Source organism: Bacillus paramycoides (assembly GCF_001884235.1).
Lineage (GTDB): Bacteria > Bacillota > Bacilli > Bacillales > Bacillaceae_G > Bacillus_A > Bacillus_A paramycoides.
Genome location: NZ_MAOI01000065.1, coordinates 1 through 57671 on the forward strand (window position 1 = coordinate 1; position 57671 = coordinate 57671).

The following is a 57671-nucleotide window of genomic DNA, read 5'->3' on the forward strand; positions in this document are numbered from 1 at the left end:
GGTTTAAATCAAAAAACAATAAAGTCCAATCCTATATAACGAAACATACAAATGGAAACATTGCGATTATAGATAATAAATTGAAGTTACCGAAACTTGGTCTTGTCAAATTTGTCAAAAGTCGTGAGGTAGAAGGACGAATTTTGAGTGCTACTGTCAGAAGGAATCCAAGTGGAAAATATTTTGTCTCGATTCTTGCTGAAGTAGAAGTACAAGAATTACCGAAGACCGATTCCGTTGTTGGTATAGATGTTGGTGTGAAAAACTTTGCTATTCTTTCAACAGGTGAGGTATTCGGTAATCCAAAATGGTTTCGGGTATTAGAAAAGAAACTTGCTCATGCCCAGCGTATTCTATCTAGACGTACAAAAGGTGGAACGAACTGGCAGAAACAGCGAATGAAAGTCGCTCGTATTCATGAACGAATTAAACAGGCAAGAACGGACTATTTGCAAAAACTCTCTACTAGGATCATCAAAAACCACGATGTGATTGGGATAGAAGATTTGCAAGTATCGAATATGTTACAGAATCACAAACTAGCGAAAGCAATTCAAGAAGTATCATGGTCACAATTCAAAGCGCTGTTGTTGTATAAGGCACGCTGGTATGGGAAACGAGTGATTGTGGTGTCGAAAACATTTGCTAGTTCCCAAACTTGTTCGTATTGCGACTACAAAAACAAAGACGTGAAAAGCCTGAACCTGCGTGAATGGAAGTGTCCTTCTTGTGGTATGTATCATGATAGAGATGTGAACGCAGCGGAAAATCTGAGAAAAGAGGCCGTAAGGCTCCTAACCGTAGGGACTACGGGGATCGCCTACTCATAAAACTGAGGGATACCTTGGTGTTCGTAGGAATCCCCCACTTCAAACAGCTCGTTAGAGTGTTAAGTGGGGGTAGTTCAAAAATTAAAGATCACCTTGCTCCTCATCACCACGAACAACAAGGACATCGCATTTCGCATAGCGAATAATATGTTCAGAGACGCTACCAATTAGGAACCGTTCTACAGCATTTAAACCAGTTGCACCGCACATAATTAAATCCACTTTATGTGTTGGGGCAATTTCTTTTGAGATTTTAGATTTTGGATTACCAAATTCTAATACAGTTTCCACTTTTTCAAGACCAGCTTCAACCGCAGTCTTTTTGTAGTCTTCTAATAAGTCTTCTGCAAAGAGGTTTGCACGCTCAGCAATAGCGCGGCTATAAGCCTCTACTGCGGAATATGCTTTCACATCAACGATATGAGCAATTGTTAATGTTGCATTGTTTCGTTTTGCGACTTGAATTGCTTTCTTAAAGGCTTTTTCTGCTTCTTTGGAACCGTCCACTGCAATTAAAATATTTGTATATGTATTATTCATAGTAGATTCCTCCCAATTCATTTTCATAAACGTTTACAACTTAATTATAAAACAAATTATGGTAATGTGCTTGCTAAAACGTTACAGAATTTTGAAAACTCTGTTTTAGTTCATTTTAGTTGTAATTGGAGCGAGAACTTGTTACATATGAAGTATAGCAATTTAAAAGGAGGCAGTTTTGTGAGACACGCGCTCATTACAGCCGGTACGAAAGGTTTAGGAAAGCAAGTAACAGAAAAGTTATTGGCTAAAGGATATTCAGTAACAGTAACGTATCATAGCGATATATGTGCTATGGAAATAATGAAAGAAACTTATAAAAATATGGAAGAACGTCTACAGTTCGTGCAAGCTGATGTCACGAAAAAGGAAGATTTACATAAAATAGTAGAAGAAGCGATGAGCCGTTTTGGCAAAATTGACTTTTTGATTAATAATGCTGGTCCGTATGTATTTGAACGGAAAAAATTAGTCGATTACGAAGAAGACGAATGGAATGAAATGATCCAAGGTAATTTAACAGCGGTGTTTCATTTATTAAAACTTGTCGTGCCGATTATGAGAAAACAGAACTTTGGTCGTATTATTAACTATGGTTTTCAAGGAGCAGATAGCGCGCCTGGATGGATTTATCGTTCAGCCTTTGCAGCTGCGAAAGTAGGGCTTGTTTCATTAACGAAAACAGTAGCTTACGAAGAAGCGGAATATGGTATTACTGCGAACATGGTTTGTCCTGGTGATATAATTGGTGAAATGAAAGAAGCGACGATTCAAGAAGCACGAAAGCTAAAAGATAGTAACACACCAATTGGTAGATCCGGAACAGGTGAAGATATCGCAAGAACTATTTCGTTTTTATGTGAGGAAGATTCGGATATGATTACCGGTACAATTATTGAAGTAACAGGTGCGGTTGATGTTATCCATAAACATCTCAAATAATGAGTAGTTGTAGTAATTGGACAGGTGATTTTCATATATAAGAATCATACTGTCCTTTTATGTGGAAGAAATTCTATCGGAAAACTTGTATTATTTTTTGTCAAATATTGAGATATTATGTTAAAATATAAGAGCGTAGAAAGCGCTTTAAAAAATGATTCAGGGGTCATTTCATAACTCAAGGGGGAACTAATAATGCGTATCGGTATTCCAACAGAAATTAAAAACAATGAAAACCGTGTGGCAATGACGCCAGCGGGAGCTGTACATTTAGTACAAAATGGTCATGAAATTTTTGTTCAAAAAGGAGCAGGTGTAGGATCAGGCTTTACAGATGAAGAATACGTACAAGCTGGTGCGAAACTTGTTGAAACTGCTGAAGAAGCATGGAATCAAGATATGGTTATGAAGGTAAAAGAGCCAGTTGAAAGTGAATACGGTTATTTCCGCGAAGGTTTAATTTTATTCACATACTTACATTTAGCTCCAGAGCCAGAATTAACAAAAGCATTAATTGATAACAAAGTTGTATCAATTGCATACGAAACAGTACAATTAGAGAATCGTTCTTTACCATTACTTGCACCAATGAGTGAAGTTGCAGGCCGTATGGCTGCGCAAATCGGTGCACAATTCCTTGAGAAAAACAAAGGCGGTAAAGGTATTTTACTTGCAGGTGTTCCAGGAGTTAAACGCGGTAAAGTAACAATTGTCGGCGGTGGTCAAGCTGGTACAAACGCAGCAAAAATTGCAGTTGGTTTAGGTGCAGATGTAACAATCATTGACTTGAGTGCAGAACGTCTTCGTCAATTAGATGATATTTTTGGTAATCAAGTAAAAACGTTAATGTCTAACCCATACAACATTGCAGAAGCTGTTAGAGAATCTGATCTTGTAATCGGTGCAGTATTAATCCCAGGTGCAAAAGCACCAAAACTTGTAACAGAAGAAATGATTAAATCAATGGAACCAGGTTCTGTCGTTGTAGATATCGCGATTGACCAAGGTGGTATTTTCGAAACAACTGACCGTATTACAACTCACGACAACCCAACTTATGAAAAACATGGTGTTGTTCATTATGCAGTTGCAAATATGCCAGGTGCGGTTCCACGCACATCAACTCTTGCGTTAACAAACGTAACAGTACCATATGCAGTACAAATTGCTAACAAAGGCTACAAAGATGCTTGCTTAGGCAACTCTGCATTACTAAAAGGTATTAACACATTAGATGGATATGTAACATTCGAAGCAGTTGCAGAAGCGCACGGCTTACAATATGCTGATGCGAAAGAGCTTCTTGAAAAAGCTCCTGCTTTATCATAATAGAAATAAAATAAAGACCTTTCCTTTGTAGGAAGGGTCTTTTTGTTTAAACTAATTATCTAATTTCTTCACAATTTTCAAGCCGAACATCATTGTGAAGAAAAGAATTCCAAACAAGTAATACAGGGCATACTCAACTCGTATCGTCGAATTTTTGTCAGTGATATATAAAATAAATAGTATCGCAGAGCCGATTAAATGAGAGAGGCCGAAAATTTGCGCCATAAGTTTTAAACTCATTTTCTCAATTCGTTCATCTATCTCAGGTAATGGATATTTCTCGGACTCTTTCTTTTTTTTCTTAAAGAATATTCGTTTCACTACAAATAGTACCAAGGCTAAGAGTATGTATACGCCAGCGAATAGAAGGACAGAGCGAATCGTTTCTTCATCATTACTATTGAAATAAAGAAAAATTGATCCTAACACTAAAATGGTAAGATGTGAAATGAATTCTTGATTAAAAGTATTTTTCATTCTTTTTCCTCCCTAGTTTTATCTAATTGAAATAAATCTTCTACTTTACAGTTGAAAAACTCACATAATTTCAATGCTAATTCTAAACTTGGGTTGTATTTATTCTTCTCGATAGCGATGAGGGATTGTCTAGTGATTTGAACAGAGGAAGCTAATTGCTCTTGGGTGATGTCTCTAACGACGCGGAATTGTTTTACTTTATTTTGTATCAAATATACAAAGTCTCCTTTTTGTAAATTTGTTACATTTATTATATCCATTTTTAGGAAATAAGTAAATAAAACTTTACAAAAAGTAAACAAAACTTTACGAGAGATATCGCTTGTTGCAATGCATATTTTTGTGATAATTTGGAATTAAACGGAAAGTGAAAGTCGATAGAGGGGATTGGGTGGGGAGAACTATGGAAACAGTAAATCTATTAGAGTTAACAAAAGATATTAAAGACCAACATAAGAACTTCGTCGTTTCAAATGTAAATAGTCATTGTTTACGAATTGCTGTATTTGCTGGTGAATATGATTGGCACTATCATTCTAATTCGGATGAATTATTCATTGTGTTAGAGGGAGAATTACTGATCGATTTTCAAGATAGAGAGACGGCAGTTTTAAAGCCAAATGATTCTATTTTAATTCCAGCAGGTACAATTCATAGAACGAGAGCGTTGAAGAGAACGGTAAATCTTTGCTTTGAAAATGTAGAGGCGGATACAGTAATTGTGGAGGTCGTATGAGAAGGTTAGAGATTGAAGAATACGATAAAGTAATTCCGCTTTTAGAAGGGAATCAACGAACAACAACTTTTGCGTATGCAGTTTGTGATCAAATCATAGATGGTGAAATTTTTACAAATGCGAAATTAACAGCAGGACTAATCGTTACAGCTAACGGCATTTATTATTTGTTTGGCGACACTTATGACCGAAGTTTTAACGAAGATTTAGTTTCATATATTGAAACAGCTATTGAAAAAACAGAGAAACGATTTACACTGTTCACTTCGAGTAAAGAGTGGGAAATGATTATTGAAGAGCGTTTTAGTAATGTACTCCGGAAAATTCCAAGAATGACATTTCAATTTCAAAGAGAAGTTCTTGAAGAAAGAAAACAAGATTTTAACAAAAATACATATGAAGTTAAGTGTATTGATAAAAGCAATATAGAAAGAAGTAATGAATTTACAGAGGAATATTACAAAGAATATTGGGGATCAAAAGAAGCGTTTTTAAATAGTGGCTTTGGTTTTTGTATAGAACAAGATGGGATAATCATAGCTGAATGCGTCTCAATATTTAGCGGGAATGGTTTTGCTGAAATTGATATTGCTACGCATGAGGCATATCAAGGGAAAGGATTAGCTAAAGTTGTCGCAACAAGTTTCATTGAACATTGTATACAAAATCATATTATACCGTGCTGGGATTGTAATGTGGATAATATTCCTTCGCAAAAGTTAGCTAGTAAAATAAGTTTTCATAATCCAGTAGAATATGATCTATTTGTGCGTAAGAAAATGGGGGAATAAAAATGAATGTGGAATTAACGAGATTTAAAGTAAAGCAAGGTAAAAGTCATCGTGTAGATGAATGGATGCAGCTTCTTAATGACAATATGAAAGAAGTGCTTTTGACATTAAACGACGAAAAAATGTATGTCGAGACAATTTTCCGGGAAATAAGAGATGGAGAAGAGTACTTATATTGGTATTCTGTGCAAGGAGAAGGTGGTACTCTTGTCGAAAATTCTCATCATGAAATTGATAAAAAACATTTAGCGTTTTGGTATGAATGTATTGATGAGGATGATCCGGCTGTCGATATGAAGACGGAAGTCGTTATGATTCAAGATGTTGTGAAAGAAGCGATGAAATAATAGAATAGTATTTTTGGGAGAAGCACATCAAAACAGATGTGCTTTTTATTATGAAAAAATTTTTTTAGAAAAGCTGTATACATTTTACGCTCTCAAACGTTGAGTATATAGAAAGGAGAGCCGAATGAGTCATGATACGTTTGAAACATTATTAATAGAAAAGTCAAAAGCTGTATTTGGATACTTAATTAAGATTGGAGCAGATAGAAAAGAAGCGGAAGATATTGTGCAAGATACTTTGTATAAAGCTTTATTGCTTATAGGGGAAATACCGCTAGAACATTTAACTCCTTGGCTATTTAGAGTTGCGATCAATCAGCACCGAGATTTACACCGAAAAGAAAAAAGATTAAATCCAATTGCGATTGAATCAGTTGTTCTTATAGGTCAAAAGTCATTAGATGAAGTGCTTTTGACAAGTGAACTACAAGGCGAGGTACAAGAAATATTGGAGACGATGACGGAGGATTATCGTCATATTTTATTGTTGAAATATGAGTATGAACTATCTTATAAGGAAATTGCCATTTTATTAAGTATGAAAGAAGAAACAGTGAAAACAAGTTTGTACCGTGCAAGAAATCAATTTAAAAAATTGTATAGGAGGAGAACTAATGAGTCGGAAAGACTTTGATTTGAATATGGATGATAAGCAGATGAAGACTTTGATGAAGAGGGCGAAGAGGAAGCAGCTTTTTAGAAATTTTGTCATCTCAATCTTTGCATCTACTTTAGTGATCGTTGGATCTTTCACCTTAATAGTATATTTAAAACAAAAGAACTTTAATGAGATGGAAAAAAGAGTATTTGCAGAGCAAACTGTAACGGGGCCTAACATAAAATTTTATTCTCATAGAAAATTAAATATGGGTTTAATGAGCGATTCTATTATGTATAGTTCGTATAAAAATATTTCGGGTCAACCGGTTAAGTGGATAGATGAAATATATGAATATGATGTATGGGGCTATATGTCAAGAAGTCATAATGGAAATACGCATTTAGAGGAAGAACTATCGAATATAGACGAAGCTGAAACTTTGCAGGACTACAATATACAAACGATGCAACGCGAAATGAGGTTTTATTTGCCGTTCATGAAGTATGTAAATTATGCGAATGATTTAAATCAAATTGGGGATTTAAAAAATAAAGTCGCGGAAGTGGCTCTATCGTTTGATAAAGCGTATACGATGGATGAAATCATGAGAATACTACCAAAAGGTGTACAACCAGTTTGGTTTTGGGTAGATACATACAATGAAAAGAAACGAGATGAATATGTTGGTTTAACAGATCCGAAAACGGGTGCTGTTTTAAATGCTGAAAAATCTACTCTTGTCTATGGATTTACAGGAAGCTATGCTAAAAAAGAAGAAGAAATAAAAATGGATTTTGAGAGGCATTCAAAAGAATTTATGGGAGCAATGAAAACATTAGCAGAAGATGAACGACATATGGATAATGCGAAAGATTCGTATAAGGAAATAAAAAACACAAAACCAAAAGATCTACCAATATACGGTGTAGTCGTAACCGGGAAAATAGAGAATTTACAAAGTTTACAAGGTGCGCCATATATTAAGGCGGCTGTAAGAGGTGTAACAGTTGAGAAATATTGATTACAACTAATTAATGTGAATAATCAGAAAATTTATGTTATAATATGGGAAAAGGAGGTTTATATGAGGCAAATACATGGAGCAATTTATATTTACATAACAATGTTTTTCGTGGGGATATCCTATGGTTTAGGGCACGTGTATTCGCATCCTATATTAACTTTTTTAAGTGGAGCATGTATGGTGATTGCGTTTCTTGTCCACCTCTTCTCAGTTTGGATCGTGAAATTTCAAATAAATATTAGTGAGATAGAAGAAGGCACTTTTTAAGAGCCTTCTTTTTTAATAATATTGGCGAAGCCCCTGTAGTAATTTTTCAATTTCGCATTCAGTTTCTTTACATATAGACATTGTACGTAATCTGAAAAATAAGCTACGTAAGAAAGATTTTATATTTCCGAATAGAAATTCGTACGAGTTAATATGTAGTGTCGGTTTTTGAACTTGCAATTGAGCTACTAGATCACGAAGGGCTAATATGAGTACTTCTTCCTCTAGACCATTTTGCAGCATTGCGACAATTGGACAAACGATACGTTCATCTTCTTCATACTTGTAATAGATGGAATGGACACCAACTTTATTTAATAAAGTTGGTAGTATTTCTCCGTAATGTGAAGTTCCCAGTTTAGGATTATTAACAAGCGCTTCAAATGTATCTGAAACATGAGCGATACTATGTGCCCAGCCACGGTCTTGAACATATCCTCGTAAGTCATGTTCTTTGTTCATATATAGAATTAATTTATCTTTTACATTTAAAATATCAGACTGTGATAAGAAATGATGTTTTGTATCAGCATCAATAATGAGCGCAATTAATAATGTCGTAAATGCTCGGGTAAATACAGCATCATCGTCATCTAAGTGAACCTTATAAAATAAATATTTTTCACTGATGCTTTCTGAGAATAGTTTCTGTAAGTGGGTGTGTGAAATATAGTCCTTCTTGATTAGATGATAAAAAGTAGAGTAAATGAGTTTGTCTCTTAAATAGCTATCGGTAACACCGATATGTTGAAGCATACTTGAACTTAAAGAATCAATATGAAGTGTGTTGTTGATTATGTAATTATTATTACGAATTTCTTCTAACTGCTGTTGTAACATATAACCCTCCTATTTTAGAAAATTCTGTATATTAATAGTATAATGGGAGGAAGAAATAGACAAGAAATAAGTTCTTTTGAATGACTCGATATGGGGGATCGTTATGAGGAAAGCCACGTTCTTCTTCATTAGTATTTTATTTCTAATAATATTATCAGCGTGTACTACGAAAACAGTAGAGCAAGTAGGAGTAAAAGAAGAACCTAAAGAAGGGTATATCATATTAAGAAATGACACGGTATTTTTTGTCGGTGATAAAACGTTTAAAACAAAAGTAGAGTTGCAAAATTATATAGAACAACAAATAAATAAAGAACATCCATCAGATACAATTTTGAGGCTGAATGATAAAAGAGCCTATGATCAATTAAAAACAGGGGATAAAATAAAAGTATGGTCTTCTCAAGTACTTGAAAGTTATCCAGCAAAAATGATTGTAGAGAAACTTGAAATAGTAGAGAAATAGAAAAAGGTAGCGATCACGCTACCTTTTTTATTATTTCACAAATTGTAATTCTTTCGGGAATTTCGTTAAAATTTCTGATCCGTCTTTTGTGATGTAAATATCATCTTCAATACGAACGCCACCTACGTTTGGTACGTAAATACCTGGTTCGATTGTGAAGACCATACCTTCTTTTAATAGAGAATCGTTGCCTTCTTTTACATCTGGATATTCGTGTACGCTAATTCCAAGTCCGTGACCAAGGCGGTGTGGGAAGAAGTCTCCGTAACCTGCATCTGCGATGACAGAGCGAGCAGCGTTGTCGATTGCGCCAAGTGTAACGCCTGGTTTACATGCTTCAACTGCTTGTAGTTGTCCAGCAAGTACAGTGTTGTAAATGCGAGTTTGTTCTTCAGAAATATCACCAAACGCTACTGTACGTGTAATGTCAGAGCAGTAACCTTCAATAATTACACCTAAATCAAATAGTACGAAATCGCCGCGTTTCATTTTGTTTGCACCTGGAATACCGTGTGGAAGAGCAGAGTTTGCACCTGCTAATACCATCGTATCGAATGACATTTTATGGATGCCTTTTGTTTTTAATTCATGCTCAATAATTGCTAATACTTCTAGTTCGCTGCGATTTTCTTTAATTGCATTTACACCAACTTCAACAGCATAGTCTGCCATTTTAGCTGCTTCACGTAAAATAGAAAGTTCTTTTTCATCTTTAATTAAGCGAAGCTCGCGAACTTTCTCTTCAGCTGATTTGAAAGCCGCTTTCGGGAATAATTTTGTTAACTCTTCGTAGCGCTCTACGTTTAAATGTTCTTTTTCAATTGCAACTGCATTTGCATCAATACCACGATCTTTAATTGCTTTTGCAATCATATCCCATGGTTTGTCAGTATCAGTAAATCCGATAATTTCATGTGCCCAACCAGCGTTACGTGCTTGGCCTTCTTCCATTTTAGGACAAATTAAAATAGGCTCTTTTTCTTGGAATACAAACATACCAAGTAGTCTTTCATGTGGTTCGCAGTGGAAGTTTGTCATGTAGAAGACGTTTGGTGTAGAAGTTAAGAACGCAGCCTCTACGTTTTTTTCTTTTAGCCATTGCATTAAATTTTCTAATCTAGCATTCATCGATAGGCACCCCCGAGATATTTAATTACAAATATAACTTTACATCGGATGAAAGCGTTATGACAAGTAAATAGATGTTAGAAAAGACAGGGAATTAAGAAATCATGTAGAATAAAAAGTGTGAATGTGAATAGGGGAGGAATGGAATGATGAAAGTATCTTATCACGGGCATTCAGTTGTAAAGATTGAAACGAATGGAAAGGTTATTTTAATTGACCCATTTTTAACGGGGAATCCGAAAACAGATTTAAAAGCAGAAGATGTAAAAGTTGATGCGATTATTTTATCGCACGGACACGGTGATCATGTCGGCGATACAGTAGCGCTAGCAAAAAAAAATAATGCGGTTGTTGTGGCGCCGTTTGAATTAGCGACATTTTTAGGATGGCAAGGTGTAAATACACATCCAATGCATATTGGAGGTTCACACGAATTTAACTTCGGTAAAGTGAAATTTACGCAAGCGTTCCACGGTTCTAGTTATATTGATGAAGAAAATAAAACAATTACATATACAGGTATGCCAGCTGGTATTTTGTTTACGGCAGAGGAGAAAACTGTATATCATGCAGGAGATACTGCTTTATTCTCTGATATGAAGTTAATTGGAGAACTTAATAACGTTGATTTAGCATTTTTACCAATTGGTGATAATTTTACAATGGGGCCAGAAGATGCTGTTTTAGCTGCAAAATGGGTAGGTGCGAAAACAGTTGTACCGATGCATTACAATACGTTCCCAGTTATTGAACAAGACCCTTATCAATTTGTAGAAAAACTACAAAATTGTACAGGGAAAGTATTAGAAGCTGGAGAAAGTATTACACTATAAAAAAGAAACCCTTCATTTGAACAGACAAGTGAAGGGTTTTTTACGTGTGTAGCACAGCTTTTAAAGTTTGCGCTTGTTTTGGTGATTCTTTTCTTTTTGGGAGTGGCTGTTCGGGTGTTTCATTCAATTCCATTGCAACCTTTTTTCCATCTACGAAAGCTAAAAATACAGCACCTACAACCTCTAAAAATTTTTTCATCATTTATTCGCTCCTTTGTTTCATTTCTTGTCTTAATTGTATATGGAAGCGTGTGGACAAACTATCGAACGAGATGACAATACCATTACATTGTTATAATGGAAGGATTGGTGTAATGTAAGGAGCATTTTGTTATAAAAAAAATAGTACAGACATACAAAGAGAGAGTGTAACAGTTTTGAAAATATAGTATACTGAAAATACAACACATGAAGAATTTAGGGAAAAGAAAGTATGGTGAAACCATTTGGCTACCAAACATAATCAAATTTTAGAACATATTAATAGCCTGCCAGTAGGGCATAAAATTTCTGTGAGGCAAATTGCGAAAGATTTAGGTGTAAGTGAAGGGACAGCTTACAGAGCAATTAAAGATGCAGAAAATAAAGGATATGTTAGTACAATTGAACGTGTCGGAACAATTCGAATTGAACAAAAGAAGAAAGAGAATATTGAAAAACTGACATATGCAGAAGTCGTTAACATTGTCGATGGTCAAGTGCTTGGAGGCAGAGACGGACTACATAAAACATTAAATAAATTCGTAATCGGGGCTATGAAATTAGAAGCGATGATGCGCTATACAGAAGCAGGGAACTTACTTATTATCGGTAACCGTACGAACGCACATCAACTAGCATTAGAAGCTGGAGCTGCGGTGTTGATTACGGGTGGATTTGATACGGAAGATCATGTGAAGAAATTAGCAGACGAGTTAAAGCTACCGATAATTTCGAGTAGCTATGATACATTTACGGTCGCAACGTTAATTAACCGTGCTATTTATGATCAGCTTATTAAGAAAGAAATTGTACTTGTTGAAGATATTTTAACACCAATTGAAGAAACGTTATATTTAAAGCCAAGTGATACAGTACAGCAATGGCATGCCTATAATGAAGAGACGATGCATGGACGTTATCCAATTGTTGATGAAAATAAAAAGGTGTTAGGTATCGTAACTTCCAAAGATATGATTGGTGTTGTGAAAGAAACACCAATTGATAAAGTAATGACAAAGCATCCAATTACGGTAAATGGAAAAATGTCTGTCGCAGCTGCGGCACGTATGATGGTGTGGGAAGGTATTGAGTTACTTCCTGTTGTTGACGAAGGAAATAAATTACAAGGAATTATTAGCCGCCAAGATGTACTTCAGGCGCTGCAAATGATTCAGCGTCAACCGCAAGTTGGTGAAACAATTGATGATATTGTAACGAATCAATTTATGACTCCGAAAGAAGCGAAAAATGAGCATCTATACCAATTTTCAGTGACACCACAAATGACCAATTCAATCGGGACGTTATCTTACGGCGTATTCGCAACGATTGTGACCGAAGCAACGAATCGCGTCATTCGTGCGCAGAAGAAGAGTGACTTAATTGTTGAGAACTTAACCATTTATTTCGTAAAGCCAGTTCAAATTGATAATGTTGTATCAGTTCATCCGAAAGTATTAGAAATTGGGCGTAAATTTGGTAAGGTTGATGTAGAAGTGCATCATGAAGGTAATGTTGTTGGAAAAGCATTGCTTATGGTGCAATTGATCGACAAATAAAAAGATGGAACAAATCGCTTTGATTTGTTCCATCTTTTTTGTTTTATAGGTGTTGTCCATCGCTAAAGATGTAAGCGAGTTTTAGTAGAATATGTATAAGGCTGAGTAGGAGTAGGAAAATTATGCTTATTTGGTATGTAGGAGAGGGGTTATATGGAGAGACAATTATATAATGATAAATAACAGAATATTAATTCTTTTAGATTATATACTATGTTATAATCGGATTGTAAGATAATGGATGTCGGAAGGGGGATGCAATATGTCATCAGAATTACTCTTTTTTGGTGGTATCGCACTCTTTTACTTTCTTGTGATGATACCAATTCAATACTTATATTTACAAGGATTAAATGAAAAAAAGAAACGAACAGGATTATCTCAGCAAGAACTGTACAAACAGATGTCCTTTGAAGAAGAACAATTACATTTTCACGTACAAGGCAATCTATTTAATATACCTTCTGCGTTTGTTGCAAGTATGATTTTGAAGATTAAGGGACGTAAAAAAGCATCACAATATTGATGCTTTTTTACGTTGTTTTATAAGATTCAGCTTCTTTTACTGCTAATGGTAGAAAATGTTTATATTGGCGGAATCCATTAAATGTACTCGCAGTGCCAAATAAAATAAACAAAACACCAACGATGATGCGGGCAGTTGAAAGCTCTAAAAAAAATTGGTTTATCCCAAAGAATAGGACGAATAAGCCAAGTGCCATAGCGGATTTCCCTGAGAGCCAACCTTTCTCCATTGGACGGTTTGTACGAAAGAATTTTGTTTTATAGAAGAGATACAACATAAATGAGACGATAATACAGAAAACTAATACTGGCATAATGCACACTCCCATCGCTTTATATAAAATAGTGGAGAATAAAGAAATATCTAAACTTTCTAACTTTTATTATAAAGCAATTGTTCGCATGTATGAAATATTTTCCGCTATAATGGAGGATAAAGTGAAACTTTAATTAGTGTGGGGATATTTCCCCCCACACTAATTATTAGTTGAACGAATCGGGCTTTTACGTGCAGTTGATCCGCCGCTTAACTTTGTCTCATTGGTTTCAATGTATTTTGAGGTTGGAGTCTTACTACACGTTAATGCGGGATAAAGTGAAGAAGTTGAATGAAAAGGAGATTATACATATGCATGAACAAATTTTAGGAGCAATTAAAGAGTTTGATACAATTATTATTCATCGTCATGTGCGTCCGGATCCAGATGCGTTAGGTTCTCAGTGCGGACTTGGTACAATTTTGCAAGAATCGTTTCCAGAGAAAAATATTTATATGGTTGGGTACAACGAGCCTTCTTTATCGTTTTTACGAGTAATGGATGATATTGAAGATAGTGTATATGAAGATGCACTTGTTATCGTTTGTGATACAGCAAATCAAGAGCGTGTTTGTGATCAGCGTTATACAAAAGGAAAGATGTTAATTAAAATTGATCATCATCCGAATGAAGATCCGTACGGAGATATTACGTGGGTGGATACGACAGCAAGCTCTACAAGTGAGCTTATTTATGAGTTTTATTCTTATGGAAAAGATAAAGGATTAACGATTTCAAAGGAAGCAGCTCGCCTTATTTTAGCGGGTATTGTTGGAGATACAGGCCGCTTCTTATTCCCAAATACAACAGCGAAAACACTTCGTTACGTAAGTGAGCTTGTTGATATGGACGTGAAATTCACGGATTTATACAATGAAATGTATAAGACGAAAGAGAAAATTGCTCGTTTAAACGGTTATATTTTACAAAACTTTACGATGGTAGAAGAAGGAGCAGCTTACATTAAATTAACGAAAGAGGTATTAGAAAAGTTTGATGTACTTCCTTCTGAAGCATCTGGTGTTGTCGGGGCGCTTGGTAATATTGATGGATTAAAGGCGTGGGTTCTATTTTTAGAGGAAGACGATGTTATTCGTGTTCGTCTTCGTTCAAAAGGACCGGTTATTAATAAATTAGCAATGCAATATAACGGTGGAGGACATCCGATGGCTTCTGGTGCAAAAGCATCTTCTTGGGAAGAAGCGGATCGTCTTTTTGCTGATTTACGTGAGCTGTGTAAATAAGAGCTTATATGTTAAAACGAAAAGAAGGAGAGGCGTAGAAGCCCTCCTTCTTTTCGTTTATTTTTCTTTCTCTATATCAATACTAATTTCAAGTACGGTATCAAAAGAGACTGTGTCTACTTTGAAGCGATATATACGATCGTAATGTTTGTACGTTTTATTTTCGATTACCTTTTTGAGGAGGTCTTTATTTTTGGCGATGCTTTGAATGTTTTTCGTTAAAAGATGTTGGAGATCGTTATGGATAGAAGTGGTCATATTTTCGAGTGTAAGGTTGTCTAAGTCATATTTTTCTCGATTTATAATTTTTATTTTGATTTCTTGAATTGTTAAGAGCCGCTTATTTTCCGTATTCAATTTCTCTTGATCTTCGAGAAGGACGTGGAGTTTTGCTTCTTGCTTTTCTATAATTTCTTTTTGTTCTGCTATTTTACTAGCTTGTTCTTGCTGGAAAACACCGTATATGTACAAAAAAATAAACCAGCTCAAAACCCCTCCAACAGCAGCGCCAGCTAAAACTAAATACCACCTTTTTGCTGTATTGGCACTTGGTACTCTCATACATGTTCCTGTGTAAGCCATTTAATAATAATAAGACCAGTTTGCATACCACCAGTTGCGAAAAAAATAAGGAGAATTTGTTTTACGATATCTTTCATATCTCCGCCAAAGAAGCTTCTTTCAAAGCTATAAAAGGTATCGAACGTTCCGCCAATTGCTGCAACGAGTGCCCAAATTCTTAAATTTTGGGCAAATTGATTAATATAAGTTAGAGCTGGTTTTCCGATGAGAAATGCACCAAATCCACCAATTAATGAACCACCAAGTATAACTCCAAAGGCAATAAAGTAACTAATAATAAGCAGAGAGAAAAAAGTATGTTCTCTTACATCCATCGTCATTCCCCTTTCTTCTTCATATATATGGACAAAGTATGAGAAGTATGTTTTGATTTCCGCTTTCCTCATCACCTATAATAAAAGTAGTCAAATAGGTAAAGAGAGGGTACAACAGTGAAGTTTGTGCATTTACAATGTCAAACCGTTTTTAGTTTATTAAAGAGTGCTTGTAAAATTGATGAGCTTGTCATTCGGGCGAAAGAGCTTGGATTTTCATCGCTGGCCATTACGGATGAAAATGTCATGTATGGAGTTATTCCGTTTTATAAAGCATGCAAGAAAAATGGTATACAGCCTATTATCGGCTTAACAGCCTCTATTTTTAGTGAAGAGGAAGAAAGGTCTTATCCACTCGTCTTACTCGCTGAGAATGAAATAGGCTATCAAAATTTATTAAAGATTTCTAGCAGTATTATGACGAAGTCAAAAGAGGGTATTCCGAAGAAATGGCTTGCTCATTATGCGAAAGGATTAATTGCGATTTCACCAGGGAAAGATGGGGAAATTGAACAGTTATTATTAGAAGACAAAGAGAGTCAGGCTGAAGAAGTAGCCCGCACGTATCAAAATATGTTCGACAATTTTTATATAAGTTTACAGTATCACGCGATTCAAGATGAACTGCTTTTGCAAGAAAAACTACCTGAATTTATTAATAAGGTAAACGTTCCAGTCGTTGCAACAAATGATGTGCGCTACATTAATCAAAGCGATGCACTTGTTCATGAATGTTTATTATCTGTTGAGGGTGGAACGAAAATGACTGATCCAGATAGGCCGAGGATGAAAACGGATCAGTATTATTTAAAGTCGTCGGATGAAATGGAAGCACTATTTTCTCATACTGAGGAAGCGATTCAAAACACAATAAAAATCGCGGAGCGTTGCCAAGTGGAGATTCCTTTCCAGGTAAATCAACTACCTAAGTTTCCTATTCCATCTAACGAGACAAGTGATATGTACTTGCGCCGTGTTTGTGAAGAAGGCTTGCAGAAACGATATGGCGTGCCGAAAGAAGTGCATATAAAGCGTTTGGATCATGAATTAAATGTTATTTCCCGCATGGGATTTAGTGATTATTTCCTCATTGTATGGGACTTTATGAAATATGCACATGAAAATCATATTTTAACAGGACCAGGACGTGGATCAGCAGCTGGTTCGCTCGTTTCTTATGTATTGGAAATTACAGATATTGATCCGATTGAATATGACTTATTATTTGAAAGGTTTTTAAATCCTGAACGTGTGACGCTTCCAGATATTGATATTGATTTTCCAGATATAAGACGTGATGAGATGATTCGATATGTGAAAGATAAATATGGTCAGCTTCGTGTTGCACAAATTGTAACGTTCGGAACCCTTGCAGCAAAAGCTGCAATTAGGGACATTGCTCGTGTAATGGGGCTACCGCCAAGAGATATTGACATATTTTCAAAACTTATTCCATCAAAGCTTGGTATAACATTAAAAGATGCATATGAGGAATCACAATCACTCCGTGAGTTTATACAAGGGAACCTTTTGCATGAGCGTGTGTTTGAAATTGCAAAACGTGTAGAGGGATTACCGCGGCATACGTCTATTCATGCAGCTGGCGTTATTATGAGCCAAGAACCGTTAACGGGGAGTGTAGCAATCCAAGAAGGGCATAACGATGTTTATGTTACGCAATATCCAGCTGATGTATTAGAAGAACTTGGCCTGTTAAAGATGGACTTTTTAGGTTTACGTAATTTAACGTTACTTGAAAATATTATGAAGTTTATCGTTAAAAAAACGGGGGAACAAATTGATATAAGAAATCTACCTCTTCAAGATGAAAAGACGTTTCAATTGTTAGGGAGAGGGGATACAACAGGTGTATTCCAGCTTGAATCAGGTGGTATGCGAAATGTACTTCGCGGGTTAAAACCGAATGAATTTGAAGACATAGTCGCTGTTAACTCGTTATACAGACCAGGACCGATGGAACAAATTCCAACCTTTATTGAATCGAAGCATGGAAAAAGAGGAATTGAATATTTACATCCAGATTTAAAGCCGATTTTAGAACGAACATACGGCGTAATTGTATACCAAGAACAAATTATGCAAATCGCATCGAAGTTAGCTGGATTTTCGCTCGGAGAAGCGGATTTACTGCGCCGTGCAGTGAGTAAAAAGAATCGTGATATTTTAGATCAAGAACGTAAACATTTTGTTCAAGGTTGTTTGAAAAACGGATACGACGAGACATCATCAGAACAAATTTATGATTTAATTGTAAGATTTGCGAATTACGGTTTTAACCGAAGTCACGCTGTAGCTTACAGTATGATCGGATATCAGCTTGCATACTTAAAAGCCAATTATACGCTGGAATTTATGACAGCATTATTATCAAGTGCAATTGGTAATGAAGATAAGATTGTGCAGTATATACGAGAAACGAAGCGGAAAGGTTTTCACGTCTTACCGCCGTCTCTTCAGAGAAGTGGTTACAATTTCCAAATAGAAGGAAATGCGATTCGTTATAGTTTACTTTCGATTCGGAATATCGGAATGGCTACAGTGACGGCGTTATTGGAAGAACGAGAGAACAAAATGTTCGAAGATTTATTTGAATTTTGTCTTCGTATGCCATCAAAGTTTGTCACAGAGCGAAATTTAGAGGCTTTCGTCTGGTCTGGATGTTTTGACGATTTTGGTGTTTCGAGGACGACTTTATGGAAAAGTCTTAAAGGGGCGTTAGAGTACGCAAACCTTGCACGTGATTTAGGAGATGCTGTTCCGAAATCAAAATACGTACAAGGAGAAGAGCTATCCTTTATTGAACAGTTAAATAAAGAGAAGGAAGCACTCGGTTTTTATCTATCTAGCTATCCGACAGCGCAGTATGTGAAGTTAGGAAAAGAATTAGAAATTCCATCTCTTGCTCAGGCGATGCGACATAAGAAAAAAGTACAAAGGGCAATCGTATATATAACAAGTGTGAAAGTTATTCGTACGAAAAAGTTACAAAAGATGGCGTTTATTACATTCTGTGATCAAAATGATGAAATGGAAGCTGTTCTTTTCCCGGAAACATATATACATTTTTCAAACAGGCTACAAGAAGGAGAAATTGTTTTAGTTGATGGCACGATTGAGCAAAGAAATCATAAGTTACAATGGATTGTGAATGGACTATATCCGCTAGAAGAAATGGATGTTTATGAAGAGATGAAAGAAGCGTCTGTTTACGTGAAGTTGCCGTCTCAGTATGAAAAAAAGCTTGTAAATCAAGTTACAAAAACATTGTTTGACTATTCAGGTTTTGCGAAAGTACTAATTTATTATGAAAAGGAACATAAAATGGTACAATTATCTCGAAGTTTATCAATTCATCCAAGTGAAGAATGTTTAGGAGCACTTCGTGAAATTGTCGGTGACGAAAATGTCGTTGTGAAAATATAATGGACAATTTCCCTACACTTCGATTATTATAGTAGTAGTGTTCGTGGTCAGACCACTTGGAGAAATTGATATCAGCAAGAATAATTTGAGGAGAGTGGATAGTTTGTCAACACTTCGTGAAGAAGCACTTCACATGCATAAAGTGCATCAAGGAAAATTAGAAACTGTATCAAAAGTAAAAGTAGAAAATGCAAAAGATTTAAGTCTTGCATATTCTCCAGGGGTAGCAGAGCCTTGTAAAGAAATTTATGACGATAAAAGTAAGGTATATGAATATACAATGAAGGGAAATATGGTAGCAGTTGTGACAGATGGAACGGCTGTACTTGGTCTTGGTAACATTGGACCTGAAGCATCTCTTCCAGTAATGGAAGGTAAAGCTGTATTATTCAAGAGCTTTGCTGGTGTAGATGCATTCCCAATTGCCTTAAATACAAACGATGTAGATAAAATTGTTGAAACTGTAAAATTAATGGAGCCAACTTTTGGTGGTGTAAACTTAGAAGATATCGCAGCACCAAATTGCTTCATTATTGAAGAACGTTTGAAAAAAGAGACAAATATTCCTATCTTCCATGATGATCAACACGGAACAGCTATCGTAACAGTAGCAGGCCTTGTGAACGCGCTGAAATTAGTTGGGAAGAAAATGTCTGACATTAAAGTTGTCGCAAATGGCGCAGGTGCAGCAGGTATTGCAATCATTAAACTTTTATATCGCTATGGTGTACGTGACGTTATTATGTGTGACCGTAAAGGTGCGATTTATGAAGGTCGTCCTGTCGGTATGAATCCCGTGAAGGATGAAGTTGCAAAATATACAAATAAGAATCGTATAGAAGGTTCTTTAGCTGACGTTGTAAAAGGTACGGACGTATTCATTGGTGTATCTGCAGAAGGTGCATTAACGGAGGAGATGGTTCGTACAATGAATGACGATGCGATTATTTTCGCAATGGCGAATCCGGTTCCAGAAATTATGCCAGAATTGGCAAAAGCAGCGGGCGCAGCTGTTGTTGGAACAGGTCGTTCTGACTTCCCGAACCAAGTAAATAATGTACTAGCGTTCCCTGGTATTTTCCGCGGTGCACTTGATGTACATGCGACACAAATTAATGAAGAAATGAAGATGGCAGCTGTACAAGCCATTGCAGAGCTTGTATCAGAGGATGAGTTGAATGCAGACCATATCATTCCAGCGCCGTTTGACGCGCGTGTAGCGCCTCAAGTAGCGGCTTACGTTGCGAGAGCAGCAATGGAGACAGGAGTAGCTCGCCGTCAAGTAGATCCAAATGAAGTCGCTGAGAAAACAAAACAATTAGCGCTGATTGGTAAAGAATAAGCGAGGAATTCCCATTGACATCATCAAATACAAAAGTATATCTCGAAATTGTAAAAAAGATCCGTTCCATTATGGAAGAGGATGGTTTAGTAGCGGGGGATCGTTTGCCGTCTGAGCGTGAGTTAAGTTCACGTTTAAACGTTGGACGTTCCTCTGTAAGAGAAGCATTGCGTGCTTTAGAATTGGTAGGGTTAATTGAAACAAGACGCGGTGAGGGGACGTTTATTCGAAACTTTTACGATAACGGTCTTGTACAATTAATTGCTCCGTTTCTACTGCAAGATGAGAAAACAATTCGTGATTTATTACAAACAAAACGATTGCTTGAGAAAGATATGATTCGCATTGTATGTAATTTACCGAAAGAAGCGTTTTCTAAAGTGCTAAGTAAATTACACCAAGTGCTTGAAGAAAACGCAAGTTCAATTCCGATGCTTCATCAAACGTTCTTTAAAACACTTATTGAACAAGTCGATAATTATTTACTATATCGCATTTGGATGATCGTAAATGATTACGTTGCAACTCTTTCTTGTGAAGTTTCAGGAGATTCTATCGAATTGTATAGAAAACTGTATGCTACTTTGGAAGTGAAACAAGAAAATGATGCGTTAAAAATTTACGATGAATTAGTAGAGAATATACAGTTTCACTCGTAATGTATAAAATTTGTCGAAATGACCATGACACGTTATGACAAACATTCTACCGCATAGCGGTTAAAGTTAAACGTAAAGAGAGAGGTTATTAGACAGATTGAGAAGATAAGGCTAACATCAAACTTTGGTGTTAGCCCCATTTTCTTCTTACGCTAACCTTAGCTCTCAATGAAGGGGGTCAAATTGTGCTAAGAGATTTATTCGTGAAAAAGAAAAAGTACGCTGCAATACCTTCAGAACAAGTACGAAAAGATGTACCAGATGGCGTTATGACAAAATGTCCGAAATGTAAAAAAATCATGTATACGAAAGAGCTTCTTAAGAATTTAAAAGTATGCGTAAATTGTGGATATCATCATCCAATGAATGCATGGGAACGTCTTGACAGTATATTGGACGAAGGTTCATTTCGTGAGTATGACAAAGAGATGGTTTCATTAAATCCACTTGAGTTTCCAGGATATGAAGAGAAACTAGAAAACGATCGTAAGAAGACTGAATTGAATGAAGCGGTTGTAACTGGTGAAGGAACAATTGATGACATGCTTGTTGTTGTTGCAGTAATGGATTCTCGTTTTCGAATGGGCAGCATGGGCTCTGTTGTAGGAGAAAAAATTGCCCGTGCAGTTGAAAAGGCATACGACTTACAAGTTCCATTTATTATCTTTACTGCGTCGGGTGGTGCCCGTATGCAAGAAGGGATATTAAGTTTAATGCAAATGGCGAAAACAAGCGTAGCTTTGAAAAAGCATAGTAATGCAGGAGGGTTATTTATTTCTGTTATGACTCACCCGACGACAGGCGGGGTTTCAGCGAGTTTCGCTTCACTTGGTGATTATAATCTTGCAGAACCAGGTGCACTTATCGGATTTGCTGGTAGACGTGTAATTGAACAAACAGTGCGTGAGAAACTGCCGGAAGATTTCCAAACGGCAGAGTTTTTACTAGAGCACGGTCAATTAGATGCGGTGGTGCATCGTGATGATATGAGAGAATCACTCCGTAAGATTTTAGAAGTTCATCAAGGAGGGGAAATGGCTGTATGGCAGAGCTAGAATTTGAGAAACCAGTTGTTGAGCTAAGAAATAAGATTCGCGAACTGAAAGACTATACGAAAAACAGCCAGATGGACTTCAGTGAGGAGATTCGTATTTTGGAAGACAAGCTAGAACATTTAGAGGAAGATATATACGGCAATATGAAAGTATGGGACCGTGTTCAAATTGCTCGTCATGCAGAACGACCGACAACGCTTGATTATATTGAGCACTTATTTACTGATTTTTTTGAATGTCATGGAGATCGCCTATTTGGCGATGATGCAGCGATTGTCGGCGGCATTGCGAAATATAAGGGAATGCCTGTAACTGTAATTGGGCATCAACGCGGAAAAGATACGAAAGAAAATATTCGTCGTAATTTTGGGATGCCTCATCCAGAAGGATATCGAAAAGCACTGCGTTTAATGAAACAAGCGGAAAAGTTCAATCGTCCAATTATTTGTTTCATTGATACGAAGGGAGCTTATCCTGGTAAAGCAGCTGAAGAGCGTGGTCAAAGTGAAGCTATTGCCCGTAATTTATTTGAAATGGCCGGTTTAACTGTACCTGTTATTTGTATTGTTATCGGTGAAGGTGGTAGTGGTGGTGCGCTAGGTCTTGGAGTAGGAGATTACATTCATATGCTAGAAAATTCCACTTATTCTGTTATTACACCAGAGGGTGCGGCAGCAATTCTTTGGAAAGACGCTGGAAAAGCGAAAGAGGCTGCAGAAGCGATGAGAATTACAGCATTAGATTTGAAAGAATTAGGTGTAATTGACGAAATAATTCCAGAAGCTCGAGGCGGGGCGCATCGTAATGTTTTGAAACAATCAGAAAATATAGATTTAATGCTTAGAAAAACTTTTGAACAATTAAGCGGAATTTCGAAAGATGAATTAATCGAAAAACGTTATGAAAAATATATGAAAATTGGGCAAGTTTCGTTTTCAAACGCTTCCATTTGGATAAAATAAGAAAAGCGTGCGTTCCTCTTCGCGAATGCACGTTTTTATTATGAAAAGACACATCTTCTCCATTGTGTTTTTATATTTTTTCGTGTTATTTTATTATAAGGCAAATAATCTTTATGAGGTGAGTACAAATGAAACGTATTGGTGTATTAACAAGTGGTGGAGATTCACCTGGTATGAATGCTGCCATTCGTGCAGTTGTTCGTAAAGCGATTTTCCATGATATTGAAGTATATGGTATTTACCATGGATACGCTGGTTTAATTTCTGGTCATATTGAAAAATTAGAACTTGGTTCTGTTGGCGATATTATCCACCGTGGTGGTACAAAATTATATACAGCAAGATGTCCTGAGTTTAAAGACCCAGAAGTACGACTTAAAGGAATCGAGCAATTAAAGAAACATGGTATTGAAGGACTTGTTGTTATTGGTGGAGATGGTTCTTACCAAGGCGCAAAAAAATTAACTGAGCAAGGATTCCCATGTGTAGGTGTACCAGGTACAATCGACAATGATATTCCTGGAACAGACTTCACAATTGGTTTCGATACAGCTTTAAATACTGTTATTGATGCAATTGATAAAATCCGTGATACAGCTACATCTCATGAACGTACATATGTTATTGAAGTAATGGGACGTCACGCTGGAGATATCGCATTATGGGCTGGTTTAGCTGATGGTGCAGAAACTATCTTAATCCCAGAAGAAAAGTATGACATGGATGATGTTATCGCTCGTCTGAAACGCGGTAGTGAACGTGGTAAAAAGCACAGTATTATCGTTGTAGCTGAAGGTGTTGGAAGTGCAATTGACATCGGTAAGCACATTGAAGAAGCAACAAACTTTGATACTCGTGTAACTGTATTAGGTCACGTACAACGTGGTGGATCACCAAGTGCACAAGACCGTGTATTAGCTAGTCGTCTTGGCGCAAGAGCAGTTGAATTATTAATTGCTGGTAAAGGCGGACGTTGTGTAGGTATTCAAAATAACCAACTTGTTGATCATGACATTATCGAAGCGTTAGCTCAAAAGCATACAATCGATAAAGATATGTATCAATTATCTAAAGAATTATCCATCTAATCGGCTTAATGTCAGATATTTGGGAACGGTTTCATAATTTTCGGAGGTGCAATATGCGTAAAACTAAAATTGTATGTACTATAGGTCCTGCTAGTGAAAGTATTGAGAAATTAGAACAATTAATCGAAGCGGGTATGAACGTTGCTCGTTTAAACTTCTCTCACGGTAGCCATGAAGAGCACGGAGCTCGTATTAAAAACATTCGTGAAGCTTCAAAGAAAACTGGTAAAACAGTTGGTATTTTACTTGATACAAAAGGTCCAGAAATCCGTACTCACGACTTCGTAGACGGACAAGCTGAGCTTGTAACAGGTGCAGAAGTAGTTCTTTCTACTGAACAAGTATTAGGAACTGCAGAGAAGTTCTCTGTATCTTATGCTGGTCTTTATGATGATGTAGACCCAGGTTCTCGCATTCTAATCGATGACGGTCTTATCGAACTAGAAGTAATCGAGAAAGCTGACGGAAACATCCGTACAAAAGTATTAAACAGCGGAACTGTAAAAAATAAAAAAGGTGTTAACGTACCAAACGTAAGCATTAAGCTTCCTGGTATCACTGAAAAAGACGTTAAAGATATCGTTTTCGGTATCGAACAAAAAGTTGATTTCATCGCAGCATCTTTCGTACGTAAAGCATCTGACGTATTAGAAATCCGTGAATTATTAGAAGAGCATAACGCTCAGTATATCCAAATCGTACCAAAAATCGAAAACCAAGAAGGTATCGACAATATCGATTCAATCTTAGAAGTTTCTGACGGTTTAATGGTAGCTCGTGGTGATATGGGTGTAGAAATTCCACCAGAAGAAGTACCATTAGTGCAAAAACGTCTAATCAAAAAATGTAACGTATTAGGCAAACCAGTTATTACTGCAACGCAAATGTTAGATTCTATGCAACGTAACCCACGTCCAACTCGTGCGGAAGCAAGTGACGTAGCAAACGCAATCTTCGATGGTACAGATGCAATCATGCTTTCAGGTGAAACTGCTGCGGGTCAATACCCTGTAGAAGCTGTAACAATGATGGCTAACATTGCAGTACGTGTTGAAAAATCATTACAATATGAAGATATGTTCAAAAAACGTATTAAAGAGTTCACTCCAACAATTACAGATGCAATTAGCCAATCTGTTGCGCACACAGCACTTGCTCTTGATGTAGCTGCAATCGTAGCTCCAACAGAAAGTGGATATACTGCGAAAATGATCTCTAAATACCGTCCGAAATCTCCAATCGTAGCTGTAACATCTGACGAGCAAGTAGGACGTCGTCTTGCACTTGTTTGGGGTGTTCAAGCGTTTATGGCTGGAAAACGTGCAGCTTCTACTGACGAAATGTTAGATACTGCAATTCAAACAGGTATGGATGCAGGTCTAATTGGACTTGGAGATACTGTAGTAATCACTGCTGGTGTTCCAGTTGCTGAAACTGGTACAACAAACTTAATGAAAATCCACGTTGTTGGTGAAGAAGTTGCTAAAGGGCAAGGTATCGGTCGTAAAGCTGCAAAAGGTAAAGTAGTTGTAGCGAAAACAGCTGCTGAAGCTGTAGCGAACGTAAACAAAGGTGATATCCTTGTTACTACAAGCACTGATAAAGATATGATTCCTGCAATTGAAAAAGCTGCTGCTCTAGTAGTTGAAGAAGGTGGCTTAACAAGCCATGCAGCTGTTGTAGGTGTATCAATCGGTATTCCTGTTATCGTTGGTGTAAACGGCGTAACAACAACTTTAAAAAATGGCCAAGAAGTAACAGTTGATGCAGCACGCGGAATTGTTTATAATGGACATGCGGAAGTGCTATAAGAAGTAATACGGAGAGAAGGAGCGGAGTCCTTCTCTTTTTTTTACACAAAAAAGGGTAGAGATAGCTTTAAATACCTGAAATCGCTTTGGAAAACGTTTGTTATAATGTTTAATGGCCGAAGATTATTTATCTTTTGTAGAGCTTATATGAGCGTTGTGAGAGGCTTATAAAGCCATGATAGATGTGATGAGGGAGAGGCGATATTTGAGCCTTTTGAATGAAATATGAAGGAGTGTGGAGTTATGAAGTGGTTACTATGCTTGCTTATTTTAATACCGGCGATTGAGATTACGGTATTAATTGTGTCGAGTCATGTAATAGGTTTATGGTCTACGTTCGCTATGATTGTATTTACGGGTATTGTAGGTGTATATTTGGCGAAACGACAAGGGTTTAAAGTGCTTAGAGAGATTCAATTTAGGTTAAATAGAGGAGAAATGCCGGGTGATGCGGTTCTAGATGGTATTTTTATATTCGTAGGAGGTATTCTTTTGGTGTTACCGGGATACGTAACGGATATACTTGGTTTTATCTTTGTTGTTCCTGCGACGAGGGCTTTATTAAAACCGCTTGTTATGAAGTGGATTGATTGGAAATTTAGAAAGAGAACTACTATTATTGTTCAAAAATAAAGCGTGGATCATAATGATCCACGCTTTATTTTTTTGTTTGTTAATTATGGCTGCTTAGACTTCAGTTGGAATACGAGTTTTTTGTGAAAGTTAGATTGTTGTCAGCTGATAATCAATAGGGATAGAGAGTGGTTCTTGTAAATTAAATGTTTACTTTAGGGAATGTTCTTTCCTCTGTCGAGGTTTGATTAGTGTAAAGAAGATAGGTGAGGGGAGGAAAACTACTGATTAAAAGGGTCCCCTACCTCATTTTGTATATTTATTCATTTACATAAAAAGTAATAAATGTAAGTAATAATTATAGGATAAATAGAATAAAAATGTAATTTCAACCTAAAACATGCGTTTTTTATGCAAAAAATAAGAGAATTATCCTTTTTTAGGAAATTCTCTTTCGGATGTAGTTAGTACAAAAAAGTACAGTGAATAATCAGTGGGAAATTCCCACTGATTACAGTTAATTTTTTTATTGTGTATGAATTAGAAAATATTATTTTGATGGTGAGCCTTTAATGAATTTCCATAAGTCATGGAATACATGAGCTTTGTGTAATGTATTAAGTAGTACTAATGTGACTGGACCGATGATTAATCCTAAAAAACCAAAGAGCTTAAAGCCGACAAATAAAGCGATGAGTGTCGCTAATGGATCAAGTCCAATATTAGATGAAAGTACTTTCGGCTCCATGATTTGTCTTTGGACAATCACGACGATGTATAGGATGAGAAGACCGATGGCGAATGCAGTGTCGCCTGTGAAAAATACGTATATAACCCAAGGAACGAAGACAGCTCCTGTTCCTAAATACGGGAGTAAATCCACAACTCCTGTAATAATCGCGATAGTAATTGCGTATGGCACGCGTAAGATTAAAAGACCGATTAGTACAATGATAGTTGTCATAGATACGAGTGTAAGTTGTGCTTTAACAAAACCGAACAAAGCTTTTCTTAAATCGACAAAAATAGTTTTTCCGTATCCATGTACACGATTGGGTAGGAGTTTTCTTGCTTTATGAGCAAGACGATGCCAATCGTAACTAATGAAGAAAGTGGCTAATAAGATGAATACAAGGACAGTTAAAGTTGTTGGTAATGCACTAATGAAATTTGTTAATCCACTTATGATGGCGGTTAAAAGTTCTTTCATTTGTGTCGTTGCTTCGGTACCTAAGTTTTGAATATTTTGTGTAATAGTGTATCGCTGTGGTTCTCCGAGATGATTAAATTTAGAGATTAAATCATCATAGAGAGGCATAATATGATTAAGTGCAAATTCTTGGGCGAATGCAACGATATCTGGAAACTTCACTGTAACAATTTGTAGTAAGTATGTTGTGGCAGATATTGCTTCAGTTACAAGGTATGTAACAAGTCCGACGATAGCTCCGAACACGAGAATTAAGCTAACGAGTACCGATAACGCACGAGGAAATTGTAGTTTTTGATTAAGGAAATTGACGACAGGATTAATCAAATAAGCGAATGCAAAAGCGATAATAAAAGGGTAAATAAGGCCTGACATGTAAAGTAAGGCATAGAACCCAACTACCGTTGCTACAATGACAAATATGAGTCGTAATATCGTATATAGCAAGTTTCGGTTCAAAGATGTATACCTCCCATTCCAATTTGGATTATCCTAATTCGTTCAACTTATAACTAGTGAGATTCACTGATCAAAGTTTCACTTTATGTTATAGTGGAATGATGGATTTAGCCTGCTTTTGCAGTGGAATAATGACTGTAAAAGCTTGCTGGTGATATGGTAAAAACTTCATTTTCTCTCCTTTTTATTTTACCTGTTTCTTATTAGAAAAGAAAGGAGAGACAGCCGGTGTATACATGCTTTAGTTTTTTTCTGGTTAAAGTCTTGTTTGTAATCTTGAAACGCATATGAAAATTAATTTGTTGCTTTATTATAATTGATAAATGCGCATCGATATAGCATGTATAACGATAGGTTTAAAGGTATTTTTGTTTGGAAACAAGTTCATTATTTTCAGAAAGGAAGTGCAATCATGATTAGTCAGTCAACGTTATTTTTATTCATACTACTTATTATAGGACTAATTGCTAAAAACCAATCGCTTACTGTAGCTGTTGGTGTGTTGTTTTTATTGAAGTGGACGTTTTTAGGAGAAAAAGTTTTTCCTTATTTACAAACGAAAGGAATTAACCTCGGTGTGACGGTTATTACAATTGCGGTGCTTGTACCAATTGCGACGGGTGAGATAGGCTTTAAACAACTTGGAGAAGCGGCGAAATCATATTATGCATGGATTGCCTTAGCTTCAGGGATAGCAGTTGCTTTGTTGGCGAAAGGTGGAGTGCAATTATTAACGACTGACCCTCATATTACAACTGCACTTGTTTTTGGGACAATTATAGCTGTCGCTTTATTTAATGGGGTCGCTGTAGGTCCATTAATTGGGGCTGGAATTGCCTATGCAGTTATGAGTATTATGCAAATGTTTAAATGAGGAATTTTATAGTAATATAAAATTTTTGAATTCTTTCTGTTCACAAAAGTCAGATAATTGTTTATAATAGGATTAGAAACTTTGAAAAGTTACATAACAGCAAAGACTTTACACCAGATAAAATAAAAACAACATAAAACAATTTTATAATGATATTGTTTTATGTTGTTTTTATCATAAAACTCTTCGGAATTAATTTTCCTCACTAACTTGTTGTTCTGAGCGTGAGGATTCGGGGAGACATTCACGCTCATGCTTTCCATGTAAGCAATGGACAATAAGAGGGGAACATCGCAATAAATTTGCATGATCGTGCATTTTGCTTGCCTAAAGAGTGAACGAGCGTTCATAATTTATAAGGGGAGCAAATAGATATAAGGAGCAAGATTGGGAGAATTTTCAGGAAAAGGAGAGAATGTCATGACTGTTATTCGAGGTTTAGAAGGGGTAGTAGCAACAACATCATCTGTGAGCTCTATTATTGATGATACATTAACTTATGTTGGGTATAATATTGATGATTTAGCTGAGAATGCTACATTTGAAGAAGTAGTGTACTTATTATGGCACCGCAAGCTTCCTAACGAAAAAGAACTAGCGGAATTTAGTGAAACTGTGTCTCAATACTATAAAGTTCCAGGTGAGATTTTAACATATTTAAAACAAGTAGATTTAAATATTGCGCACCCGATGTCTGTTTTACGAACTGCAATTTCCATGCTATCATTATATGATGAGAGCGCTGAAATAATGGATGAAAAGTCCAATTATTTGAAAGCGGTTAAATTACAGGCGCAAGTGGGGACTTTAGTTGCGGCTTATGCAAGAATTCGCAAAGGTTTAGATGTTGTTGAGCCAAGAAAAGATTTATCATTAGCTGCAAACTTCTTGTACATGTTAAATAATCGTGAGCCAAATGAAGTTGAAATTGAGGCTTTTGACAAAGCACTTGTACTCCATGCAGATCATGAGTTAAACGCTTCTACATTTACTGCACGTGTTTGTGTTGCTACGCTGTCGGATGTATATTCTGGTATTACAGCAGCGATCGGTGCGTTAAAAGGTCCTCTTCACGGCGGGGCAAATGAAAATGTAATGAAGATGTTAACTGAAATTGGTGAAGAAGAAAATGTAGAATCATATATTCATAATGCTCTTCAAAATAAAGTGAAAATTATGGGATTTGGCCATCGTGTGTATGAGCATGGTGATCCACGCGCGAAACATTTACGTGAAATGTCTAAGAGATTATGCGTGCTTTTAGGAGAAGAGAAATGGTATAATATGTCTATCAAAATTGAAGACATTGTAACAAAAGAAAAAGGTCTTCCACCAAATGTTGATTTCTATTCAGCTTCTGTATACCATTGTTTAGGAATTGACCATGATTTATTTACACCTATCTTTGCAATTAGCCGTATGTCAGGCTGGTTAGCTCATATTCTAGAACAATATGAAAATAACCGTTTAATCCGTCCGCGTGCTGATTATAATGGACCGACACACCAAGTGTATGTTCCACTAGCACAACGATAAGCGAAAAACACTATTTTGATAGTGAAAATACGCTTTCAAAAGTCTGACTTTTTTGGGAAGATGTAATGATTAGAATATTTTAATTTGACTAACGGTTTGAACTGAGGGGTTACTCCCTCAGTTTCATACATATGAAATTTCAAACATGGGGGTTATCACATTGACAACAGGTGAAAAAATTACTGTAACTAATGGTGTTATGAATGTACCAAACAATCCGATTATTCCATTTATCGAAGGAGATGGAATTGGTCCTGATATTTGGGCAGCTGCATCTCGCGTACTAGAAGCAGCAGTTGAAAAAGCTTATGATGGTGAGAAGAAGATCGTTTGGAAAGAAGTGCTTGCAGGGGAAAAAGCATTCAACCAAACAGGCGAGTGGTTACCAGAAGAGACATTAAATGAAATTCGTGAGTATTTAATCGCGATTAAAGGTCCACTTACAACTCCGGTTGGTGGTGGTATTCGTTCTCTAAACGTAGCACTTCGTCAAGAATTAGATTTATATGTATGTCTACGTCCAGTTCGTTACTTTGAAGGTGTTCCTTCACCTGTAAAACGTCCGGAAGATACTGATATGGTTATTTTCCGTGAAAATACAGAAGACATTTATGCTGGGATTGAATATGCACAAGGATCTCCAGAAGCAGAAAAAGTTCTTGCTTTCTTAAAAGAAGCAATGGGCGTTAATAAAATTCGCTTCCCAGAAACTTCAGGGATTGGTATTAAGCCTATTTCAGAAGAAGGGACAAAGCGTCTTGTTCGTGCTGCAATTCAATATGCAATTAACGAAAAACGCTCTTCTGTTACATTAGTTCATAAAGGAAACATTATGAAATTTACAGAAGGTGCTTTCAAAAACTGGGGTTATGAAGTAGCGGAACAAGAATTTGGCGATAAAGTATTTACTTGGGCTGAATATGACCGTATTGTTGAGAAAGATGGTAAGGATGCAGCGAATAAAGCGATGGCTGAAGCAGAATCTGCTGGAAAAATCATCGTAAAAGATTCTATTGCAGATATCTTCTTACAACAAATTTTAACTCGTCCTCGTGAGTTCGATGTTGTTGCAACAATGAACTTAAACGGAGACTATATCTCTGATGCACTTGCTGCACAAGTAGGTGGCATTGGTATTGCACCTGGTGCAAATATTAACTATGTTACTGGACATGCTATTTTTGAAGCTACACATGGTACAGCTCCGAAATATGCAGGTTTAGATAAAGTAAATCCATCTTCTGTTCTTCTTTCTGGTGTATTATTATTAGAGCACTTAGGATGGAACGAAGCTGCGAAATTAGTAACTGCTTCAGTTGAGAAAACAATTGCATCAAAAGTAGTAACATATGATTTCGCACGCTTAATGGAAGGTGCAACAGAAGTGAAATGTTCTGAGTTTGCTAATGAACTTATTAAAAACATGGATGTAGCGATAATCAAAAACGCATAATTAAAGCGGGGGGTAAATTATGACAATCAAACGCAAAAAGGTTTCAGTCATCGGTGCAGGATTTACAGGAGCAACAACAGCATTCTTATTAGCACAAAAAGAACTTGCAGATGTTGTATTAGTGGACATTCCACAGCTGGAAAATCCAACAAAAGGGAAAGCGTTAGATATGTTAGAAGCGAGCCCAGTACAAGGTTTTGATGCTAACATTATTGGTACATCTGATTACGAAGATACTGCTGATTCTGACGTTGTCGTTATTACAGCAGGTATTGCGCGTAAGCCTGGTATGGGCCGTGATGACTTAGTAGCAACAAACTCTAAAATTATGAAAAGTATTACGCGCGACATTGCAAAACATTCACCAAATGCGATTATTGTTGTGTTAACAAATCCAGTTGATGCAATGACATATTCTGTATTTAAAGAGGCTGGGTTCCCGAAAGAGCGTGTTATTGGTCAATCAGGTGTATTAGATACAGCTCGTTTCCGTACATTCATTGCGCAAGAATTAAATCTATCTGTTAAAGATATTACAGGATTTGTTCTTGGGGGACATGGTGATGATATGGTACCTCTTGTGCGCTACTCATATGCAGGTGGTATACCGTTAGAAACATTGATTCCGAAAGAGCGTTTAGAAGCAATCGTAGAACGTACACGTAAAGGTGGCGGTGAGATTGTAGGCTTATTAGGAAACGGTAGTGCATATTATGCGCCAGCAGCATCTTTAGTTGAAATGACAGAAGCAATCTTGAAAGATCAACGCCGTGTATTACCAGCTATTGCGTACCTTGAAGGTGAATATGGTTATAGTGACCTTTACTTAGGGGTACCAGTAATTCTAGGTGGTAACGGAATTGAAAAAATTATTGAATTAGAACTTCTTGAAGATGAAAGAGAAGCGTTAGATCGCTCTGTAGAATCTGTACGTAACGTTATGAAAGTTCTTGTTTAATAATTAAATATAGGCGGAAAAAGATTCGGGGCCCCGAATCTTTTTCTACTATTTACTGAATTGTTTTTTTAAAATAATATGAAAACGCTATCATTTGTAGGATCCTATAATGAAACCATAGACTTATACTATACATTGCCCTCATCATAGTAATTTTCGGATAAGGTATCGCTTTTAGTAGGATAATAAGGTGAAAAAATCGGAGGGGGTTGTAACATGTTAAAGAAAAAAGTTCAAATTGGTCGTAGAATGGATGAAATTACAGTAGGAGAGAAACTAGCTATCACTGAAAAAATTGAGGATAAAGATTTGTTATTGTATTTAGGGTTAACGAATGATGCCAATCCATTATATATTCAGCATGATTACGCATCCCAAACTCCGTATGAAAAGCCGATTGTACCAAGCATTATGCTAACAGGGATGATTACAACGGCGGTTACGAAATATTTGCCAGGTCCAGGTAGTCATATTATTAGGAAGGACCTTACGTTCGTGAAGCCTGTTCACCATTATGAAACGTTACAAATCCACTTTGAAGTTGTGGCTGTTTCTGAGGAGGAACATACAATTGATATGCTTGTATCAGCTTATGATGAACAAGAAGAGAAAGTTGTAAAAGGTTCATTAACAGTAACACCACCTTTTAAATCTGTCTCTATTATGGAAAAAGCATTAGATAATTTTTAAAACATGAAAATATGAATAGCGCTAGCATCCCTGTATTAAAGAGATGCTAGCGCTATTTTTAGTTGAAGAATCCATCTACGAATCCTTGGGCGAAATCTGAGCAGTTAGTTTTAATTGTATCCCAGTTTGAGATGTTAAAAGTAAGAATACATGTTACCACTAAAGATAAAATAGGTAGTACGAGTCGCATAATAAAACCTCATTTATTTTAAATTTATATATAGTAATTTTTGTATTTAATTATTGCATTATTAAATAATGGAAGTCAAATGAAGGGGTGGTTTTTAGAGGAATGAGATGGAAAAGTGAAGACACGATCTTTGAAACGATGAGAGAAGCTGCAGTATGGGCAGATTCGATCGCGAATGAAATGTATGGGAGAGTATTTGATGGATATGAAACACCAGATTATAAAATAGCATATGCTCTTTCGTTTTTCCTAGCGCAAAATCAAGATTTTATAGTTTGTACAGAAGTGAGTTATAAAAAAGATAGGATGATTTATAAGGTTTGGACAACAACTGGATCACTAAAGTGAAATTGTAAGTATTTCGATTTTTCAGAACGATTTTATTATAACCGGGATCCATGAATAGACAATTTTATTGAGGGGGAACCTGTTTTCTAGTATGATGAGAATAACGGGGAAAATACTAGGATGAAGAAGGTTTCAAGTCTATAACTTGGAGGAAGAGAATGAACAATCGTATTTTAGTAGTTGATGATGAGGAGTTTATCTTAACTTTAATTGAATTTAATTTACAACAAGCTGGGTTTGAAGTTATAACAGCGATGGATGGAGAAATGGCGCTTCAAAAAGCGACTACAGAACGCCCAGATTTAATTATATTAGATTTAATGCTTCCGAAAATGGATGGTATGGAAGTGTGTAAAGAATTACGATTGCAGCGTGTTATGACGCCGATTCTAATGCTAACAGCAAAAGATGATGAATTTGATAAGGTGCTAGGTCTTGAACTTGGGGCTGATGATTATATGACGAAGCCATTTAGTCCAAGGGAAGTTGTTGCGCGTGTGAAGGCGATTTTGCGTCGTACGAAATTACAACAGGAAGAACAAGTTTCAGAAGCGCCAGATGAAGATAGCATCATGATTGCAGAACTGAAAATTTTACCTGAGTTTTATGAAGCGTACTTCCAAGGGAGAAAGCTGGAGTTAACGCCGAAAGAATTTGAGCTGCTTGTTTATCTTGCGAAAAATAAAAGTCGTGTATTAACTCGTGATCAATTATTAAGTGCTGTATGGAATTATGATTTTGCCGGTGATACAAGGATTGTTGATGTCCATATTAGCCATTTGCGCGATAAAATTGAAAAAAATACGAAAAAACCGACGTACATTAAAACGATACGTGGTTTAGGTTATAAATTAGAGGAGCCAAAAGGGGATGAATAAATTTCGCTCCAGGCTTCTTTTTACATTTGTTTCTCTCATTGTTTTTATTCTAGTTGGACTAGGTGTGTTATTAGAAACTGTATTTGAAAATTACTATATAGATCATGTTAAAGAGAGAATGGTAAAAGAGACGCAGTATGTTGCGTTATTAGCAGAAGAGCAAGGGTTTGATGCTGTTTTAAAAAAGCCGTATGTATTTGAAAAGTTAGAAGAACAAATACCAGCTTCTATTCTATTTGTTGATGAAAAAAGGAAGGTTCAATATAGCGGTGGGCAACAATCTGCATTTAGTCAAGAGGTGATTAAAGAACTTTCTTCCGAAACAGCAAACCAAAGAAATAAAGTCATTACGAAAGAAACGGATCAAAAGAATGCATTTTATCATGCGGTGTTCGTTCAGGATGTAGCAGGGAAACAAGGATATATTTTGGTGAAAAGTACGATTGAACCTTTGAGGGACATTCACCAAAAAACGTGGGGATTATTAATTATCGGATTTGTCATCGCTTGTCTCGTAGTTGTATTCCTTGGTATGAAAATTACAGGGCAATATATTAGGCCGATTGAATCGGTTACGAAAGTTGCGATTGAATTAGCGAAGGGGAATTATAAAGCGCGTGCATATGAAAGTCGTTCAGATGAAACTGGAATGCTGAGTAAAGCGATTAATATTTTAGCTCGTAATTTACAAGAGATGACACTCGAACAAGAAATGCAACAAGATCGTTTGCACACATTAATTGAAAATATGGGAAGCGGAATGATTTTAATTGATAGCCGTGGATATATAAACCTTGTAAACCGTTCTTATAAGGAAACTTTCCACGTAACTGATGAAGAATATTTAAATCGTTTATATTATGAATCGTTTCACCATACGGAAATTATTGAACTTGTGGAAGAAATTTTTATGACGGAAGTGAAAGTGCGTAAACAAATGTTATTGCCGCTTGGCATTGAGCGAAAGCATTTCGAAGTATATGGAGCGCCAATTATTGGAACGAACCATGAATGGAAGGGAATTGTTCTCGTATTCCATGACATAACTGAGCTAAAGAAATTAGAACAAATGAGAAAAGACTTTTTAGCGAATGTTTCTCATGAATTGAAGACACCGATTACCTCTATTAAAGGTTTTTCAGAAACGCTCTTGGATGGAGCGATGGATAACAAAAGATTTTGTGAACATTTCTTACATATTATTCTAAAAGAAAGTGAACGCATGCAAGGATTAATTGAGGATTTATTAGATTTGTCAAAGATCGAGCAACAAGGATTTAAGTTGAATATGGGTACGGTTGATATGAAGGGGCTTCTTGAGGACATTCACATGGTGCTTGATAATAAAGCGGGAGAAAAAGAAATCTCTTTACAAGTGAATGTATTGAAACGAGTTTCTGTTATTGGAGATCCTAGCCGCTTAAAACAAATCTTTATTAATTTAATTAATAATGCAATCGTATATACGCCAGCTGGAGGCGTGGTTTCTGTTGAATTAGCAGAAGATAAATATAATGCTTATATAAAAGTATCGGATACTGGAATTGGTATTAGTAAAGAAGAAATCCCTCGTATTTTTGAACGTTTTTATCGAGTAGATAAAGCGAGAAGTAGAAATACAGGTGGAACAGGTCTTGGCTTGTCCATTGTTAAACATTTAGTGGAAGCACATCAAGGTACGATTACAGTGGATAGTGAAGTTGGGGAAGGAACAACATTTACAGTTGTTTTACCAAAATCGGCAACTGTAAAATAGGGCGAAGGATGTTTACAATATATTAACAATTGCTTAATTAAATATTAATAAAGTTCTGTTAATATAATATATGAAAACCCCTTCATCCAAGGAGTAATTTTGGACGAGAATAGTTACGCTATTCTCGTCACTTCCCTTTATGCCAATATAAGTCTGTTTATATATAATAGAAAAAACCGTTATTTTTCTTCTCTCTATTAGTCATGTTAATATAGAGAGAGGAAAGGAACGGTTTTTTTCTGTGGAAAAATCGTTTTAAATTTGTATGGGGAGGTTTGCAGTTTGGAAAAAAAAGTCGTATTAGTAGATGGTAATAATATCGCGTATCGTGCTTTCTTTGCACTACCGCTTTTAAATAACGACAAGGGTATACATACGAACGCAATTTATGGTTTTACGATGATGTTAATGAGAATATTAGAGGAAGAAAAACCGACGCATATGCTTGTAGCGTTTGATGCGGGAAAAACAACATTCCGTCATAAAACATATAGTGATTATAAGGGAGGGCGTCAAAAGACTCCGCCTGAATTATCAGAGCAATTCCCGTTTATTCGTGAACTACTTGATGCATTTAATGTTCCGCGTTATGAGTTAGAAAATTATGAAGCGGATGACATTATGGGGACGTTAGCGAAAGAAGCAAGTGAGCAAGGGTTTCATGTTAAAGTTATTTCAGGAGATAAAGATTTACTTCAACTTGTTTCAGATAATACACTCGTATGTATTCCTCGCAAAGGGATTACGGAAGTAGATGAATATACGAAAGAAGCTTTATTTGAGAAATATAGCTTGTCACCAAAACAAATTATTGACATGAAAGGTTTAATGGGAGACCAATCAGATAACATTCCTGGCGTACCAGGTGTTGGTGAAAAAACTGCAATTAAATTGTTAACACAATTTGAAACAGTAGAAGCTGTATATGAAAACTTAGATCAAGTAAGTGGCAAGAAATTAAAAGAAAAGTTAGAAGCAAATAAAGAACAAGCTCTTATGAGTAAAGATTTGGCGACTATTATTACGGATGCACCAATTACTGTGCATGTAGATGATATGGAATATAAAGGATACGAAGCAAGCGATGTTATTCCGATGTTCGAGAATTTAGGATTTACATCTCTTTTAAATAAGTTAGGTGTTACGCCAGAAGAAACAGCGCCAGCTGAATTAGATGATATTACATTTGATATTGTGGAAGAAGTTACGGAAGAAATGCTTCAGCAAGATAGTGCGCTTATTGTAGAGGTACAAGAAGATAACTATCATAAAGCGGACATTCAAGGTTTTGGTATTCAAAATGAAAATGGTTGTTACTTTATTCCGACAGACGTCGCTCTTAAATCAGATGCTTTCAAAGAGTGGCTTGCGAATGGAGAAATGAGGAAACATACATTTGATACGAAGCGTGCTATCGTTGCTCTCAAGTGGAATGGTGTAGATATTCAAGGGATTGACTTTGATTTATTAATTGCCGCTTATTTACTTGACCCAGCTGATACCGATAAAGATTTTCGTGCTGTAGCAAAAATGAAAGAAACACATGCGGTAAAGTCTGATGAAGAAGTTTACGGAAAAGGTGCGAAGCGTGCTGTTCCAGAACAAGAGGTAGTAGCTGAGCATGTAGCTCGTAAAGTGCATGTATTATACGATGTGAAGCAAACATTCGTAGAAGAGTTAGAAAAGAATGAGCAATATGAACTATTTACAGAGTTAGAATTACCGCTTGCGCGTGTATTAGCTGACATGGAAGTGAAAGGTGTTACAGTTGATACGGAGCGTCTTCGTAATATGGGAGAAGAGCTTGCAGGTAGATTAAAGGAAATGGAACAGGAAATTTATGAGCTAGCGGGGACAGAATTTAATATTAATTCACCGAAGCAGCTTGGCGTCGTTCTATTTGAGACCTTAAACTTACCAGTTATTAAAAAAACGAAAACAGGTTATTCTACGTCAGCTGATGTACTAGACAAGCTTATGGATCATCATGCAATCATTCCGAAAATTTTACACTATCGTCAATTAGGGAAACTAAACTCAACATATATTGAAGGGTTATTAAAAGTTGTACATGACGATTCGTCTAAAATTCATACTCGCTTTAACCAAGTGTTAACGCAAACGGGGCGACTAAGTTCAACAGAACCTAACTTGCAAAATATCCCAATTCGCTTAGAAGAGGGAAGAAAGATTCGTCAGGCATTTATTCCTTCAGAAGAAGGATGGATTATGTACGCGGCTGATTATTCGCAAATCGAATTGCGCGTGCTTGCTCACATTGCAAAAGATGAAGGGTTAGTTGAAGCGTTCCAACATGATATGGATATTCATACGAAAACAGCTATGGATGTATTCGGCGTTGGAAAAGATGAAGTGACATCTAATATGAGACGACAAGCAAAAGCTGTAAACTTTGGTATTGTGTACGGTATTAGTGATTACGGACTTTCACAAAACTTGGGGATTACTCGAAAAGCGGCAGGAGAATTTATTGAGAAGTATTTTGAAAGTTTCCCAGGTGTGAAAGAATATATGGATGACATTGTAAAAGACGCGAAGCAAAAAGGATATGTTTCAACGTTATTAAATCGTCGTCGTTACATTCCAGAAATTACGAGTCGTAATTTTAATTTGCGTAGCTTTGCAGAGCGTACTGCAATGAATACACCGATTCAAGGTAGTGCGGCGGATATTATTAAAAAGGCTATGATTATTATGGCGGATCGCTTAGAAGAAGAAGGATTAGAAGCGCGTCTTCTTCTGCAAGTGCACGATGAATTGATCTTTGAAGCACCAAAAGAAGAAGTGGAAAAATTAGAGAAGCTTGTACCGGAAGTAATGGAGCATGCAATTGAATTGGCAGTTCCATTAAAAGTTGATTATTCTTACGGCCCAACTTGGTACGACGCGAAATAAGGAAGGGATAAAATGCCTGAATTACCAGAGGTTGAAAACGTTAGACGGACACTTGAAAATCTTGTAACGGGAAAAGTAATTGAAGATGTAATTGTCACTTATCCAAAAATAGTGAAACGACCGGACGATGTAGAAATCTTTAAAGAAATGCTGAGAGGCGAGACGATTGGAAATATAAAACGAAGAGGTAAGTTTTTACTTCTATATGTAACGAACTATGTAATTGTTTCACATTTGCGTATGGAAGGTAAGTTTTTACTTCATCAAGAGGATGAGCCAATCGATAAACATACACACGTGCGTTTCTTATTTACAGATGGAACTGAATTACATTATAAAGATGTGAGGAAGTTTGGTACGATGCATCTCTTTAAGAAAGGTGAAGAATTTGCTCAAATGCCTCTTGCAGATTTAGGGCCAGAACCATTTGATGCTGAATTGACACCGCAGTACTTAAGGGAAAGACTACAAAAGACAAATCGTAAAATAAAAGTTGTATTATTAGACCAGCGTCTTTTAGTAGGGCTTGGAAATATATATGTAGATGAAGTTTTATTCCGTTCGCGCATCCATCCAGAACGAGAAGCATCGTCTTTAACAGAAGAGGAAATCGAAAGAATTTACGAGGCGACTGTGACAACACTAGGTGAAGCTGTTAAACGCGGGGGAAGTACAATTAGAACTTATATTAATTCACAAGGTCAAATCGGTTCGTTCCAAGAGCTTCTAAATGTATATGGGAAAAAAGGAGAACCGTGTGTAACTTGTGGTACGATATTAGAAAAAACAGTGGTTGGTGGAAGAGGAACGCATTACTGCCCAATTTGCCAGCCTAGAATATAGAAAAGAGATAACATCGGATAGGCATTTGTCATATACATACAGCAGAGCTATGTATAAGGGAGGAGCTTACCGATGTACCTTTATTTATCTCTTATTTTATTAGCTTTTACATTAAGCTTAGATAGCTGTAGTGTAGGGCTGACATATGGGTTAAGAAGCGTAAGAATTCCGCTAAGATCCATTATAATTATCGGGATCTGTTCAGCAGCTGTAATGCTCGTTTCCATGGGAATTGGACATATGATCGCGAAAATATTTTCACCTGTTATCGCAACGCGTATCGGTGGGCTTGTTCTTATTGGAATAGGTATTTGGGTGTTATATCAGTTTTTTCGGGGCGATAAAAAAGAAGAACCGAAGCAAGAAGAGAAAGTTTGGAAGTTAGAAATTGCTTCGCTAGGGCTAGTCGTTCAAATTTTGCGAAAACCGACTGTTGCGGATTTTGATAAATCAGGAATCATCTCTGCAGGAGAAGCGCTACTTCTCGGTATTGCTCTTTCTGTGGATTCGTTTGGTGCTGGAATTGGTGCATCTTTATTAGGGTATGCACCTGTGATGATGGCGACGATAGTTGCGGTTATGAGTTCTTTATTTTTATTTATTGGAATGAAGCTCGGTACGGTTTTATCGAATATGAAATGGTTACAAAAATTTACATTCCTGCCTGGGGTTTTACTCATTATTATTGGAATTTGGAAAATGTAAGTATGGGCGTGGAACATTAGTTTCGCGCCTATTATTATGAGGAGGATTATTATGACAGTTGTAGTTGGATTAACAGGAGGCATTGCGAGTGGGAAAAGTACAGTATCACAAATGTTTCGAGAAATACATATACCAGTCATTGATGCCGATATTATTGCGCGAGAAGTTGTAGAACGTGGAAAACCAGCATATAACAAAATTGTAGAAGTTTTTGGAACGGAAGTGTTACAAAAAGATGGAGAACTTGATCGACCGAAGCTTGGAAGTGTTGTTTTTTATAATGAAGAAAAACGATTGCAGTTAAACAAAATTGTTCATCCTGCGGTGCGTGAAGAAATGAATGAACAAAAGGAGATGTACATAAAAGAAGGTATGCAAGCGGTTGTGTTAGATATCCCTCTTTTGTTTGAAAGTAAATTAACAAATCTCGTTGATCGAGTATTAGTTGTAGCGGTTACGCCGAATACGCAATTAGAACGTTTAATGAAACGGAATGATTTTTCAGAAAAAGAAGCAACGGCACGTATTCAATCTCAAATGCCACTAGAAGAAAAGGTAAAGATGGCGGATGAAGTAATTTATAATGATGGCACAATTGTTGAAACGAAAACACAATTAGCTGCTATTTTGAAAGAATGGAACATTATTGATTAAAAAATTGTGAAATTAATGAAAATGCTTAGTGACATATCTCCTTTTTGTGCTATACTATTATTGGGATTGGAGATAAATAGTATAACGCATTCAAGGGGGATAACATATTATGACTCGTGTGGCAATTAATGGATTTGGACGTATTGGGAGAATGGTATTTCGTCAAGCAATAAAAGAAAGCGCATTCGAAATTGTAGCAATCAATGCAAGCTATCCATCCGAAACGTTAGCACATTTAATTAAATATGATACAGTTCATGGCAAGTTTGACGGAACAGTAGAAGCATTTGAAGATCACCTACTAGTTGATGGGAAAATGATTCGCCTTTTAAACAACCGCGATCCAAAGGAATTGCCTTGGAAAGATCTAGGTGTTGAAGTTGTAATTGAAGCAACTGGTAAATTTAATTCGAAAGAAAAAGCAATTCTTCATGTTGAGGCTGGAGCGAAAAAAGTTATTTTAACAGCGCCTGGTAAAAATGAAGATGTAACAATTGTAGTTGGTGTGAACGATGACCAATTAGATATTACAAAACATACTGTTATTTCAAATGCATCTTGTACAACAAACTGTTTAGCGCCTGTTGTAAAGGTGTTAGATGAGCAGTTCGGAATTGAAAACGGTTTAATGACAACTGTTCATGCTTATACAAATGACCAAAAAAATATTGATAATCCACATAAAGATTTAAGAAGAGCACGTGCTTGCGGACAGTCTATCATTCCGACAACGACGGGTGCTGCGAAAGCGCTAGCAAAAGTTCTTCCACACTTAAACGGAAAACTTCATGGTATGGCACTTCGTGTACCAACACCAAACGTGTCTCTAGTTGACCTAGTAGTAGACGTAAAACGTGATGTGACAGTTGAAGATATTAATGAAGCGTTCAAAACTGTTGCAAACGGTGCATTAAAAGGAATTGTAGAATTCAGCGAAGAGCCTTTAGTGTCTATCGACTTTAATACAAATACACACTCAGCTATTATTGATGGTTTATCTACAATGGTAATGGGTGATCGTAAAGTGAAAGTGCTTGCTTGGTATGATAACGAGTGGGGCTACTCTCGTCGTGTTGTAGATCTTGTAACGTTAGTTGTTAATGAATTAGCGAAACAAGAAAATGTTCAACACATTTAAGTGAAATAAAGGGAGGGCAAGTAAATATTTGCCTTCTTTTTTATTTTTTTCTGAAAAGGGAAAAAATTATATGAGTATATTTTCAAAAAGTGGACATACCAAAAACCATTGGGATTACTGCATTTGTGAATGGTTTATTTTTTTTAGGGAAAAGTAAAGAGGAAAATATGACAGAAAATCGAAAAAACTGTTGTTGCAAAATGAAAATAAACAAAGTATACTAACACTCGTAAACTTAAGAGCTGAGGTACGTAGTCACTACTTAAAGGGTTAGGACCTCTCTGGACTAACTTTCCCCCGTGGTAGTGGAGCAAGCCAAATTGCAAATTAGTTTTCAATTCGAACAGTTAGATTAAATTTACAAGGGGGAACTGTAGAATGGATACTATGGATACGATGGGTCGTCACGTGATCGCTGAACTTTGGGATTGCGATTTCGACAAGCTTAATGACATGCCGTATATTGAACAATTATTTGTGGATGCAGCACTAAGAGCTGGTGCTGAAGTACGTGAGGTTGCTTTTCATAAATTTGCACCACAAGGTGTAAGTGGAGTAGTAATTATTTCGGAATCACATTTAACAATTCATAGCTTTCCGGAGCACGGTTACGCAAGTATTGATGTTTATACTTGTGGGGATCGTATTGATCCAAATGTTGCTGCAGAATATATTGCAGAAGGTTTAAACGCGAAAACGCGTGAGAGCATCGAGCTTCCTCGAGGCACTGGTAGCTTCGAAATTAAGCAGAGAGAAACAAAAGCTCTTTAAAAAAGAACATAATTGATTTAAAATGTAAAGAGGTGTATAATGCACCTCTTTTTTAGTTTATATAAAATAAGATCATGATATGTATTAACTTAGAGTGGTCAGTGTAGAAGAATGAGTTATATAATATTGTATATATATTTTCACGTGTAGATGAATCGTAAAAAATAAAGAGTATATTGTAAAGGAGTGAATGAATTGCGTTGTCCATCCTGTTTTCATAATGGCACAAGAGTGTTAGATTCGCGTCCGGTAGACGAGGGGCGCTCTATTCGAAGAAGGAGAGAGTGTGAGAGTTGTTTAAGTCGCTTTACGACATTTGAAAGGGTAGAAGAATCACCTCTTATCGTTGTTAAAAAAGAAGGAACACGAGAAGAGTTTAATAAAGAGAAGATCTTACGCGGTTTAATTAAAGCGTGTGAAAAAAGACCTGTATCTTTAAGGCAGTTAGAGGAAGTAACGCAAAGTGTAGAGCGTGAACTTCGTAACTTAGGTATATCAGAAGTGAAAAGTGATATGATTGGTGAAATTGTTATGGAAGAACTTCGCGATATCGATGATGTCGCTTACGTACGTTTTGCTTCTGTATATCGTCAATTTAAAGATTTAAATGTATTTATTGAAGAATTAAAAGATATACTGCAAAAAGAGAGAGAGTAGAAGGTGTAATCCATTCTCTTTATATACTGTAAGTAAACGAGATAAGAGAGCTAGAAGCGGAAGCTAATAGCTCTTTTTCGCTAAGAAATTATATAATGAAGATAGAACGAATGAAATATAGGTTAGATTGGATGAGAGAAAGGAAAGCAAGAATGGAAAAACAGTCATGGATGGAGCTATTGCCGATTGATCGTTATAAAGTAAGTGCGAAAGGGTTGCTACATAATTACGACCGGAAAGTGTTAACGATGTTGTATCAGCCGCTAGTAGGTAGTAGAGCTTTTAGCTTATACATGACGCTATGGGGAGAGTTAGAGCAAGATCGTGTGTTTGGAAAAGAGAATACACATCACTCCCTTATGGTGACCATGCAAATGCAACTTCCTGAAATATATGGGGAACGAGTAAAGTTAGAGGCGATTGGGCTTTTAAATGTATATATTAAGAAAGAAAAAGATATTCGAATGTTTATATATGAATTGCAACCACCTTTATCTCCGAAGCAGTTTTTTGATGATATTGTTTTAAGTATCTTTTTATACAATCGATTGAGTCGGACAAAATACAACCAAGTAAAGCAATATTTCTTAGAAGAAGAATTCGATTTTGCTTCTTATGAAAATGTTACGCGCTCCTTCAATGATGTATTTGATTCATTTAACCCAGGTCAGTTTGAGTATGCGCAAGAAGAACTTCGTATCCCGAAAACGACAACTATGCCAAGTAATGAGAATGGGGATGCTCCGAAAGTTTGGAATGATTTCTTTGATTTCCCTTTATTTGTAGAAGGATTATCAGCGCTTGTTCCTAAAAAGGCGATTACAGATCAAGTGCGAGAATGTGTCATTACACTCTCTTATGTGTACGGTGTGGATGTGTTGTCGATGCAAAATATCGTTCTTGGCGCAGTGACAGAGATGCAAACAATTGATATTGAAAGGCTTCGAAAGGGAGCACGCGATTGGTATCAATTCGAAAATGGTCAAGCATTACCTGTATTAAGTGAAAGGGTGCAACCTCATGCTGCTCGTACAATGAAAGAGAAAGAGCCATCTACGCAAGAAGAGATGCTAATGAAGCAGTTAGAGGAAATCTCGCCAAAACAACTATTGAAGGAGATTTCGGGCGGTGCAGAGGCGACGAAGGCGGACTTGCAAATTGTCGAGGATGTAATGATAAACCAAAAATTAACGCCAGGGGTTGTGAATGTACTTATTTATTACGTTATGCTACGCTCAGATATGAAGCTTGCTAAAACGTATGTTGAGAAGATTGCTGGGCATTGGGCGCGAAAAAAGGTTGGTACAGTAGGCGAAGCAATGGCGCTAGCAAAAGAAGAGAATCGTCAATATCAAGAGTGGGCTGAGACGAAGAAGAAAGGCCGTACGACCAAGAAAACGGTGCGTAAAGAAATGGTACCAGATTGGCTGAAAGAAGAGCCGAAAGAACAAGCGAAAGAAACTGTGAAAAATGACGTGAGTGTGGAAAAAAATGCAAGTACGTTAGAAGATGAACGAAAACGATTAGAAGAAGTGTTGAAAAAATATAAGCGTGATTAATAGAAGAGAATGAACGCTCTTTGAGGTGAGGAAATGGAGCATATTCAAAATTCGTTTGCGAAATTAATGGAGAATGAAAACTTTAAGAATAGATATGAAGTCTTAAAGGCAGAAGTGATGGCACATCCGCGTGTGAAAGAATTTATAGACGAACATAAAGGTGAAGTAACGACTTCGATGATTGAACGAAGTCTTGTGAAGTTATATGAATATATTGGGCAAAGTGTAGGGTGCGCTGATTGTCCAGATTTAGGGTCATGTAAAAACATGCTGCAAGGATATGAGCCAAAGCTTGTTATCCAAGGTAAGATGATTGATATTCAATACGATCGCTGCGTTAGAAAAGTAGCATATGATGAGCGGAAGAAATATGAAAAGCTTGTTCAAAGTGTATATATGCCAACTGATATTTTACAGGCAACTATGGAAAACCTAGACCCTTCAGATTTAGATGCACGTATCGATGCAATCGGTGCAGCGAATGAATTTTTAAGCACATATGAACCGGGTAAAAAAGTACAAGGTTTATATCTGTACGGTAAATTTGGTGTGGGGAAAACGTATCTTTTAGGAGCAATTGCGAATGAGCTTGCTCGAAAAAAAATAAGTTCGATGCTCGTATACTTCCCTGAATTTTTACGTGAAATTAAAAGTTCTATTCAAGATAATTCGATTGGGGAAAAGATTGATGCGGTTAAACGTGTACAAGTGTTAATGTTAGATGATATTGGAGCGGAGGCAATGTCGAGTTTTGTACGTGATGATGTGCTTGGTGCAATCTTACAATTCCGTATGCTAGAAAACTTACCGACGTTCTTTACGTCTAACTTTGATTTCAAGGAGTTGGAACATCATTTAACGTATACACAACGCGGTGAAGCCGAAGAAATGAAAGCAGCCCGTATTATGGAACGAATTAAATATTTAGCGAAACCAATTCCAATTGGCGGAAAGAACCGTCGTCATAAGTAAAGAGCAAGCTGAGAAGCTTGCTCTTTTGTATTATAGTGATATTTTCTTTTCGAATATGAGCTCCAAATATTCAGGGTGGCCGGAACCGCCAATTGGAGGGGTGAAAATCTGCACGAACCTCCATCCGTCTCTAGCATGTTCTTGGATAATTTCTTGGTAATCTTCAGCGGGTTTTACGCGGGTAAAACCCCAATGTAATTCGACTTTCACAAACTTATATTCAAACATTTACATACCTCATTTTAGTGATGAATAAATTATACAATGAAAAAATTAAATTGGCTTGTATCATTTTTTTCTCTCTCCTTTAATATATATGAAATTAGCAAGTTGTATCGAGTGGGTTGTCTAATGGTAGAAGATTGTTTCTGCTGAGAGACTTTGCCACGGATCGGACTCTTATAGGGTTTTTAAATCCTTTAGAGCGGGGATAAAAGGGGGGACAAAAGTGATTGAAATTTGCTTCGAAGAAAAAAATGATGCTGTGCACGTATACAGACAACTAACGAAAAAAATGGAATCCTTATACAAGGAAACAAGTGTATATTTAAATGAACAAAAGGTTGTTATTCATATACCATTATGTGAATCGAATTATATTGAAAAGATTTTATTGCCAGTATTACTATATTTCATTATGAATGTGAAACAAAATGAATGGATTCATACCATTTTAAAGGAAAAGTTTTTTTATGAAGAACAAGAAGAGTGTCATCAAATATTGCATATGGCACATGAGATTTTAAAGGAAAGAAGAAAAGGGGTAGCTAGTGATTTAACGCGTCATAAATTTGAATCTTATATTGCGTCGTCTTTAAATGATTGGCTTTGTGATCCGCTCTCATTTTCGTTTTCATCATACGTTCGCTTTCGTCTTCGTACATATAGGGAAATGGTAGATCGGCTTGCTGAAGTTGCAATTGATGAGTATAAGATGGAGCAGGAATATCAAATGTTCATTGAGACACTTCGCCAACAAGTAAGGAGCCGGAAATCGCGTTTGTCCTGTGTGCATCTTATTTTTGATGAAAGTTTTATTTTCTATGATGATAAAGGTAGACGTTTAAAACAGGAGAAATTGGTTCAATATATAGATGAAGAATTATTAAAGCAAAAGGATGTATATATCGATACGAAAGTAATTGCACCACTTCTTTCCATTTCGCCGAAAAAGATTTATTTATATACGAAAGAACAAGATCATAATATGATTATTACTTTGCGAAATGTATTTCAAGAACGAGTACAACTACATGGATTACATGAATTTGAGCGCAACGTGAAAAATTTAAAAAATAAGGGGAACGCCCTTGATTTTCTAAGTTTTTGAGCATATAATTACCTACATAAATGAAATATATCGAAATGTTATGATGAGGACATGAGTAGTTTTCTACGATTTTCAGAGAGGGAAGCCTTAGGGTGTGAGCTTCCTAGTACGGGATTATTACTTACCACCTCTAAACTTTAGCAGTGAACCTTTTTCTAGTAATTGCTAACGGACAACACCGTTATGTTGAACTTGAGCAATTAACAATAAAGTTAATTGGAACAAGGGTGGAACCACGAATTCAACACTCGTCCCTTTTTATGGGATGAGTGTTTTTTATTTTGAAAAAAAGAGGAGTGACCAGTGATGGCAGATGTAGTTAAAATTACTTTCCCTGATGGAGCTGTGAAGGAGTTTCCAAAAGGAGTAACAACTGAAGAAATCGCAGCTTCTATTAGCCCAGGCTTAAAGAAAAAAGCTGTGGCTGGAAAGTTAAATGATGAGATGATCGATCTTTCTACACCAATTGAAGAAGATGGTGCAGTTTCTATTATTACATTAGATTCTGAAGATGGCTTATATATTTTACGCCACTCAACAGCCCACCTTTTAGCGCAAGCGTTAAAACGTTTATATAAAGATGTTAAGCTTGGTATCGGTCCAGTAATCGAAAATGGCTTCTACTACGATATCGATATGGAAGAAGCAATTACAGTTGAAGATTTCAAGAAAATCGAAAAAGAAATGCAAAAAATTGTGAACGAGAACTTAGAAATCGTTCGTCATGAAGTACCACGTGCAGAAGCACTTCGTCGTTACGAAGAAGTTGGCGATGAGTTAAAATTAGATTTAATTAACGATCTTCCAGAAGATGCAGTTATTTCAATTTACGAGCAAGGCGAATTCTTCGACCTTTGCCGTGGTGTTCACCTTCCATCTACAGGAAAGATTAAAGTATTTAAATTATTAAGCGTTGCAGGTGCTTACTGGCGCGGCGATAGCAATAATAAAATGTTACAACGTATTTACGGTACTGCATTCGTTAAGAAAGCAGAATTAGATGAGCACTTACGTATGCTTGAAGAAGCAAAAGAGCGCGATCACCGTAAATTAGGTAAAGAATTAAAACTATTTACTAATAGCCAAAAAGTAGGACAAGGTTTACCACTTTGGTTACCAAAAGGTGCAACAATCCGCCGCATTATTGAGCGTTACATCGTTGATAAAGAAGCAAGCTTAGGATATGACCACGTATACACTCCAGTACTAGGAAGCAGAGAGCTTTATGAAACTTCTGGTCACTGGAATCACTATCGTGATGGCATGTTCCCATCAATGGAAATGGATAATGAAGAATTAGTTCTTCGTCCAATGAACTGTCCTCACCATATGATGGTTTATAAAAATGATATTCATAGCTACCGTGAACTACCAATCCGTATTGCGGAACTTGGAACAATGCACCGTTATGAAATGTCTGGAGCATTATCTGGATTACAACGTGTACGCGGGATGACTTTAAATGATGCACACATTTTCGTTCGCCCAGACCAAATTAAAGAAGAATTAAAACGCGTTGTAAACTTAACTTTAGAAGTATACAAAGATTTCGGCTTAGAAGATTATTCATTCCGTCTATCTTATCGTGACCCAGCAGATACTAAAAAGTATTATGCTGATGATGAGATGTGGGAAAAAGCACAAGGTATGTTAAAAGAAGCTATGGATGAAATGGGTCTTGAGTACTATGAGGCTGAAGGTGAAGCAGCGTTCTACGGTCCGAAACTTGACGTTCAAGTTCGTACTGCACTTGGAAAAGACGAAACACTTTCAACTGTACAATTAGACTTCTTACTTCCAGAACGCTTTGAATTAACTTACGTAGGTGAAGATGGTAAACAACATCGCCCAGTTGTAATTCACCGTGGTGTTGTATCAACTATGGAACGCTTCGTTGCCTTCTTAATTGAAGAATACAAAGGTGCATTCCCAACTTGGTTAGCTCCAGTTCAGGCGCAAGTAATTCCAGTTTCTCCGCAAGTACATTTAGACTACGCGAAGAAAGTACAAGAAGACCTGCAACGTGCTGGTATCCGTGTTGAAGTAGATACTCGTGAAGAGAAAATTGGTTACAAAATCCGTGAAGCACAAATGCAAAAGATCCCGTACATGCTTGTAGTAGGTGACAATGAAGTGACTGAAAATGGCGTAAACGTACGTAAATATGGCGAACAAAAATCAGAAACAATCGCATTAGATGCGTTTGTTGACATGATTAAAGTAGAAGGAAAACGATAAGAAAGAGCCGCGGTATACCGCGGCTTTCTTATGTATTATAAATAAGAAAAACTAGAAAAAATAACCAAACAATACTTATCATAAAAAAGTATTGCAAGTATGCTAGTTGTTTGTTACAATATTTCTTGTTGTTAGTAAAACACATCGCGTTTTCTTGACAGACGTCATGTCCTATGATAAACTCATCAAGGATAATAGAATATGGTTTTGGAATAAGTAGAAGCACCCGCTTCTCACCTGATGGACGCATTCGCAGTTAGCAGGTAAATGTATTTCTTACTAAAGATATTACAAGTGTGGGTGCCGTATGCCCGCACTTTTTTTGTTCGGGTTCTACAATTACAAAACGTATTCTGAGAAAATCTTGGAGGTGGCTTACTATTAGCAAGGATATGATGATTAACGAGCAAATTCGTGCACGTGAAGTACGCTTAGTTGGCGCAAATGGCGATCAACTTGGAATCAAGTCTCGTAATGACGCTTTAGACTTAGCTGCAAATCTTAATCTTGATTTAGTATTGGTTGCTCCAAATGCGAAACCGCCAGTATGCCGCATTATGGACTACGGTAAATTCCGCTTTGAGCAACAAAAGAAAGAAAAAGAACAGCGCAAAAATCAAAAAGTAATTAGCATGAAAGAAGTTCGTTTAAGTCCAACAATTGATGAACACGACTTTAACACAAAACTTCGTAATGCTATCAAGTTTTTAGAGAAAGGCGACAAGGTTAAAGCGTCAATTCGCTTTAAAGGACGTGCCATTACTCATAAAGAAATCGGTCAACGTGTTTTAGATCGCTTCTCAGAAGCTTGTGCTGAAGTTAGTACAATTGAATCTAAGCCTAAAATGGAAGGACGTAGTATGTTCTTAGTTTTAGCACCGAAAAACGATAAGTAATAGATAGAGGAGGAAATACCTATGCCTAAACAAAAAACTCATCGCGGCGCTGCAAAGCGTTTCAAAAAGACTGGATCTGGTAAACTGAAGCGTTCTCACGCTTACACAAGCCATTTATTCGCTAACAAATCTACAAAAGCTAAACGTAAATTACGTAAAGCTGGTGTAGTAAGCGCTGGTGACTTCAAACGCATTCGTCAAATGCTTGACAACTTAAAATAAGTTCGGCTGATATATAGAACAAATAGGAGGTAATATTATGCCAAGAGTAAAAGGTGGTACAGTTACTCGTCAACGTCGTAAAAAAGTTATAAAATTAGCAAAAGGTTACTACGGTTCTAAGAGCACATTATTTAAGGTTGCTAACCAACAGGTTATGAAATCTCTAATGTATGCATTCCGTGACCGTCGTCAAAAGAAACGTGACTTCCGTAAATTATGGATTACACGTATCAACGCAGCAGCTCGTATGAATGGTCTTTCTTACAGCCGCTTAATGCACGGTTTAAAAAATGCTGGCATCGAAGTTAACCGCAAGATGCTTGCTGACTTAGCTGTTCATGACGAAAAAGCTTTCGCTGAATTAGCAACAGTTGCAAAAAACAACATTAACTAATTGTTTAAAACCTTAGAAGATTTTTCTTCTAAGGTTTTTTATTTGTATTCGTTATAATTATTCAATAATTAATAAAATTCCCTACGTGATATCGTCACAATTGAGTGCGTTATTTCTCACCTCAGTATATTAATATGTGCTTGTAAGAACTTTTGGAAAGATAACGAGGAGGCGTTTACATGAAAGCAGGAAAGATCTACGGGCGTGTCGTTATCGATATGACAAAATCAATATAAAAGCTATAGCAATATAGAAGAATATATATATGAAGTCAGGGGAATCCTCCTGACTTTTTTATTTGCACTCATTCGTGAGGAAGTGTACCTTTCCTAGCAGAAACGACACTGCTATAATGGAAAGATGATATGGAACTTTCATCAGATGAATAATTTATGAGTGATGATTGAAACGTATTTGCAAATTAAGGACAAGCTATCTTTATAAAGATGTAGGTAGCTGACTTGTTAATAAGAAACGGAAAATAATAATGAACTTTGAGATGAAACAACATTGTTGCGGAAAATGCGATGTTGGAGGAGGACAATAGAATGGACTTACTACAACTATTTAAATTACAAAAAGAATTAGACGATCGTATTGCGAAAGAGCATGACTTACAACCGAAGAAATTGTTAAAAGAAAAAATGTTAGCTCTTCTTGTAGAAATTGGAGAACTTGCAAATGAAACACGTTGTTTTAAATATTGGAGCAATAAACCAGCATCAGAACGTGAAGTAATATTAGAAGAATACGTAGATGGCCTGCATTTTATTTTATCAATCGGAATCGATTTAGGAATTGATAAAAACTTCTTATTCTATAAATGTGCACAAACGAATAAAACACAAGTAGAAATTTTCTTAGACACATATGCGAAAGTAATTCGTTTTACAGATCAACCATCTATTACGAACTATATTGAATTATTTACAAGCTATCTTCGCCTTGGACAAGCGCTTGAATTTGAACAAGAAGAAATTGAAAAAGCATACTTAGATAAAAATGAAGTAAATCATCAGCGTCAAACACAAGGATACTAAGTTGATTTTTGAATATTTCAATTTCCTTTTGTATAATGAAGTGACTGAAGAAAAAGGAGGGTGTTGACAATGACAAAATTAGACGCGACATTGACAATGCTAAAAGAATTAACAGATGCACGTGGTATTGCGGGTAATGAGCGTGAACCGCGTGAAGTAATGAAGAAATATATCGAGCCGTTTGCAGACGAACTTTCTACTGATAATTTAGGAAGCTTAGTTGCGAAAAAAGTAGGGGAAGAAAACGGCCCGAAAATTATGGTAGCAGGTCATTTAGATGAAGTTGGCTTTATGATTACGCAAATTGATGACAAAGGATTCCTTCGTTTCCAAACGGTTGGAGGCTGGTGGTCACAAGTTATGCTTGCGCAGCGCGTGACGATTGTAACGCGTAAAGGAGATGTAACAGGTGTGATTGGTTCCAAACCACCGCACATCTTACCTCCAGAAGCTCGTAAGAAACCAGTTGACATTAAAGATATGTTCATCGATATTGGTGCTTCTAGCCAAGAAGAAGCGATGGAGTGGGGCGTACGACCAGGAGATCAAGTTGTACCTTACTTTGAATTCCAAGTAATGAAGAATGAAAAAATGTTACTTGCAAAAGCATGGGATAACCGAATTGGTTGTGCAATTGCAATTGACGTATTAAAACAATTAAAAGATGAAAAGCATCCAAACGTTGTATACGGCGTTGGGACTGTACAAGAAGAAGTTGGTCTTCGTGGTGCGAAAACATCTGCAAACTATATTAAGCCAGATATCGCATTCGCTGTAGATGTTGGTATTGCTGGTGATACACCAGGTGTAACGGCGAAAGAAGCGCAAAGTAAAATGGGCGATGGTCCACAAATCATTTTATATGATGCTTCTGTTATTGGCCATACAGGTTTACGTGATTTCGTTGTTGATGTTGCTGACGAATTACAAATTCCATACCAATATGATTCAGTAGCGGGCGGGGGAACAGATGCAGGCGCAATTCACATTGCTGTAAATGGTATTCCTTCTATGGCAATTACGATTGCGACACGCTATATTCATTCTCATGCGGCAATGTTACACCGTGATGACTATGAAAATGCAGTGAAGTTAATTGTAGAAGTTATTAAACGTCTTGATAAAGAGGCTGTACATAACATTACATTTAATTAATAGAAAAAGCGAAGGAGATTCTCCTTCGCTTTTTTATGTTTTAAAAAGGTCTTTCTAATCCCGCGGCAGTATGGGTTCCTAAAATAATTAAGCGCGTTAATTGCATTGCCATAAAATGTGGGGTATAGATCATACCCTTTTTAAGCCATGACATAATCATTCCGAGATGAGCACCAGTAACATAGCTAATGAGGATATCACGAGGGACCATAAGCTTTTCGTCGTTCGGCTGTGAAATAGATAAGCTTAAAGTTAAATATGTTTGAATTGCTTTCATCATTTTATGAGTATAGTTTCCAGCTGCTTTATCACCAAGCATAACGTTATAGAATTTAGCATTTTCTGCGATGTGCTCAAATAAAGCCAAAAAGGTCGGATGTGGGGAATCAAATGTAAGTTGGAAGTCTTCTTTACTTCGTTTTTCAGGCTTAATCACCTCGACTAGCTTTTCTAGCATTTCTTCTATGCTTTTATCTAGTAAGTCATATTTATCATGGTAATGGCTATAAAATGTAGCGCGATTTACAGGAGCACGTTCTGCGATATGTTGCACAGTTACATTTTCAAAGCCCTTTTCGCCTACTAAAGCGACAAAAGCATCCTGTATGATTTGTCTCGTTCGTTTTACACGTGGATCATTTGTATTTTTAATAGACATTTTTACTTCACCTCGTTTAATTTTTTTAACTTAAACAACACATGTATAGTGTAATGTTGCTTAAACAACATATAGGTTTAAATTGTTGGTTGTAGATTCGGCATAATTATTTATAATTATAAACGATAGTCCTTTAGAAATCAGCACCGCTCGCAGGCAGACAAATTAGGTTTATACTGCAGATGGTGTGATTTTTTTGGTTAAAAGTTAATATAATTAACAATTAAGCAATCTAAACAAAAAGGATGTAAATAGTTTAGAAAAAAATTATATGCGATATAAGGAGAGGAATGCAATGAATCAGTTTCGAAGAATGGTAATTATCAACATTATCACATTAATTGTATTAGTTGGCGGCGGTATTGGCGGTTATTACTACTACAATCAAACAGAAAATTATTTAAAGACAGAAAATGCAAAGATTGACGGGAAAGTAATCCCAATTGCATCGCCAGTAGCAGGTAAATTAACAGATTGGAAAGCTGAAGTAGGTAAAAATTACAATGAAAATGATAAATTAGGTGCTGTTACTGTAGCAGGAGCGAATGGTGAGCAAACAGTAGACGTAACGATTCCACAAAATGCAACAGTTGTACAATCAAACGCAACAACAAACGCGTTCGTTGGAGCAGGAAGCCCGATTGCGTATGCATTTGATATGAACAATTTATGGGTAACAGCAAACATTGAAGAAACAACTATTGATGATGTTCAAAAAGGTCAAACAGTAGATGTATATGTAGATGCATACCCAGATACAACGTTAACAGGAAAAGTAGAACAAGTTGGATTAACAACAGCAAATACATTCTCGATGTTACCATCAAGTAACGCAACAGCGAACTATACGAAAGTAAAGCAAGTTGTACCAGTTAAAATTTCTTTAGATCATAGTAAATCAGTAAATATTGTTCCTGGAATGAATGTGTCAGTTCGTATTCATAAGTAAGGGGGAGATGAGATGTCCTCAATTGCAATTGTAGGATATGCGCTATTTTGTATAATCGTCTTCTTCCTTGTAAATCGTCTTTTACGAAAGAAAAAAACGAATGTGGGAGAAGAACAAGTCCCAGCCGTAAGTAAGATAGAAGTAAGTAAGATAGAAACAGTAGAGAAAGAAATTGAATCAAAACAAGAAACAGAAGTTTCTAATGTTGTTGAATTAGAAACAGGGAAGCAAGAAGAAGTAAAACAAGAAATAGAAGTGCCGAAAAAACAAATGTCTATGCCTCTAGAGAATGTAAACGTAAAGGCAGTTGTAGCTGTATTAATTCTCGGTATGTTCGTTTCTATTTTAAACCAAACGATCATTAATGTTGCATTGCCTCCATTAATGAACGAATTTAATGTATCAACTTCAACAGCACAATGGTTAATTACAGGCTTCATGCTTGTAAACGGAATTTTAGTACCGATTAGTGCCTTTTTAGTTTCACGGTTTACGTATCGTAAATTATTCGTAGCAGCAATGTTATTCTTCACTGTAGGATCTATCATTTGTGCTACATCAGGTAACTTTACAATGATGATGACGGGCCGCGTTATTCAAGCGGTTGGTGCGGGTATTTTAATGCCAGTTGGTATGAATATCTTCATGACATTATTCCCGCCTAATAAGCGCGGAGCAGCTATGGGACTATTAGGGGTAGCGATGATTTTAGCACCAGCTATCGGACCAACTGTAACAGGTTGGGTAATTGAAAACTATAGCTGGAACTTAATGTTCTATGGGATGTTTGTTGTCGGTTTAATTATTACGTTCTTATCTTTAAAATTCTTTACACTAGCCCAGCCAGTGTCTAAAACAAAGTTAGATGTATTCGGTGTTATTAGTTCAAGTATTGGACTAGGTAGCTTACTGTACGGATTTAGTGAAGCTGGAAATAATGGCTGGACTAGTGCAGAAGTTGTTATAACACTTATCATCGGTGTCATTGGTTTAGCTGTATTTATTTGGAGAGAGCTAACAACGGACAATAAAATGCTTGATTTACAAGTGTTTAAATATCCAGTATTTACTTTTACTTTAGTAATCAATGCAATCGTTACGATGGCCTTATTCGGAGGTATGTTATTACTTCCAGTATACTTGCAAAACATTCGCGGTTTTACACCGATGGAATCAGGTTTATTATTACTTCCAGGATCATTAATTATGGGGATTATGGGACCAGTTGCAGGTAAACTATTTGATAAGTATGGTATTCGTCCGTTAGCAATTGTCGGATTAGCCATTACAACATTTGCGACATATAAATTTACAACGTTATCGATGGATACACCGTATAGCGTTATTATGACGGATTATATTATACGTTCAATTGGTATGTCATTCATTATGATG

General features: G+C 36.5%; 60 protein-coding genes and 2 other annotated features (1 of these 62 running past the window's edge). Of the genes, 48 read left to right on the forward strand and 12 right to left on the reverse strand.

Going from position 1 to position 57671, the window contains the following annotated elements:
* Positions 1-830: IS200/IS605 family element RNA-guided endonuclease TnpB (tnpB, locus tag BAU28_RS09730; RefSeq protein ID WP_071718454.1), on the forward strand; the 830-nt coding region annotated here is incomplete at its 5' end.
* A gap of 81 nt (positions 831-911) precedes the next feature.
* On the opposite strand, the gene BAU28_RS09735 is transcribed toward tnpB, so the two are convergent.
* A complete protein-coding gene (locus BAU28_RS09735) occupies positions 912-1370 on the reverse strand; it encodes a universal stress protein (protein WP_071718455.1) in 459 nt (152 codons plus the stop codon).
* A 147-nt stretch (positions 1371-1517) separates the two neighbouring features.
* Between BAU28_RS09735 and BAU28_RS09740 the strand changes: the two genes are divergently transcribed.
* Both BAU28_RS09740 and ald read left to right on the forward strand, forming a co-directional pair.
* A complete protein-coding gene (locus BAU28_RS09740) occupies positions 1518-2312 on the forward strand; it encodes an SDR family oxidoreductase (protein WP_029952849.1) in 795 nt (264 codons plus the stop codon).
* Positions 2313-2507: 195 nt separating this feature from the next.
* Entirely contained in the window at positions 2508-3641 is a 1134-nt protein-coding gene (gene ald, locus BAU28_RS09745; RefSeq protein ID WP_025147585.1) for an alanine dehydrogenase, read from the forward strand.
* Between the two features lie 51 nt (positions 3642-3692).
* On the opposite strand, the gene BAU28_RS09750 is transcribed toward ald, so the two are convergent.
* Both BAU28_RS09750 and BAU28_RS09755 read right to left on the reverse strand, forming a co-directional pair.
* A complete protein-coding gene (locus tag BAU28_RS09750; RefSeq protein WP_071718456.1) occupies positions 3693-4118 on the reverse strand; it encodes a hypothetical protein in 426 nt (141 codons plus the stop codon).
* Positions 4115-4378, reverse strand: coding sequence for a helix-turn-helix transcriptional regulator (locus tag BAU28_RS09755; RefSeq protein WP_071718545.1), 264 nt, complete (start codon positions 4376-4378; stop codon positions 4115-4117). The genes BAU28_RS09750 and BAU28_RS09755 overlap by 4 nt, the downstream gene beginning before the upstream one ends.
* A 143-nt stretch (positions 4379-4521) precedes the next feature.
* Between BAU28_RS09755 and BAU28_RS09760 the strand changes: the two genes are divergently transcribed.
* From BAU28_RS09760 to BAU28_RS09785, 6 genes are all read left to right on the forward strand, one after another.
* Positions 4522-4854 (forward strand): cupin domain-containing protein, encoded by a 333-nt coding sequence (locus BAU28_RS09760; protein ID WP_071718457.1) that lies wholly within the window; start codon positions 4522-4524, stop codon positions 4852-4854.
* Positions 4851-5645 (forward strand): GNAT family N-acetyltransferase, encoded by a 795-nt coding sequence (locus BAU28_RS09765; RefSeq protein WP_071718458.1) that lies wholly within the window; start codon positions 4851-4853, stop codon positions 5643-5645. Before BAU28_RS09760 ends, BAU28_RS09765 begins: the two co-directional genes overlap by 4 nt.
* A 2-nt stretch (positions 5646-5647) precedes the next feature.
* Entirely contained in the window at positions 5648-5992 is a 345-nt protein-coding gene (locus BAU28_RS09770) for a DUF6176 family protein (protein WP_071718459.1), read from the forward strand.
* Positions 5993-6116: 124 nt separating this feature from the next.
* Complete coding sequence (locus tag BAU28_RS09775) at positions 6117-6626, forward strand: RNA polymerase sigma factor (RefSeq protein WP_071718460.1); 510 nt, start codon at positions 6117-6119, stop codon at positions 6624-6626.
* Positions 6607-7614 (forward strand): anti sigma factor C-terminal domain-containing protein, encoded by a 1008-nt coding sequence (locus BAU28_RS09780; RefSeq protein WP_071718461.1) that lies wholly within the window; start codon positions 6607-6609, stop codon positions 7612-7614. The genes BAU28_RS09775 and BAU28_RS09780 overlap by 20 nt, the downstream gene beginning before the upstream one ends.
* Before the next feature lie 63 nt (positions 7615-7677).
* Complete coding sequence (locus BAU28_RS09785) at positions 7678-7884, forward strand: hypothetical protein (RefSeq protein WP_002173739.1); 207 nt, start codon at positions 7678-7680, stop codon at positions 7882-7884.
* 12 nt (positions 7885-7896) lie between these two features.
* On the opposite strand, the gene BAU28_RS09790 is transcribed toward BAU28_RS09785, so the two are convergent.
* The gene (locus tag BAU28_RS09790; protein WP_071718462.1) at positions 7897-8724 is read right to left on the reverse strand and encodes a DUF2785 domain-containing protein; all 828 of its coding nucleotides are present in this window, start codon (positions 8722-8724) and stop codon (positions 7897-7899) included.
* Positions 8725-8827: 103 nt separating this feature from the next.
* Between BAU28_RS09790 and BAU28_RS09795 the strand changes: the two genes are divergently transcribed.
* A complete protein-coding gene (locus BAU28_RS09795) occupies positions 8828-9190 on the forward strand; it encodes a DUF3221 domain-containing protein (protein WP_071718463.1) in 363 nt (120 codons plus the stop codon).
* Between the two features lie 30 nt (positions 9191-9220).
* Here the strand turns inward: BAU28_RS09795 and pepQ are convergent, their stop codons facing one another.
* A complete protein-coding gene (gene pepQ / locus BAU28_RS09800) occupies positions 9221-10318 on the reverse strand; it encodes a Xaa-Pro dipeptidase (RefSeq protein ID WP_048372208.1) in 1098 nt (365 codons plus the stop codon).
* A gap of 149 nt (positions 10319-10467) precedes the next feature.
* On the opposite strand from pepQ, the gene BAU28_RS09805 reads away from it, so the two are divergent.
* The gene (locus BAU28_RS09805; protein WP_025147575.1) at positions 10468-11151 is read left to right on the forward strand and encodes a metal-dependent hydrolase; all 684 of its coding nucleotides are present in this window, start codon (positions 10468-10470) and stop codon (positions 11149-11151) included.
* A 40-nt stretch (positions 11152-11191) separates the two neighbouring features.
* Here BAU28_RS09805 and BAU28_RS30370 read toward each other — a convergent pair whose 3' ends face one another.
* Entirely contained in the window at positions 11192-11353 is a 162-nt protein-coding gene (locus BAU28_RS30370) for a hypothetical protein (RefSeq protein WP_002122994.1), read from the reverse strand.
* 244 nt (positions 11354-11597) lie between these two features.
* Between BAU28_RS30370 and BAU28_RS09815 the strand changes: the two genes are divergently transcribed.
* On the forward strand, positions 11598-12911 hold the full coding sequence (locus BAU28_RS09815) for a CBS domain-containing protein (RefSeq protein ID WP_002173733.1): 1314 nt from the start codon (positions 11598-11600) through the stop codon (positions 12909-12911).
* Between the two features lie 262 nt (positions 12912-13173).
* Positions 13174-13437 (forward strand): DUF3949 domain-containing protein, encoded by a 264-nt coding sequence (locus tag BAU28_RS09820; RefSeq protein WP_025147574.1) that lies wholly within the window; start codon positions 13174-13176, stop codon positions 13435-13437.
* A 7-nt stretch (positions 13438-13444) separates the two neighbouring features.
* Here BAU28_RS09820 and BAU28_RS09825 read toward each other — a convergent pair whose 3' ends face one another.
* Positions 13445-13750 (reverse strand): YtpI family protein, encoded by a 306-nt coding sequence (locus BAU28_RS09825; protein WP_002173730.1) that lies wholly within the window; start codon positions 13748-13750, stop codon positions 13445-13447.
* A 314-nt stretch (positions 13751-14064) separates the two neighbouring features.
* Between BAU28_RS09825 and BAU28_RS09830 the strand changes: the two genes are divergently transcribed.
* On the forward strand, positions 14065-14997 hold the full coding sequence (locus BAU28_RS09830) for a DHH family phosphoesterase (RefSeq protein WP_071718464.1): 933 nt from the start codon (positions 14065-14067) through the stop codon (positions 14995-14997).
* 57 nt (positions 14998-15054) lie between these two features.
* On the opposite strand, the gene ytrI is transcribed toward BAU28_RS09830, so the two are convergent.
* Both ytrI and BAU28_RS09840 read right to left on the reverse strand, forming a co-directional pair.
* The gene (ytrI, locus tag BAU28_RS09835) at positions 15055-15558 is read right to left on the reverse strand and encodes a sporulation membrane protein YtrI (RefSeq protein WP_002173728.1); all 504 of its coding nucleotides are present in this window, start codon (positions 15556-15558) and stop codon (positions 15055-15057) included.
* Positions 15555-15968, reverse strand: a complete 414-nt coding sequence (locus tag BAU28_RS09840; RefSeq protein ID WP_002034291.1) for a YtrH family sporulation protein — start codon at positions 15966-15968, stop codon at positions 15555-15557. Before BAU28_RS09840 ends, ytrI begins: the two co-directional genes overlap by 4 nt.
* Before the next feature lie 42 nt (positions 15969-16010).
* On the opposite strand from BAU28_RS09840, the gene dnaE reads away from it, so the two are divergent.
* The 8 genes from dnaE to BAU28_RS09880 all read left to right on the forward strand — a co-directional run bounded on the left by dnaE (position 16011) and on the right by BAU28_RS09880 (position 26887).
* Positions 16011-19337, forward strand: coding sequence for a DNA polymerase III subunit alpha (dnaE, locus tag BAU28_RS09845; protein ID WP_071718465.1), 3327 nt, complete (start codon positions 16011-16013; stop codon positions 19335-19337).
* A 133-nt stretch (positions 19338-19470) separates the two neighbouring features.
* Complete coding sequence (gene ystJ, locus BAU28_RS09850) at positions 19471-20679, forward strand: NADP-dependent malic enzyme (protein ID WP_162790989.1); 1209 nt, start codon at positions 19471-19473, stop codon at positions 20677-20679.
* Between the two features lie 14 nt (positions 20680-20693).
* Positions 20694-21338: a FadR/GntR family transcriptional regulator gene (locus tag BAU28_RS09855; protein WP_002173725.1), complete on the forward strand. Its 645-nt coding sequence runs from the start codon at positions 20694-20696 to the stop codon at positions 21336-21338.
* A gap of 185 nt (positions 21339-21523) precedes the next feature.
* Positions 21524-22393, forward strand: a complete 870-nt coding sequence (accD, locus tag BAU28_RS09860) for an acetyl-CoA carboxylase, carboxyltransferase subunit beta (RefSeq protein ID WP_002173724.1) — start codon at positions 21524-21526, stop codon at positions 22391-22393.
* Positions 22381-23355, forward strand: a complete 975-nt coding sequence (accA, locus tag BAU28_RS09865) for an acetyl-CoA carboxylase carboxyl transferase subunit alpha (protein ID WP_048372219.1) — start codon at positions 22381-22383, stop codon at positions 23353-23355. Before accD ends, accA begins: the two co-directional genes overlap by 13 nt.
* 128 nt (positions 23356-23483) lie before the next feature.
* Positions 23484-24443, forward strand: a complete 960-nt coding sequence (gene pfkA / locus BAU28_RS09870) for a 6-phosphofructokinase (protein WP_071718466.1) — start codon at positions 23484-23486, stop codon at positions 24441-24443.
* Between the two features lie 53 nt (positions 24444-24496).
* Positions 24497-26254 carry a pyruvate kinase gene (gene pyk, locus BAU28_RS09875; RefSeq protein ID WP_002173721.1) on the forward strand — a complete coding sequence of 586 codons (1758 nt, stop codon included), beginning with the start codon at positions 24497-24499 and terminating at the stop codon, positions 26252-26254.
* 243 nt (positions 26255-26497) lie between these two features.
* Complete coding sequence (locus BAU28_RS09880) at positions 26498-26887, forward strand: FxsA family protein (RefSeq protein WP_071718467.1); 390 nt, start codon at positions 26498-26500, stop codon at positions 26885-26887.
* A gap of 490 nt (positions 26888-27377) precedes the next feature.
* Here the strand turns inward: BAU28_RS09880 and ytvI are convergent, their stop codons facing one another.
* A complete protein-coding gene (gene ytvI, locus BAU28_RS09885) occupies positions 27378-28496 on the reverse strand; it encodes a sporulation integral membrane protein YtvI (RefSeq protein ID WP_071718468.1) in 1119 nt (372 codons plus the stop codon).
* 412 nt (positions 28497-28908) lie between these two features.
* Here ytvI and BAU28_RS09890 point away from each other — a divergent pair, with 412 nt between their 5' ends.
* From BAU28_RS09890 to dnaI, 17 genes are all read left to right on the forward strand, one after another.
* Positions 28909-29370, forward strand: coding sequence for a DUF441 domain-containing protein (locus BAU28_RS09890; RefSeq protein WP_071718469.1), 462 nt, complete (start codon positions 28909-28911; stop codon positions 29368-29370).
* Positions 29371-29757: 387 nt separating this feature from the next.
* Positions 29758-30906, forward strand: a complete 1149-nt coding sequence (gene citZ / locus BAU28_RS09900) for a citrate synthase (protein WP_116500351.1) — start codon at positions 29758-29760, stop codon at positions 30904-30906.
* 160 nt (positions 30907-31066) lie between these two features.
* Positions 31067-32359, forward strand: coding sequence for an NADP-dependent isocitrate dehydrogenase (gene icd, locus BAU28_RS09905; RefSeq protein WP_002173716.1), 1293 nt, complete (start codon positions 31067-31069; stop codon positions 32357-32359).
* A gap of 19 nt (positions 32360-32378) precedes the next feature.
* Complete coding sequence (mdh, locus tag BAU28_RS09910; protein WP_071718471.1) at positions 32379-33317, forward strand: malate dehydrogenase; 939 nt, start codon at positions 32379-32381, stop codon at positions 33315-33317.
* Between the two features lie 216 nt (positions 33318-33533).
* A complete protein-coding gene (locus tag BAU28_RS09915; protein ID WP_071718472.1) occupies positions 33534-34007 on the forward strand; it encodes a MaoC family dehydratase in 474 nt (157 codons plus the stop codon).
* Between the two features lie 292 nt (positions 34008-34299).
* Positions 34300-34545 carry a hypothetical protein gene (locus BAU28_RS09920; RefSeq protein WP_071718473.1) on the forward strand — a complete coding sequence of 82 codons (246 nt, stop codon included), beginning with the start codon at positions 34300-34302 and terminating at the stop codon, positions 34543-34545.
* 158 nt (positions 34546-34703) lie between these two features.
* Positions 34704-35423, forward strand: coding sequence for a two-component system response regulator PhoP (gene phoP / locus BAU28_RS09925; RefSeq protein WP_071718474.1), 720 nt, complete (start codon positions 34704-34706; stop codon positions 35421-35423).
* Positions 35416-37179, forward strand: a complete 1764-nt coding sequence (gene phoR / locus BAU28_RS09930; protein ID WP_071718475.1) for a sensory box histidine kinase PhoR — start codon at positions 35416-35418, stop codon at positions 37177-37179. Before phoP ends, phoR begins: the two co-directional genes overlap by 8 nt.
* A gap of 282 nt (positions 37180-37461) precedes the next feature.
* Entirely contained in the window at positions 37462-40095 is a 2634-nt protein-coding gene (gene polA, locus BAU28_RS09935; RefSeq protein ID WP_071718476.1) for a DNA polymerase I, read from the forward strand.
* A gap of 12 nt (positions 40096-40107) precedes the next feature.
* Positions 40108-40938, forward strand: a complete 831-nt coding sequence (gene mutM / locus BAU28_RS09940; protein WP_025147563.1) for a DNA-formamidopyrimidine glycosylase — start codon at positions 40108-40110, stop codon at positions 40936-40938.
* A 72-nt stretch (positions 40939-41010) separates the two neighbouring features.
* Positions 41011-41643 (forward strand): sporulation membrane protein YtaF, encoded by a 633-nt coding sequence (gene ytaF / locus BAU28_RS09945; RefSeq protein ID WP_071718477.1) that lies wholly within the window; start codon positions 41011-41013, stop codon positions 41641-41643.
* Positions 41644-41694: 51 nt separating this feature from the next.
* Complete coding sequence (coaE, locus tag BAU28_RS09950; RefSeq protein ID WP_048372889.1) at positions 41695-42297, forward strand: dephospho-CoA kinase; 603 nt, start codon at positions 41695-41697, stop codon at positions 42295-42297.
* A 109-nt stretch (positions 42298-42406) separates the two neighbouring features.
* Positions 42407-43435 carry a glyceraldehyde-3-phosphate dehydrogenase gene (locus BAU28_RS09955; RefSeq protein ID WP_002173705.1) on the forward strand — a complete coding sequence of 343 codons (1029 nt, stop codon included), beginning with the start codon at positions 42407-42409 and terminating at the stop codon, positions 43433-43435.
* Positions 43436-43822: 387 nt separating this feature from the next.
* A complete protein-coding gene (gene speD, locus BAU28_RS09960; RefSeq protein WP_002003660.1) occupies positions 43823-44206 on the forward strand; it encodes an adenosylmethionine decarboxylase in 384 nt (127 codons plus the stop codon).
* Between the two features lie 195 nt (positions 44207-44401).
* Entirely contained in the window at positions 44402-44863 is a 462-nt protein-coding gene (gene nrdR, locus BAU28_RS09965) for a transcriptional regulator NrdR (protein ID WP_001203686.1), read from the forward strand.
* A gap of 152 nt (positions 44864-45015) precedes the next feature.
* Positions 45016-46422: a replication initiation and membrane attachment family protein gene (locus BAU28_RS09970; protein ID WP_071718478.1), complete on the forward strand. Its 1407-nt coding sequence runs from the start codon at positions 45016-45018 to the stop codon at positions 46420-46422.
* Positions 46423-46455: 33 nt separating this feature from the next.
* A complete protein-coding gene (dnaI, locus tag BAU28_RS09975; RefSeq protein WP_048372891.1) occupies positions 46456-47394 on the forward strand; it encodes a primosomal protein DnaI in 939 nt (312 codons plus the stop codon).
* A gap of 30 nt (positions 47395-47424) precedes the next feature.
* On the opposite strand, the gene BAU28_RS09980 is transcribed toward dnaI, so the two are convergent.
* Positions 47425-47622: a DUF4177 domain-containing protein gene (locus tag BAU28_RS09980; RefSeq protein ID WP_071718479.1), complete on the reverse strand. Its 198-nt coding sequence runs from the start codon at positions 47620-47622 to the stop codon at positions 47425-47427.
* Positions 47623-47842: 220 nt separating this feature from the next.
* Here BAU28_RS09980 and ytxC point away from each other — a divergent pair, with 220 nt between their 5' ends.
* The 7 genes from ytxC to BAU28_RS10020 all read left to right on the forward strand — a co-directional run bounded on the left by ytxC (position 47843) and on the right by BAU28_RS10020 (position 54669).
* Positions 47843-48724 (forward strand): putative sporulation protein YtxC, encoded by an 882-nt coding sequence (gene ytxC / locus BAU28_RS09985; protein ID WP_025147558.1) that lies wholly within the window; start codon positions 47843-47845, stop codon positions 48722-48724.
* A gap of 31 nt (positions 48725-48755) precedes the next feature.
* Positions 48756-48983 (forward strand) — a binding site (T-box leader).
* Between the two features lie 47 nt (positions 48984-49030).
* A complete protein-coding gene (thrS, locus tag BAU28_RS09990) occupies positions 49031-50962 on the forward strand; it encodes a threonine--tRNA ligase (RefSeq protein WP_071718480.1) in 1932 nt (643 codons plus the stop codon).
* Between the two features lie 208 nt (positions 50963-51170).
* Positions 51171-51291 (forward strand) — a sequence feature (ribosomal protein L20 leader region).
* 63 nt (positions 51292-51354) lie between these two features.
* The gene (gene infC, locus BAU28_RS10000; RefSeq protein WP_000973214.1) at positions 51355-51858 is read left to right on the forward strand and encodes a translation initiation factor IF-3; all 504 of its coding nucleotides are present in this window, start codon (positions 51355-51357) and stop codon (positions 51856-51858) included.
* 21 nt (positions 51859-51879) lie between these two features.
* Positions 51880-52080 carry a 50S ribosomal protein L35 gene (gene rpmI, locus BAU28_RS10005; RefSeq protein WP_001125945.1) on the forward strand — a complete coding sequence of 67 codons (201 nt, stop codon included), beginning with the start codon at positions 51880-51882 and terminating at the stop codon, positions 52078-52080.
* Positions 52081-52117: 37 nt separating this feature from the next.
* Complete coding sequence (rplT, locus tag BAU28_RS10010) at positions 52118-52474, forward strand: 50S ribosomal protein L20 (protein ID WP_001138364.1); 357 nt, start codon at positions 52118-52120, stop codon at positions 52472-52474.
* 548 nt (positions 52475-53022) lie between these two features.
* The gene (locus BAU28_RS10015; protein WP_000365050.1) at positions 53023-53514 is read left to right on the forward strand and encodes a dUTP diphosphatase; all 492 of its coding nucleotides are present in this window, start codon (positions 53023-53025) and stop codon (positions 53512-53514) included.
* Between the two features lie 69 nt (positions 53515-53583).
* Positions 53584-54669, forward strand: a complete 1086-nt coding sequence (locus BAU28_RS10020) for a M42 family metallopeptidase (RefSeq protein WP_060632484.1) — start codon at positions 53584-53586, stop codon at positions 54667-54669.
* Between the two features lie 40 nt (positions 54670-54709).
* On the opposite strand, the gene BAU28_RS10025 is transcribed toward BAU28_RS10020, so the two are convergent.
* Positions 54710-55327 (reverse strand): TetR/AcrR family transcriptional regulator, encoded by a 618-nt coding sequence (locus BAU28_RS10025; RefSeq protein WP_071718482.1) that lies wholly within the window; start codon positions 55325-55327, stop codon positions 54710-54712.
* 295 nt (positions 55328-55622) lie between these two features.
* On the opposite strand from BAU28_RS10025, the gene BAU28_RS10030 reads away from it, so the two are divergent.
* Together BAU28_RS10030 and BAU28_RS10035 are read left to right on the forward strand one after the other, a co-directional pair.
* On the forward strand, positions 55623-56276 hold the full coding sequence (locus BAU28_RS10030) for an HlyD family secretion protein (RefSeq protein WP_071718483.1): 654 nt from the start codon (positions 55623-55625) through the stop codon (positions 56274-56276).
* 12 nt (positions 56277-56288) lie between these two features.
* A protein-coding gene (locus BAU28_RS10035) for a DHA2 family efflux MFS transporter permease subunit (RefSeq protein ID WP_002173696.1) crosses the window boundary here: on the forward strand, positions 56289-57671 show its 5' portion. It continues 417 nt past the right edge of the window; only the first 1383 of its 1800 coding nucleotides appear in the window; its start codon is at positions 56289-56291; its stop codon lies beyond the right edge, outside the window.

Bases quoted from the DNA above. Each gene is read 5' to 3' on its own strand.
- BAU28_RS09755 (WP_071718545.1), bottom strand. From the start codon at position 4,378: ATGGATATAATAAATGTAACAAATTTACAAAAAGGAGACTTTGTATAT.
- thrS (WP_071718480.1), top strand. From the start codon at position 49,031: ATGGCAGATGTAGTTAAAATTACTTTCCCTGATGGAGCTGTGAAGGAG.
- infC (WP_000973214.1), top strand. From the start codon at position 51,355: ATGATGATTAACGAGCAAATTCGTGCACGTGAAGTACGCTTAGTTGGC.
- BAU28_RS10020 (WP_060632484.1), top strand. From the start codon at position 53,584: ATGACAAAATTAGACGCGACATTGACAATGCTAAAAGAATTAACAGAT.
- ystJ (WP_162790989.1), top strand. From the start codon at position 19,471: ATGCATAAAGTGCATCAAGGAAAATTAGAAACTGTATCAAAAGTAAAA.
- BAU28_RS10025 (WP_071718482.1), bottom strand. From the start codon at position 55,327: ATGTCTATTAAAAATACAAATGATCCACGTGTAAAACGAACGAGACAA.
- BAU28_RS09795 (WP_071718463.1), top strand. From the start codon at position 8,828: ATGAGGAAAGCCACGTTCTTCTTCATTAGTATTTTATTTCTAATAATA.
- dnaI (WP_048372891.1), top strand. From the start codon at position 46,456: ATGGAGCATATTCAAAATTCGTTTGCGAAATTAATGGAGAATGAAAAC.
- BAU28_RS09740 (WP_029952849.1), top strand. From the start codon at position 1,518: ATGAAGTATAGCAATTTAAAAGGAGGCAGTTTTGTGAGACACGCGCTC.
- speD (WP_002003660.1), top strand. From the start codon at position 43,823: ATGGATACGATGGGTCGTCACGTGATCGCTGAACTTTGGGATTGCGAT.
- BAU28_RS09980 (WP_071718479.1), bottom strand. From the start codon at position 47,622: ATGTTTGAATATAAGTTTGTGAAAGTCGAATTACATTGGGGTTTTACC.
- BAU28_RS09735 (WP_071718455.1), bottom strand. From the start codon at position 1,370: ATGAATAATACATATACAAATATTTTAATTGCAGTGGACGGTTCCAAA.
- BAU28_RS09970 (WP_071718478.1), top strand. From the start codon at position 45,016: ATGGAAAAACAGTCATGGATGGAGCTATTGCCGATTGATCGTTATAAA.
- BAU28_RS10015 (WP_000365050.1), top strand. From the start codon at position 53,023: ATGGACTTACTACAACTATTTAAATTACAAAAAGAATTAGACGATCGT.
- BAU28_RS09805 (WP_025147575.1), top strand. From the start codon at position 10,468: ATGAAAGTATCTTATCACGGGCATTCAGTTGTAAAGATTGAAACGAAT.
- BAU28_RS09920 (WP_071718473.1), top strand. From the start codon at position 34,300: ATGAGATGGAAAAGTGAAGACACGATCTTTGAAACGATGAGAGAAGCT.
- BAU28_RS10030 (WP_071718483.1), top strand. From the start codon at position 55,623: ATGAATCAGTTTCGAAGAATGGTAATTATCAACATTATCACATTAATT.
- BAU28_RS09830 (WP_071718464.1), top strand. From the start codon at position 14,065: ATGCATGAACAAATTTTAGGAGCAATTAAAGAGTTTGATACAATTATT.
- BAU28_RS09770 (WP_071718459.1), top strand. From the start codon at position 5,648: ATGAATGTGGAATTAACGAGATTTAAAGTAAAGCAAGGTAAAAGTCAT.
- BAU28_RS09955 (WP_002173705.1), top strand. From the start codon at position 42,407: ATGACTCGTGTGGCAATTAATGGATTTGGACGTATTGGGAGAATGGTA.
- BAU28_RS09775 (WP_071718460.1), top strand. From the start codon at position 6,117: ATGAGTCATGATACGTTTGAAACATTATTAATAGAAAAGTCAAAAGCT.
- rplT (WP_001138364.1), top strand. From the start codon at position 52,118: ATGCCAAGAGTAAAAGGTGGTACAGTTACTCGTCAACGTCGTAAAAAA.
- ytrI (WP_002173728.1), bottom strand. From the start codon at position 15,558: ATGAGAGTACCAAGTGCCAATACAGCAAAAAGGTGGTATTTAGTTTTA.
- phoP (WP_071718474.1), top strand. From the start codon at position 34,704: ATGAACAATCGTATTTTAGTAGTTGATGATGAGGAGTTTATCTTAACT.
- BAU28_RS09890 (WP_071718469.1), top strand. From the start codon at position 28,909: ATGATTAGTCAGTCAACGTTATTTTTATTCATACTACTTATTATAGGA.
- BAU28_RS09765 (WP_071718458.1), top strand. From the start codon at position 4,851: ATGAGAAGGTTAGAGATTGAAGAATACGATAAAGTAATTCCGCTTTTA.
- BAU28_RS09760 (WP_071718457.1), top strand. From the start codon at position 4,522: ATGGAAACAGTAAATCTATTAGAGTTAACAAAAGATATTAAAGACCAA.
- phoR (WP_071718475.1), top strand. From the start codon at position 35,416: ATGAATAAATTTCGCTCCAGGCTTCTTTTTACATTTGTTTCTCTCATT.
- accA (WP_048372219.1), top strand. From the start codon at position 22,381: ATGGCAGAGCTAGAATTTGAGAAACCAGTTGTTGAGCTAAGAAATAAG.
- ytaF (WP_071718477.1), top strand. From the start codon at position 41,011: ATGTACCTTTATTTATCTCTTATTTTATTAGCTTTTACATTAAGCTTA.
- BAU28_RS09750 (WP_071718456.1), bottom strand. From the start codon at position 4,118: ATGAAAAATACTTTTAATCAAGAATTCATTTCACATCTTACCATTTTA.
- BAU28_RS09780 (WP_071718461.1), top strand. From the start codon at position 6,607: ATGAGTCGGAAAGACTTTGATTTGAATATGGATGATAAGCAGATGAAG.
- BAU28_RS09915 (WP_071718472.1), top strand. From the start codon at position 33,534: ATGTTAAAGAAAAAAGTTCAAATTGGTCGTAGAATGGATGAAATTACA.
- pyk (WP_002173721.1), top strand. From the start codon at position 24,497: ATGCGTAAAACTAAAATTGTATGTACTATAGGTCCTGCTAGTGAAAGT.
- BAU28_RS30370 (WP_002122994.1), bottom strand. From the start codon at position 11,353: ATGATGAAAAAATTTTTAGAGGTTGTAGGTGCTGTATTTTTAGCTTTC.
- pfkA (WP_071718466.1), top strand. From the start codon at position 23,484: ATGAAACGTATTGGTGTATTAACAAGTGGTGGAGATTCACCTGGTATG.
- BAU28_RS09825 (WP_002173730.1), bottom strand. From the start codon at position 13,750: ATGCCAGTATTAGTTTTCTGTATTATCGTCTCATTTATGTTGTATCTC.
- mutM (WP_025147563.1), top strand. From the start codon at position 40,108: ATGCCTGAATTACCAGAGGTTGAAAACGTTAGACGGACACTTGAAAAT.
- rpmI (WP_001125945.1), top strand. From the start codon at position 51,880: ATGCCTAAACAAAAAACTCATCGCGGCGCTGCAAAGCGTTTCAAAAAG.
- BAU28_RS09880 (WP_071718467.1), top strand. From the start codon at position 26,498: ATGAAGTGGTTACTATGCTTGCTTATTTTAATACCGGCGATTGAGATT.
- ald (WP_025147585.1), top strand. From the start codon at position 2,508: ATGCGTATCGGTATTCCAACAGAAATTAAAAACAATGAAAACCGTGTG.
- pepQ (WP_048372208.1), bottom strand. From the start codon at position 10,318: ATGAATGCTAGATTAGAAAATTTAATGCAATGGCTAAAAGAAAAAAAC.
- coaE (WP_048372889.1), top strand. From the start codon at position 41,695: ATGACAGTTGTAGTTGGATTAACAGGAGGCATTGCGAGTGGGAAAAGT.
- BAU28_RS09820 (WP_025147574.1), top strand. From the start codon at position 13,174: ATGTCATCAGAATTACTCTTTTTTGGTGGTATCGCACTCTTTTACTTT.
- mdh (WP_071718471.1), top strand. From the start codon at position 32,379: ATGACAATCAAACGCAAAAAGGTTTCAGTCATCGGTGCAGGATTTACA.
- BAU28_RS09790 (WP_071718462.1), bottom strand. From the start codon at position 8,724: ATGTTACAACAGCAGTTAGAAGAAATTCGTAATAATAATTACATAATC.
- BAU28_RS09785 (WP_002173739.1), top strand. From the start codon at position 7,678: ATGAGGCAAATACATGGAGCAATTTATATTTACATAACAATGTTTTTC.